The sequence below is a fragment of the Agrilactobacillus fermenti genome (assembly GCF_021030645.1).
In the GTDB taxonomy this organism is placed as follows: Bacteria; Bacillota; Bacilli; order Lactobacillales; family Lactobacillaceae; genus Agrilactobacillus; species Agrilactobacillus fermenti.
Window position 1 is genome coordinate 1 of sequence record NZ_JACGCJ010000023.1, and the last position, 47,707, is coordinate 47,707.

At 39.9% G+C, this 47,707-nt stretch carries 45 protein-coding genes, 1 tRNA gene and 1 riboswitch; of the genes, 39 read left to right on the top strand and 7 right to left on the bottom strand.

Annotated elements, in window-relative coordinates; genetic code table 11:
- Positions 1-166: helix-turn-helix domain-containing protein (locus FHQ08_RS13020; RefSeq protein WP_269073927.1), on the bottom strand; the 166-nt coding region annotated here is incomplete at its 3' end.
- A 228-nt stretch (positions 167-394) separates the two neighbouring features.
- Between FHQ08_RS13020 and liaX the strand changes: the two genes are divergently transcribed.
- From liaX to FHQ08_RS09000, 18 genes are all read left to right on the top strand, one after another.
- Positions 395-1,843 (top strand): daptomycin-sensing surface protein LiaX, encoded by a 1,449-nt coding sequence (liaX, locus tag FHQ08_RS08915; protein ID WP_230914063.1) that lies wholly within the window; start codon positions 395-397, stop codon positions 1,841-1,843.
- 28 nt (positions 1,844-1,871) lie between these two features.
- Positions 1,872-2,153, top strand: coding sequence for a PspC domain-containing protein (locus FHQ08_RS08920; RefSeq protein ID WP_230914064.1), 282 nt, complete (start codon positions 1,872-1,874; stop codon positions 2,151-2,153).
- Positions 2,153-2,455, top strand: coding sequence for a hypothetical protein (locus tag FHQ08_RS08925; RefSeq protein WP_230914065.1), 303 nt, complete (start codon positions 2,153-2,155; stop codon positions 2,453-2,455). The genes FHQ08_RS08920 and FHQ08_RS08925 overlap by 1 nt, the downstream gene beginning before the upstream one ends.
- Positions 2,456-2,760: 305 nt before the next feature.
- Positions 2,761-3,717, top strand: a complete 957-nt coding sequence (hprK, locus tag FHQ08_RS08930) for an HPr(Ser) kinase/phosphatase (protein ID WP_230914066.1) — start codon at positions 2,761-2,763, stop codon at positions 3,715-3,717.
- Between the two features lie 31 nt (positions 3,718-3,748).
- Complete coding sequence (gene lgt, locus FHQ08_RS08935) at positions 3,749-4,591, top strand: prolipoprotein diacylglyceryl transferase (RefSeq protein WP_230914105.1); 843 nt, start codon at positions 3,749-3,751, stop codon at positions 4,589-4,591.
- Positions 4,592-4,603: 12 nt separating this feature from the next.
- Positions 4,604-5,638 carry an NAD(P)H-dependent glycerol-3-phosphate dehydrogenase gene (locus FHQ08_RS08940; protein ID WP_230914067.1) on the top strand — a complete coding sequence of 345 codons (1,035 nt, stop codon included), beginning with the start codon at positions 4,604-4,606 and terminating at the stop codon, positions 5,636-5,638.
- Positions 5,639-5,650: 12 nt separating this feature from the next.
- Positions 5,651-6,529 carry a UTP--glucose-1-phosphate uridylyltransferase gene (locus FHQ08_RS08945; RefSeq protein ID WP_230914068.1) on the top strand — a complete coding sequence of 293 codons (879 nt, stop codon included), beginning with the start codon at positions 5,651-5,653 and terminating at the stop codon, positions 6,527-6,529.
- A gap of 99 nt (positions 6,530-6,628) precedes the next feature.
- Positions 6,629-7,048, top strand: coding sequence for a tetratricopeptide repeat protein (locus FHQ08_RS08950; protein WP_230914069.1), 420 nt, complete (start codon positions 6,629-6,631; stop codon positions 7,046-7,048).
- 68 nt (positions 7,049-7,116) lie between these two features.
- The gene (trxB, locus tag FHQ08_RS08955; protein ID WP_230914070.1) at positions 7,117-8,070 is read left to right on the top strand and encodes a thioredoxin-disulfide reductase; all 954 of its coding nucleotides are present in this window, start codon (positions 7,117-7,119) and stop codon (positions 8,068-8,070) included.
- 248 nt (positions 8,071-8,318) lie between these two features.
- Positions 8,319-10,046: a phospho-sugar mutase gene (locus tag FHQ08_RS08960; protein WP_230914071.1), complete on the top strand. Its 1,728-nt coding sequence runs from the start codon at positions 8,319-8,321 to the stop codon at positions 10,044-10,046.
- A 253-nt stretch (positions 10,047-10,299) separates the two neighbouring features.
- On the top strand, positions 10,300-10,947 hold the full coding sequence (locus tag FHQ08_RS08965) for a YfbR-like 5'-deoxynucleotidase (RefSeq protein WP_230914072.1): 648 nt from the start codon (positions 10,300-10,302) through the stop codon (positions 10,945-10,947).
- Between the two features lie 117 nt (positions 10,948-11,064).
- Positions 11,065-13,068, top strand: a complete 2,004-nt coding sequence (uvrB, locus tag FHQ08_RS08970) for an excinuclease ABC subunit UvrB (RefSeq protein WP_230914073.1) — start codon at positions 11,065-11,067, stop codon at positions 13,066-13,068.
- Between the two features lie 3 nt (positions 13,069-13,071).
- Positions 13,072-15,906 carry an excinuclease ABC subunit UvrA gene (gene uvrA / locus FHQ08_RS08975; protein WP_230914074.1) on the top strand — a complete coding sequence of 945 codons (2,835 nt, stop codon included), beginning with the start codon at positions 13,072-13,074 and terminating at the stop codon, positions 15,904-15,906.
- Between the two features lie 76 nt (positions 15,907-15,982).
- Positions 15,983-16,519, top strand: a complete 537-nt coding sequence (locus tag FHQ08_RS08980; RefSeq protein ID WP_230914075.1) for an HdeD family acid-resistance protein — start codon at positions 15,983-15,985, stop codon at positions 16,517-16,519.
- A gap of 251 nt (positions 16,520-16,770) precedes the next feature.
- Complete coding sequence (gene rapZ / locus FHQ08_RS08985) at positions 16,771-17,661, top strand: RNase adapter RapZ (protein WP_230914076.1); 891 nt, start codon at positions 16,771-16,773, stop codon at positions 17,659-17,661.
- On the top strand, positions 17,658-18,686 hold the full coding sequence (locus FHQ08_RS08990; RefSeq protein ID WP_230914077.1) for a gluconeogenesis factor YvcK family protein: 1,029 nt from the start codon (positions 17,658-17,660) through the stop codon (positions 18,684-18,686). Before rapZ ends, FHQ08_RS08990 begins: the two co-directional genes overlap by 4 nt.
- A 4-nt stretch (positions 18,687-18,690) precedes the next feature.
- Complete coding sequence (gene whiA, locus FHQ08_RS08995) at positions 18,691-19,638, top strand: DNA-binding protein WhiA (RefSeq protein ID WP_230914078.1); 948 nt, start codon at positions 18,691-18,693, stop codon at positions 19,636-19,638.
- Positions 19,639-19,654: 16 nt separating this feature from the next.
- Positions 19,655-20,110 (top strand): MarR family winged helix-turn-helix transcriptional regulator, encoded by a 456-nt coding sequence (locus FHQ08_RS09000; protein WP_230914079.1) that lies wholly within the window; start codon positions 19,655-19,657, stop codon positions 20,108-20,110.
- Between the two features lie 114 nt (positions 20,111-20,224).
- Here the strand turns inward: FHQ08_RS09000 and clpP are convergent, their stop codons facing one another.
- The gene (clpP, locus tag FHQ08_RS09005) at positions 20,225-20,812 is read right to left on the bottom strand and encodes an ATP-dependent Clp endopeptidase proteolytic subunit ClpP (protein WP_230914080.1); all 588 of its coding nucleotides are present in this window, start codon (positions 20,810-20,812) and stop codon (positions 20,225-20,227) included.
- Positions 20,813-21,044: 232 nt separating this feature from the next.
- On the opposite strand from clpP, the gene FHQ08_RS09010 reads away from it, so the two are divergent.
- The 3 genes from FHQ08_RS09010 to FHQ08_RS09020 all read left to right on the top strand — a co-directional run bounded on the left by FHQ08_RS09010 (position 21,045) and on the right by FHQ08_RS09020 (position 24,592).
- On the top strand, positions 21,045-23,258 hold the full coding sequence (locus tag FHQ08_RS09010) for an amino acid ABC transporter substrate-binding protein/permease (protein ID WP_230914081.1): 2,214 nt from the start codon (positions 21,045-21,047) through the stop codon (positions 23,256-23,258).
- Positions 23,255-23,992 (top strand): amino acid ABC transporter ATP-binding protein, encoded by a 738-nt coding sequence (locus FHQ08_RS09015; RefSeq protein WP_230914082.1) that lies wholly within the window; start codon positions 23,255-23,257, stop codon positions 23,990-23,992. Before FHQ08_RS09010 ends, FHQ08_RS09015 begins: the two co-directional genes overlap by 4 nt.
- 165 nt (positions 23,993-24,157) lie before the next feature.
- Entirely contained in the window at positions 24,158-24,592 is a 435-nt protein-coding gene (locus FHQ08_RS09020) for a hypothetical protein (RefSeq protein WP_230914083.1), read from the top strand.
- Positions 24,593-24,830: 238 nt separating this feature from the next.
- On the opposite strand, the gene FHQ08_RS09025 is transcribed toward FHQ08_RS09020, so the two are convergent.
- Positions 24,831-24,902 (bottom strand) — tRNA-Arg (locus tag FHQ08_RS09025).
- A 559-nt stretch (positions 24,903-25,461) separates the two neighbouring features.
- On the opposite strand from FHQ08_RS09025, the gene FHQ08_RS09030 reads away from it, so the two are divergent.
- The 9 genes from FHQ08_RS09030 (at position 25,462) to thiE (ending at position 35,109) form a co-directional block, all read left to right on the top strand.
- Complete coding sequence (locus FHQ08_RS09030; RefSeq protein ID WP_230914084.1) at positions 25,462-26,547, top strand: glycerophosphodiester phosphodiesterase family protein; 1,086 nt, start codon at positions 25,462-25,464, stop codon at positions 26,545-26,547.
- A gap of 191 nt (positions 26,548-26,738) precedes the next feature.
- Complete coding sequence (locus tag FHQ08_RS09035; RefSeq protein WP_230914085.1) at positions 26,739-27,782, top strand: sugar-binding transcriptional regulator; 1,044 nt, start codon at positions 26,739-26,741, stop codon at positions 27,780-27,782.
- A 31-nt stretch (positions 27,783-27,813) separates the two neighbouring features.
- The gene (gene gap, locus FHQ08_RS09040; RefSeq protein ID WP_230914086.1) at positions 27,814-28,836 is read left to right on the top strand and encodes a type I glyceraldehyde-3-phosphate dehydrogenase; all 1,023 of its coding nucleotides are present in this window, start codon (positions 27,814-27,816) and stop codon (positions 28,834-28,836) included.
- A gap of 137 nt (positions 28,837-28,973) precedes the next feature.
- Complete coding sequence (locus FHQ08_RS09045) at positions 28,974-30,185, top strand: phosphoglycerate kinase (RefSeq protein ID WP_230914087.1); 1,212 nt, start codon at positions 28,974-28,976, stop codon at positions 30,183-30,185.
- A 24-nt stretch (positions 30,186-30,209) separates the two neighbouring features.
- Complete coding sequence (gene tpiA / locus FHQ08_RS09050) at positions 30,210-30,965, top strand: triose-phosphate isomerase (RefSeq protein WP_230914088.1); 756 nt, start codon at positions 30,210-30,212, stop codon at positions 30,963-30,965.
- A 73-nt stretch (positions 30,966-31,038) separates the two neighbouring features.
- A complete protein-coding gene (gene eno, locus FHQ08_RS09055; protein ID WP_230914089.1) occupies positions 31,039-32,331 on the top strand; it encodes a phosphopyruvate hydratase in 1,293 nt (430 codons plus the stop codon).
- A 339-nt stretch (positions 32,332-32,670) separates the two neighbouring features.
- Positions 32,671-32,769, top strand: a riboswitch (TPP riboswitch).
- Between the two features lie 69 nt (positions 32,770-32,838).
- On the top strand, positions 32,839-33,642 hold the full coding sequence (gene thiM / locus FHQ08_RS09060) for a hydroxyethylthiazole kinase (RefSeq protein ID WP_230914090.1): 804 nt from the start codon (positions 32,839-32,841) through the stop codon (positions 33,640-33,642).
- Positions 33,643-33,644: 2 nt separating this feature from the next.
- The gene (thiD, locus tag FHQ08_RS09065; protein ID WP_230914091.1) at positions 33,645-34,472 is read left to right on the top strand and encodes a bifunctional hydroxymethylpyrimidine kinase/phosphomethylpyrimidine kinase; all 828 of its coding nucleotides are present in this window, start codon (positions 33,645-33,647) and stop codon (positions 34,470-34,472) included.
- Positions 34,459-35,109 (top strand): thiamine phosphate synthase, encoded by a 651-nt coding sequence (gene thiE, locus FHQ08_RS09070; RefSeq protein WP_230914092.1) that lies wholly within the window; start codon positions 34,459-34,461, stop codon positions 35,107-35,109. The genes thiD and thiE overlap by 14 nt, the downstream gene beginning before the upstream one ends.
- A gap of 10 nt (positions 35,110-35,119) precedes the next feature.
- Here the strand turns inward: thiE and FHQ08_RS09075 are convergent, their stop codons facing one another.
- Together FHQ08_RS09075 and FHQ08_RS09080 are read right to left on the bottom strand one after the other, a co-directional pair.
- Positions 35,120-35,785 carry a potassium channel family protein gene (locus FHQ08_RS09075; protein ID WP_230914093.1) on the bottom strand — a complete coding sequence of 222 codons (666 nt, stop codon included), beginning with the start codon at positions 35,783-35,785 and terminating at the stop codon, positions 35,120-35,122.
- A 14-nt stretch (positions 35,786-35,799) separates the two neighbouring features.
- Positions 35,800-37,149, bottom strand: a complete 1,350-nt coding sequence (locus tag FHQ08_RS09080; RefSeq protein WP_230914094.1) for a TrkH family potassium uptake protein — start codon at positions 37,147-37,149, stop codon at positions 35,800-35,802.
- 136 nt (positions 37,150-37,285) lie between these two features.
- Here FHQ08_RS09080 and FHQ08_RS09085 point away from each other — a divergent pair, with 136 nt between their 5' ends.
- From FHQ08_RS09085 to FHQ08_RS09115, 7 genes are all read left to right on the top strand, one after another.
- Positions 37,286-38,848 (top strand): ClC family H(+)/Cl(-) exchange transporter, encoded by a 1,563-nt coding sequence (locus FHQ08_RS09085; protein ID WP_407929200.1) that lies wholly within the window; start codon positions 37,286-37,288, stop codon positions 38,846-38,848.
- 85 nt (positions 38,849-38,933) lie between these two features.
- On the top strand, positions 38,934-39,176 hold the full coding sequence (gene secG / locus FHQ08_RS09090; RefSeq protein ID WP_230914096.1) for a preprotein translocase subunit SecG: 243 nt from the start codon (positions 38,934-38,936) through the stop codon (positions 39,174-39,176).
- Positions 39,177-39,271: 95 nt separating this feature from the next.
- Positions 39,272-40,033, top strand: a complete 762-nt coding sequence (locus FHQ08_RS09095; RefSeq protein ID WP_230914097.1) for an alpha/beta hydrolase — start codon at positions 39,272-39,274, stop codon at positions 40,031-40,033.
- Complete coding sequence (gene rnr / locus FHQ08_RS09100; protein WP_230914098.1) at positions 40,030-42,279, top strand: ribonuclease R; 2,250 nt, start codon at positions 40,030-40,032, stop codon at positions 42,277-42,279. Before FHQ08_RS09095 ends, rnr begins: the two co-directional genes overlap by 4 nt.
- Positions 42,280-42,293: 14 nt before the next feature.
- Complete coding sequence (smpB, locus tag FHQ08_RS09105; RefSeq protein WP_230914099.1) at positions 42,294-42,767, top strand: SsrA-binding protein SmpB; 474 nt, start codon at positions 42,294-42,296, stop codon at positions 42,765-42,767.
- A gap of 130 nt (positions 42,768-42,897) precedes the next feature.
- A complete protein-coding gene (locus tag FHQ08_RS09110; RefSeq protein WP_230914100.1) occupies positions 42,898-43,428 on the top strand; it encodes a TetR/AcrR family transcriptional regulator in 531 nt (176 codons plus the stop codon).
- Positions 43,429-43,509: 81 nt separating this feature from the next.
- The gene (locus tag FHQ08_RS09115) at positions 43,510-44,094 is read left to right on the top strand and encodes a GNAT family N-acetyltransferase (RefSeq protein WP_230914101.1); all 585 of its coding nucleotides are present in this window, start codon (positions 43,510-43,512) and stop codon (positions 44,092-44,094) included.
- Here the strand turns inward: FHQ08_RS09115 and FHQ08_RS09120 are convergent.
- Positions 44,091-44,615, bottom strand: a complete 525-nt coding sequence (locus FHQ08_RS09120; protein WP_230914102.1) for an LURP-one-related/scramblase family protein — start codon at positions 44,613-44,615, stop codon at positions 44,091-44,093. The genes FHQ08_RS09115 and FHQ08_RS09120 overlap by 4 nt on opposite strands.
- A 21-nt stretch (positions 44,616-44,636) precedes the next feature.
- Positions 44,637-45,506 carry a Cof-type HAD-IIB family hydrolase gene (locus FHQ08_RS09125; RefSeq protein WP_230914103.1) on the bottom strand — a complete coding sequence of 290 codons (870 nt, stop codon included), beginning with the start codon at positions 45,504-45,506 and terminating at the stop codon, positions 44,637-44,639.
- A 115-nt stretch (positions 45,507-45,621) separates the two neighbouring features.
- On the opposite strand from FHQ08_RS09125, the gene FHQ08_RS09130 reads away from it, so the two are divergent.
- Together FHQ08_RS09130 and pta are read left to right on the top strand one after the other, a co-directional pair.
- Positions 45,622-46,317 (top strand): uracil-DNA glycosylase, encoded by a 696-nt coding sequence (locus FHQ08_RS09130; RefSeq protein WP_230914106.1) that lies wholly within the window; start codon positions 45,622-45,624, stop codon positions 46,315-46,317.
- Between the two features lie 75 nt (positions 46,318-46,392).
- On the top strand, positions 46,393-47,370 hold the full coding sequence (gene pta, locus FHQ08_RS09135; protein WP_230914104.1) for a phosphate acetyltransferase: 978 nt from the start codon (positions 46,393-46,395) through the stop codon (positions 47,368-47,370).
- The last annotated feature ends 337 nt before the right edge of the window (positions 47,371-47,707 follow it).

A 47,707-nucleotide genomic window follows, 5' to 3' on the forward strand; every position in this document is an offset into this window, starting at 1 on the left:
TTAGTGCGACTATACCTCCATGATGAAATAAATAATTCCAATGACTGATCGTTGTCGCTTTGATACCAAACTCCCGTTCAATAGAATTGGCCGATCGGCCGTTTTTAAGTAGGCCAATGAAATGAAGCTTCTCATCAATAGAATATCTGGAACCTTTTCGGCCCATAAAAAATACTCCTTCCTAAGCAAACAGGTTTTAATTATTTACCTGTCTACTTAAGTAGGAGTATAGCCGAGGCCAATCTTTTTTGTTGATTTTGTACTTGTAGGTTGCATTCTAGCTTGCCCAATATACCTAAATTAAAATCAATCTTTGGACCTATGTAAATCAAGTGAATACACGGCATAATAGATTTATAAACTTAAGGCAGATTTATTTGGAGGCAAATAATTTATGAATGAAAGACAAAGAATCCTCGATTTAGTAAAAAAAGGCATTATCTCATCAGAAGAAGCATTGGTTTTATTAGAGAATCTAGAAAAAAATGGAACAACGGTGACAGATACGACCGTGGATCATGATCAAACAGCAGAGACAACCGATACTGATCAAGCTACAGATGATACACAAGCACAGCACCTTGCAGATTTAAGATTGAAACGTGCCCAGTTAAAGGATAGTTTGAATTCAATTGACCATCAAATCAAAGCGGCCAACGAGCAGATTACGGTTCTAGATACGATGGAAGATTTAGAAGGCTTGGCTGAAGACAAGGCTAATGAACGAACAGATCTAAAACAAAAAGTTAATGACTTGACAGCAACACGTGCAGAAGTTCAAAAACAAAAACAAGCTTTAGATAGTCAGATTGAAGATTTGAAAGCTGACGAACACGCAAAAAGCGCTTCTAGCTTTGATACACTTTCAGATGATTGGAAAGATACTGCCCGGAATACTTTTTCTGATTTAACCCAGAAATTGACAGAAGCTGGCAACCAAGTTGGTTCTTTTGTTAAGGAATCCGTCGGTTCATTAATGGATAATGTGGACTGGAAAGATATCAACATGAAAGTACCAGGATTGGCAACATCTGAATTTGAGCACCAGTTCTTGTATGAAGACAATCAAGCTAAGTTAGTTGATTTGAAATTGGCAAATGGATCTATTAAATTAGAACCATCAGAAAACGACAATATTGCCGTAAATGCTAAAATTAAATTATTTGGCCACATGAGTGAGGATACACCCTTTGAAGCATTTATGAACCGGGTGAATATTGATGTCTCTAATGATCGGTTTGTTTTCCAAGTTCCGAATAAACGCATTAAAGCTGATTTGACAGTTTATTTACCAAAACGTGATTATGAACGGATCAGTGTTAAAATGTTAAACGGGAATCTTGATGTTAGCAATATTAGCAGCAGTGACTTCTATGCCAAAACGGCTAATGGCAATTTACGTTTTTCTCAAAGCCAGTTAAGTTATTTGGAGGCTGAGAATGTTAATGGTCATGTGATCATTGAAAATGGTTCAGTAACGGATAGCGTTTTAGCAACAGTTAATGGTAACGTCGTCGTTGCCGCTGATATTCATAGCGGTCAATTTAATACAGTGAATGGAGAAGTTCGCGGAACGATTACGGGGCAAACTTTACACAAGTTTGTTGCTAATTCAGTTAATGGTAACGTTAAATTGGCTGTGGATCCTGATTTAGCTTTAAGTGTCAAAGCCAAGACACGCTTCGGTAGTATTAAAAATCGGATTGAAAAGATTGAATTAGTTGATAACCAGGCCAATGATAAACAAACTAATTTCACGCGAGGCACCCAGGATGATCCAGCAAGTATTGAACTTTCAACAACAGCTGGTAATATTTTATTGAAAGATAATGCCAACGCGTAATGTTTAATAAGTGTACTGGAGGAAAATAATGGCAAAAAAAAGATTAACCAAATCTAATAATTCTGTGTTTGCCGGTGTTTTAGGCGGTATTGCCGACTATTTTAACTGGGACCCGACATTAGTTCGAGTACTATATGTGATTATATCTTTCTTTTCAAGTGGTTTTCCTGGCATATTAGTTTACTTAGTTTTGATGCTGGTTATGCCAGATGCACCTAAGAAAGATACTGGTCAGGGTTCAAAAAATAAGCGACCACGCAAGGATGTAACGGATACATCATCTTCTGATGATGATTGGAGTGACTATTAATGTTAGCACTATTATTGTTATTGCTTTTCATACCGTTACTGATCGTATTTATCATCGCTGTTATATTTGGCTTCGGCGCTTTGTTATTTGCCTTGATCCGCTTTGTGCTGCCATTCTTAGTCGTAGGCGCTATATTATGGCTGATATTTGGACATGGCGATCGTAGAAAGCACCACCATTACCAGTGGTATGAAGAATCGCAAAATCAGGCGATGCATTACAACAATCAGCCACAAACAAAAAAACGCAAAGATATAACCAATCAAAGTACGCACCAAGATGATGATTGGAGCGACTTTTAAAGCTGAATTGGCAACTTTGTAAAAGTTAATTTTAAGTTAATAACTAAGCATAGCGGCTAGTGAAGTGATATAAGCACTGGCAATGAAGAGTTCGGCACAAGACAGTTGTTTTGTGACCGGACTTTTTTCTGTGAATTGAATTTTTAAGGGCTAAACGCAGGGGATTGATGGGGGTACTTTTAAAAGTTGTTAACGCTACACAGGCGCAGATGGTTTTTGTCACATGCTTACGCTATTTAATCACTTAGAATTATAGTAAAATGATATTGTAGTTTTATATTAATTAGGGCAAAGGAGCTAAAAACATGGTAGATAAAGTTAGTGTTAAAGATTTAGCTCAAGCAACACATTTATCAGTATTTTCTGGTAAAGAATTCCTAGCAAATAAATTTGTCACTGTTAGTGATATTTCACGTCCTGGGTTAGAATTGACGGGTTATTTTAATTTTTATCCTGAGGAACGAATTCAGTTGTTTGGGATGACGGAAATTTCGTTTTCTAAGAATATGACTAGTGATGAGCGGTTTGTAGTTATGAGTCAAATGGCTCGTCCTGAAACGCCGATGTTTTTGGTTTCGCGTAATTTACCGGCTCCTAAAGAAATGATTGAGGCGGCCACCAAACATAAAATTCCTGTTCTAGGTTCTAAATTACCGACGACACGACTATCCAGTTTATTAACGGAGTATTTAGACCGACAATTAGCTGAACGGCGATCCATTCATGGCGTTCTAGTTGATATTTATGGTGTTGGTGTGATGATCACGGGTGATTCAGGCGTTGGCAAGAGCGAAACTGCTCTAGAATTAGTTAAACGCGGACACCGGTTAATTGCTGATGATCGCGTTGATGTCTATCAACAAGATGAACAGACGATTGTTGGTGAGGCACCTGCAATTTTGAAGCATTTGTTAGAAATTCGTGGTCTTGGCATCATTGACGTTATGAATCTGTTTGGTGCTGGAGCTGTACGTGAAGAAACACCAATCGACTTGATCGTACATTTAGAGAACTGGTCAGCAGATCGTAATTATGATCGCTTAGGTTCTGGAGAACAATATCAAAGCGTGTTTGATGTTGATATTCCTAAGATCACTGTTCCAGTCAAAGTTGGCCGAAATTTAGCGATCATTATTGAAGTGGCCGCAATGAATTTCCGTGCAAAATCAATGGGTTATGATGCAACAAAAGTTTTTGAGAAAAATCTAAATGAATTGATTCAGCAAAATGAAGCAAATGATGAGAATCAACCGACAACTTAAATTATTTTGGTTAATGGAGATGTAATTTTTGATAAATTTGGCTTTGGGGGCAATTGATCCAGTTGCCTTCACACTAGGACCAATAGCCGTTCGCTGGTACGGTATTATTATCGCTGCTGGGGTGGCAATTGCTGTGATTTTGACACTTCGTGAGGCACCAAGACGACAAATCATGCCTGATGACATTGTAGATTTGATTTTGTGGATGCTGCCTTTTGCTTTGATTGGGGCCAGAACTTATTATGTGGCCTTTGAATGGCAATACTATAAAAACTATCCCTGGGATATCTTCAAAATATGGCAAGGTGGCATTGCCATTTATGGTGGCCTTTTAGCTGCCTTGATCGTGATTATTGTTTTTTGTGCCGTACGCATGATCCCCGTTTGGCTATTATTAGATATCATTGCCCCTACCGTTTTAATTGCCCAGTCTATGGGGCGTTGGGGTAATTTTATCAATCAAGAAGCCTTTGGAGCTAAAGTTTCGCAGGACTTTTTAGAAAATTTACATATACCGCAATTTATTATTGATCAGATGTGGATCCATGGGGCTTATCGGCAACCAACGTTTCTTTACGAATCACTATGGACATTAATTGGATTTATTATTTTAATGAGCGTGCGTCATCGCCAACATCTGTTTAAGCGTGGTGAAGTATTTCTAAGTTATGTTATTTGGTATGGCATTGGTCGGGCTATGATCGAAGGTATGCGGACTGATAGTTTAATGTGGGGGAGTATTCGCGTTTCTCAGGCTTTATCGATTATCTTAGTCGTTTTAGCTTTGGGATTGGCAATCTACCGTCGCCATAAAGTTGCAGATTTACCGTGGTATTTAGATGGTAGTGGTCTAAAATATCCCTATCAGAGATAAAGGAGTTTGATTATGACAACGAAAATCGCCGTTCTTGGCTCTGGGTCTTGGGGCACAGTATTAGGGGAATTACTTGTAAAAAATGGCCATGAGGCTGTGATCTGGGGTCGATCAGAACGTGAAATTCAGCAGATCCAAAGTGAACATCAGAATACGCACTATTTGCCCGGCATCAAGTTAAACCCAAACTTAAAAGCGACTACTGATTTAGAGTCGGCACTGCAAGGGGCGGCAGCTGTTTTATTTGTGATTCCCACTAAAGCGATTCGGCATGTCGCTCAGCAAGTGGCCCAGGTGCTCCACAAGCAGCAACAATCGCCGATATTGATCAGTGCGACGAAGGGACTCGAACAGACGACTAATGAACGCGTTTCTGAAGTGATTGCTTCAGTTATTCCCAGGGCTAATTACGCTGGATTAGTCGTTTTATCAGGTCCAAGTCATGCTGAAGAAGTTGTCCGCGAAGATATCACCACACTAACAGTTGCTTCGACAGATGCAGCCAGTGCCCAATGGGTCCAAAGTATATTTATGAATCATTATTTTCGCTTATATACCAATGCTGATGTTGTTGGCGTTGAGATCGGCGCCGCACTAAAGAATGTGATTGCTATTGGCGCTGGTGCTTTGGTTGGATTAGATTATGGTGATAATGCCAAAGCGGCTTTAATGACACGGGGGCTAGCGGAAATGACACGGATGGGCGTGGCTTTGGGGGCACAGCCATTAACCTTTAGTGGTCTATCTGGGTTAGGCGATTTAATTGTGACCTGTACCAGTCCACATTCCCGCAATTGGCGAGCTGGGCGCAGCTTAGGCCAAGGGCAGTCATTGGAACACATATTGACGACGATGGGTATGGCCGTTGAGGGCGTTTACACGGCCAAAACGGTTCATGATCTGTCAATTGCGCGGAATATTGATATGCCAATTTCAGAAGCAATCTATCAAGTTTTATATGCACATCAAAATATTCAAAGCGTGATTGCACAAATGATGCAGCGTCATGCTAAATCAGAGAATGAATTAATGCGCACACGCAATTAAAGGAGTTCAGTTATGAAAGTCAGAAAAGCGGTTATCGCAGCTGGCGGCTTTGGCTTGAGTTTGTTGCCAGCAACTAAGGCAGTGCCAAAAGAGATCCTGCCAGTTTTTGATCGACCGGTCATTGATTATCTTGTCCGTGAAGCCCAGCAAGCAGGTATTACGGATATTTTGTTGATTTCAGGGAAGCGTAAACGTGCAATCGAAGATTATTTTGATGCGGCACCTGATTTGGAGATTCATTTGGCTGAAAGTCACAAAAACCATTTATTGGCTATGGTTAAAGCAACGGACAATGTCAATTTATATTTTGTGAAACAAAATGATCCTACTGGCATTGGCGATGCCTTATTATTGGCTGAAGATTTTGTAGATAATGAACCTTTTGTCGTCATGTTGAGTGATGATATCGTCCTTGATCCTAAGCCATTGACACAACAGTTGATTGCTGACTTCAATCGGTTACAACAACCTATTTTAGGGGTACAGTCGGTTTCAAGTCAGGCAACGAGCAGTTATGGCATCGTTGAATTGGCTGACCACTTGCAAGCTGGCTTGGGTAAAATCAAATCGATCGTTGAGAAACCTGGACCAGTTTCAGCTCCAAGTTCTTTAGGTATTATTGGCCGTTATGTTTTACCGGGCTCTTTTTTTGAAGTCTTAAGGCAGCGTCCGGGCGATTTACCCGCTACAGAACAACTCTCAGCTGCCTTAAATCAATTAAATCAGACACAACAGATTTATGCCCGGGAATTTACAGGACAGCGTGAAGACATTAGCGGCAAGTTTGGGTTACTTAAGGCAACGATTGATTATGGTTTGAATTCAGAGGAATATGGGTCAGAAGCGGCGACTTATATTAAACAGTTAGTCGCCAACAATTTCGAAAATTAGAATTCACTATGAGTTATCCAAGAATTATGTTCTTTAAATGAACGGTATGCTAATATTTTGAGTGATGTTTCCATACTAAAATTAATCGAGGTTGTTAAGTTGACAAAGATCATTCCAATATTGCCGTCAGCAGATTTATATATTGACCGGGCACTCAAAGCTTTTGAACAAAATAACTATGATAAGGCAATACGATATTTTCGATTGGCTTTGAGTTTGTCGCAAAAGTCGAGTGAGCAAGTTTATCTGATGACTCAATTGGCAGTTGTTTACGAATGTCAAGGCAATTTTGGCCAAGCTGTTCAACTTTTAGAACAATTATCTCAGCAGACTTTTCGCCGAAGTCCTGAATTGTGGTATTTTCTGGCGGAAGCCTATGCTAAATGTCAGAATTATCGAGCAAGTTTATTTTATATTAAACAATATTTGCACAGTTCAAATCGGGATTATATTGAAGAAGCAAAGGAATTAAAACAACAACTTCAACAAAATAAGGGCAATTACTTTACAATCGATTAAGAGAGTAGACAAAAGTAAACTTTTGCGTTATTGTTATTATTAACTTATCAAAAGTAAGGAGGGCTTCTATGACAAAATCTTATGATGTCATTATTATTGGTGCTGGCCCTGGTGGGATGACAGCTGCTTTATATGCCTCACGTTCGAATTTATCTGTATTAATGGTTGATCGCGGTATTTATGGTGGTCAAATGAATAACACGGCTGAAATTGAGAACTATCCAGGTTATGCATCTATTCTCGGACCTGATTTGGGTGAAAAAATGTACCAATCAGCTACGAAGTTTGGGGCTGAGTATGCCTATGGTTCGGTATTAAGTGTCGAAGATCATGGCGATTATAAGACGGTGCATACAGATGATGGTGATTATGATGCTAAAGCTGTTGTTTTGGCTACTGGTGCTGAACACCGGAAACTAGGCGTTCAAGGCGAAGAAACCTATTCAGGCCGAGGTGTATCATACTGCGCTGTCTGCGATGGAGCCTTCTTTAAAGACAAAGAAGTTGTGGTGATCGGCGGCGGCGATTCTGCAGTTGAAGAGGGCTTATATTTAACACAATTGGCCTCTAAAGTAACTGTGATCCATCGACGTGATCAATTACGTGCTCAAAAGATCATGCAAAATCGCGCTTTTGCCAATGATAAAATGAATTTCGTTTGGAACGCACAAGTTGAAGAAATCGTTGGCGATGATCAAGTCGTAACAGGCGTGACCTATAAAGATAAAGAAACTGGTGAATTGCATACAGTTCCCGCTTCAGGTGTTTTCATTTATGTTGGTATTGAACCAATGACGAGTGCTTTCAAAGATTTGGGTGTCCTCGATGAAGATGGCTGGGTCTTAACGGATGACCACACGCGCACAGAGGTTCCTGGAATTTTTGCAGTCGGTGATGTTCGTAAAAAAGATTTACGCCAGATTACGACAGCTGTGGGTGAAGGCGGTCTTGCTGGGCAGGGTGTCTTTAACTACATTCAAGCATTAGATGACCAGAAGTTAAGTGAACATCTGGTTCAATAGTTTTTTCTTAAAATGATTATGTTTTAAAGGCTAATTTTATAGCTATAAAATTAAATTATTCAGGCAAAACTTGAGTAGGGTTGAAGCAAAATGTTGATTTTGTTTCTGACCCTATTTTTGTTTGAACGGATTATTTTAAATATATGTCTAAAAATAACTATTTGAAGAATTTATAATAGTTCATCATTGATAACGCTCTCGGTTGATGGGTATAATTAAAGTATCAAATGTACGGGAGGCTTTTTTGTATGAGCTGGCAAGATAATTATCAACTTTGGCAACAAGCTAAGGAATTAGATTTAGAACTAAAGCATCAATTAACGGCAATGGCCAATGACCAAGCCGCACTAGCTGATGCCTTTACAGCACCAATGGAATTTGGAACTGCCGGTATGCGCGGTGTTCTTGGCCCTGGAATCAATCGCATGAATATTTATACCGTACGTCAAGCAACAGAAGGTTTAGCAACGTTTATGGATACGTTAGATGCCGAGACAAAAAAACGCGGCGTCGCAATTAGTTTTGATTCACGCTATAATTCTGAATTATTTGCCCATGAAGCTGCACGGGTATTGGGCTATCATGATATTCCCACCTATGTTTTTGACCAGTTGCGGCCAACGCCAGAACTATCATTTACAGTGAGACATCTGCACACATATGCCGGTATTATGATCACGGCTAGTCATAATCCTAAACAGTATAATGGGTATAAGATCTATGGGCCAGACGGCGGGCAAATGCCACCTAAAGAAGCCGATATGATTACTGGCTTTGTGCGTAAAGTGACAGATCTTTTTGCAATCAAAGTTGCGGATGAACAAAACCTACGCGAAAAAGGATTAATGCATTTAATTGGTGAAGATGTTGATTTGGCTTATCTAGCTAATTTAAAGACTGTCTCCATTAATCACGATTTGATTGCACAGACCGGCAAGGATATGAAATTGGTATATACGCCACTGCATGGGACCGGTAAAATGTTGGCTGAGCGGGTGCTGCACAATGCTGGCTTCCAAGGTTTTAGGATGGTCACTGAACAGGCTATTTTAGATCCTGAATTTGCCACAACACCATTCCCAAACCCAGAGTTTCCACAAACATTTGATTTGGCAATCAAATTAGGTCAAGCAGAAGGTGCTGATGTGTTGATCGCCACAGATCCTGATGCTGACCGGTTGGGTACCGCTGTTCGACAGCCAGATGGTTCTTACAAGTTATTAACGGGTAATCAAATTGCTTCTATATTATTACATTATGTTTTGCAGGCACGGAAAGATGCAGGGACTTTACCAAGTAACGGTGCGGTAGTTAAGTCAATTGTTTCTACTGAGTTAGCAACGAAAATCGCTGAAAGTTATGGCGTGAAGATGGTTGACGTTGAAACTGGATTTAAATTTATTGCAGAACAAATTGAACAGTTTGAGACAACAGGAAGTTATGAATTTTTATTTGGCTTTGAAGAAAGTTATGGCTATTTAGTCAAATCATTTGTTCGTGATAAAGACGCTATGCAAGCAACTGTTTTGTTGGCAGAAGTAGCTGCATATTATAAATCCCAAGGTAAGACTTTATACGATGGTTTGGAAGAGTTATATCAGACCTATGGTTATTACTCTGAGAAGACGATCAGCAAGGACTTTCCTGGTATTGAAGGCGCTGGTGAAATGAAGCAACTAATGACACGGTTCAGAGAAGAAAAGCCAGATCGCTTCAATGGAGTTCAAGTGGCAATTACCGAAGATTATCAGACTCAAAAAGCAACCTATGCCGATGGTAAGATTGTGGATATTGATTTGCCAGTATCTAATGTCCTGAAGTACAAATTAGAAGATGGGACTTGGATCGCAATTCGGCCTTCAGGGACAGAGCCAAAAATCAAGTTTTACGTGGGGACCCAAGCAGATTCTGAAGCAAATGTTGCTCAAAAGTTGAATCAATTTGAAAAAGCACTGGACGAATTTATCAAACAGTAATTTTTGCATACGATTAGGCTGAACTACTCATAAACAATTGAGGGTTGGAATCGAAAAGTAATTTTGTTCTGGCTCTGTTAATAACGGCTGATCATTTAAAGCCTTAGCTGGCCAATCTGAATTTGGAGCTAAGGCTTTTTTGTGATTTTCAGAAATAGGATAATTAGTTTTATGAAATTTTCATGAGATTGACGGACAGATCAGGTTGCTTATGCTATCATATTAACAATTTAGATAAATTAGGAGTGATCGTATGGGTATGCATCAGTTTATTCAAGGCTTGAATGATTTGGAATTATTACGGCGGGCACCGGGTTATTTTAAGTACCAGGAACATACGGTCGCGGCACATTCTTTTCGCGTTGCTGAAATTGCACAATTACTCGCGGACATTGAAGAAGATGATGGTCAAAAAATCAACTGGCAAATGGTTTACGAAAAAGCATTGAATCATGATTATACCGAGCGGTTTATTGGGGATATTAAGACGCCAGTTAAATATGCCACCCATGATTTACGTCAGCGTCTCGCGCAAGTAGAGGCACATATGACTGAGAACTTTATTCAAAATGAAATTCCGGCTCGGCTACAGGCACGCTATCAGCGAAGACTATCTGAAGGTAAAGATGAATCATTAGAGGGTCGAATATTGTCCGTTGCCGATAAAGTGGATTTACTTTACGAGTCCTTTGGCGAAATTCAAAAGGGTAATCCCGAAAGTGTTTATACTGAAATCTTTCGAGAAAGTCTGACTACAATTTTACAATTCGATCAAATGGCCTCAACACGCTATTTTATTAAAGGAATGCTACCGGAATTATTAAATGAAGAGTTTCTTGATAAACCGCGCTTAGTAAAGCTTACACAGGAGATCATCGCGGCCCATCAGCAAACGAAATAATGGCGAAAATATGTTCGCTATGCTAAAATATAAAGTTGCAATTTGTTGATTAAAAAAACAAGTGGTAACTTTATTTTTGTATATAAATTTCATGGTTTTGTTAATGGAGGTTCAGTCATGATTGAACGTCAAACCAATCGAAAATTTGATTTAGTTTCAGCTTATCAACCAGCCGGTGACCAAGGCGCAGCAATCGAAAAGCTGACGCAAGGGTTTAAAACTGGCGTTAAAGAACAGATTTTAGAAGGAGCCACCGGTACCGGGAAAACTTTTACAATGGCTAATATTATTGCGAATTTAAATAAGCCAACCTTAATTATTTCCCACAATAAAACGTTAGCGGGCCAGCTATACGGCGAATTTAAGGAATTTTTCCCGCATAACGCTGTGGAATATTTTGTAAGCTATTATGATTATTACCAGCCAGAAGCCTATGTCCCTTCAAGTGATACTTATATTGAAAAGGATTCTTCAATTAATGATGAAATTGATCAATTGCGGCATGCGGCAACCAGCGCGCTGCTAGAACGTAATGATGTTGTAGTTGTTGCCTCTGTCTCAAGCATCTTCGGTTTAGGTGATCCGCGAGAATACCGTAATTCAGTCATTTCTCTGCGTGTCGGTATGACCATCGAACGGAATGAACTGTTAAGACAACTGGTGAATGTCCAATTTGAACGAAATGATATTGATTTTCAACGGGGTCGGTTTCGTGTTCGTGGGGATGTGGTTGAGATTTTTCCTGCAGCTTGGAATGATCATGCTTTTCGAGTTGAATTTTTTGGGGATGAAATTGATCGCATCGTAGAAGTGGATGCGTTGACCGGAGAAGTTATTGGTGAACGAGAACAGGTTTCTATTTTTCCAGCAACACACTTTATGACTAATGATGACCAAATGTCAGCGGCAATTAAACGCATCAAGGCTGAATTAGCTGACCGTCTTCAGGTTTTAAAAGCAGATGGGAAATTATTAGAAGCACAGCGTCTGGAACAACGGACGACGTATGATATTGAGATGATGCAAGAAATGGGTTATACCTCTGGCATCGAGAACTATTCCCGGCATATGGAGGGACGAGCTGAAGGTGAGCCGCCATTTACATTATTAGATTTCTTTCCTAAAGATTTTAATATTATGATTGATGAATCTCACGTAACGATGCCACAGATTCGAGGCATGTACAATGGTGACCGGGCTCGAAAACAAATGTTAGTAGATTATGGGTTTCGCTTACCCAGTGCTTTAGATAATCGACCATTAACATTAGAAGAGTTTGAACAACATGTGCATCAGATTCTTTATGTCTCCGCAACGCCGGGCCCTTATGAATTAGCGCGGACCGATCATGTGGTGGAGCAGATTATTCGGCCAACTGGTTTGTTGGATCCAACGATTGAAATTCGACCAATCATGGGCCAGATTGACGATCTAGTTGGTGAGATCAATAAACGGGTCGAACAAGATGAGCGTGTTTTTGTGACGACTTTAACTAAAAAGATGGCTGAAGATTTGACGGATTATTTAAAGGAACTAGGTATTAAAGTCAAGTATCTGCATAGTGATATCAAAACCTTAGAGCGCACGGAAATCATACGTGATTTACGTTTAGGCAAGTTTGATGTGTTAGTCGGTATCAATTTATTACGGGAAGGTATCGATGTTCCAGAAGTATCTCTGATCGCGATTTTGGATGCCGATAAGGAAGGTTTCTTGCGAGCCGAACGTTCGCTGGTTCAGATTATTGGACGAGCAGCACGTAATCAACATGGGCACGTAATCATGTATGCTGATAAAATTACCGATTCTATGCGGGCGGCCATAGATAAAACACAGCATCGGCGTGAAATCCAAGAAGCCTTCAATGAAAAACATCATATTCAACCGAAAACGATCATTAAACCAATTCGTGATTCAATTTCGTTGGTTAAGACCGTCGCACATGAGGAAAATGACGAAATTGCTAAAGAACTAGATTTTGATAATATGACAAAAGCTGAAAAGCGTGACTTGATCGATCGCATGACCGCGCAAATGGAACAAGCAGCAAAGAAATTAGACTTTGAACAAGCGGCCACTTTACGGGATACGATTCTAGAGCTAAAAGCAGAAGTGGAGTAATGTATGGCTAACGATAAAATTGTAATTCATGGCGCACGTGCGCATAACTTAAAAAATATTGATGTGACGATTCCTAGAGATAAATTGGTGGTCGTGACTGGGTTATCAGGTTCCGGGAAAAGTTCACTGGCCTTTGACACTTTGTATGCTGAAGGGCAACGCCGTTATGTTGAAAGTTTATCTTCCTACGCACGGCAATTTTTAGGTCAAATGGATAAACCTGATGTGGATTCCATCGACGGTTTAAGTCCGGCAATTTCGATTGATCAAAAAACCACATCAAAAAATCCACGATCAACAGTGGGCACTGTCACTGAAATCAATGACTATTTGCGACTTTTGTGGGCGCGCGTAGGTCAGCCTATTTGCCCCAATGATGGAACGCCGATTACGAGCCAGTCAGTTGATCAAATGGTAAACAAGACGCTTGCTTTACCAGAACGAACAAAGATCCAAATTATGTCACCAATCGTGCGTCAAAAAAAAGGGCAGCATAAAAAAATCTTTGCTCAGATTCAAAAGGAAGGCTACGTGCGTGTGCGTGTGGATGGTGAAGTTCATGATGTCTCTGAAGATTTTGATTTAGACAAAAATCTAAAGCATGATATTGATATTGTCATCGATCGATTAGTGATTCGTGATGGTATCCGTTCGCGCTTATTTGATTCGTTAGAGAGTGCTTTGCGGTTAAGTGATGGTTATGCCAATGTGGATGTTATTGGTGGTGAACCGTTAATCTTCTCTGAACATTATGCTTGCCCAATTTGTGGTTTTACAGTCGGTGTTTTGGAGCCGCGCCTCTTTTCCTTTAATGCACCATTTGGGGCTTGCCCAGATTGTGATGGCCTTGGCATGAAATTGGAAGTTGATCCTGACTTAGTAGTTCCCGATTCTAGCAAGACATTAGAAGAGGGCGCTTTAGCACCCTGGAATCCGATCAGTTCGCAGTATTACCCGAATATGCTCGCTCAAGCCTGTGCAGCGTTTAAGATTCCCATGGATAAACCTTTCAATAAATTGACCAAGAAACAACAACACACAGTCTTATATGGTTCAGAAGGCAAAAAATTTCATTTTCATTATCAAAGTGATTTTGGTAATGTTCGGGATGTGGATACTGCATTTGAAGGGGTGATTCCTAATGTGGATCGCCGCTACCATGAGACCAATAGTGACTTCACCAGAGAGCAAATGCGCTTGTACATGCAGGAATTAACTTGTCAGACCTGTCATGGTAAACGTTTGAATCGGCAGGCATTGTCCGTTAAAATTGCCGGTCAGGATATTGCCGAAGTGTCCGATTATTCAATCAAAGATGCATTACCCTTTTTTAAGGCATTGCACTTTTCTGAACAAAATGAAACGATTGCGAAGCCAATTCTAAAAGAAGTAAGCGATCGACTATCATTTCTAAATAATGTGGGTTTGGATTATTTAACATTGTCTCGTTCAGCAGGAACGTTATCTGGCGGTGAGGCGCAGCGGATTCGTTTAGCTACGCAAATTGGTTCTAATCTATCTGGCGTATTGTATATTCTAGATGAACCTTCCATTGGCTTACATCAACGTGATAATGATCGTTTGATCAATTCTTTGAAACGCATGCGTGATTTAGGCAATACTTTGATTGTGGTGGAACATGATGAAGACACGATGCGTGCAGCAGATTACTTGATTGATGTTGGGCCCGGTGCCGGTGATAAGGGTGGCCAGATCATGGCGGCTGGGACGCCAAAAGAAGTTGAGCAGAATCCGAATTCATTGACAGGTCAATATTTAGCAGGGAAAAAATACATTTCGGTGCCAACAAAACGCCGAAAGGGAAATGGCAAAAAGATTCGGTTGACTGGCGCTGCGGAAAACAACTTGAAGCAGATTACGGTAGACTTTCCTTTAGGCAAGTTTGTGGCTGTAACGGGTGTTTCCGGTTCTGGTAAATCGACTTTAGTAAACACCATCTTGAAGAAGGCATTAGCTCAAAAGTTAAATCATAATTCTAATAAACCTGGTAAATATAAGAAGATCTCAGGTTATCAGAATATTGAGAAATTAGTGGATATCGATCAAAGTCCAATTGGGCGGACACCACGTAGTAATCCGGCAACCTATACGAGTGTCTTTGATGATATTCGGGGTCTATTTGCGCAAACAAATGAAGCTAAAACGCGGGGGTATCAGAAGGGTCGCTTTTCATTTAATGTCAAAGGCGGCCGCTGTGAAAATTGTAAGGGCGACGGTATCATGAAGATTGAAATGAATTTTCTCCCTGATGTTTATGTACCCTGTGAAGTTTGTCATGGCAAACGTTACAATTCAGAGACTTTAGAAGTCACTTATAAAGGTAAAAATATTGCGGACGTACTGGATATGACCGTGGACGAAGCTTTAACTTTCTTTGAACCAATTCCTAAGATCCGGCGTAAATTGCAGACAATCGTTGATGTCGGTTTAGGCTATATCACTTTGGGACAATCCGCTACGACTTTATCCGGTGGGGAAGCACAGCGTATGAAATTAGCCTCAGAGCTGCATAAAAAATCTTCGGGTAAAAACTTTTATATTTTAGATGAACCAACGACAGGATTGCATACAGACGATATCAAACGGCTTTTAAATGTTTTAAACGCTTTGGTTGATGAGGGTAACACGGTTTTAGTGATCGAACATAATTTGGATGTTATTAAAGATGCGGATTATGTTATTGACTTGGGACCTGAAGGCGGCGACAAAGGTGGTCATGTCGTGGCTACTGGTACGCCGGAACAGATTGCTAAAGTACCTGAAAGTTATACTGGAAAGTATCTGGCACCAATGTTAGCCAAACGACAAAAACAGTAAATATTTTGCATTTTATTTTTGAAACTCCTATCATGAGAATATGTTTAAATAGTTTCATGATAAGGGAGGAAATTGAATGTTTAGTCATCCAGATTATCAACGTGGTTTTGATTGGACGGAGTTTTTAAGTGGTATTTTGTTCATTTTGATCTCAGTTTATTTTTTTAGTCGGCCGGTGGTAGCTTTGGGTAGTTTAGTCGTGATCACCGCTTTGATCGCGATTGTTCGCGGCATTGTTAATCTAAGCAGCTATACTAAGTTCCGTGCGATTATGCCAGTCAGTTGGCTGCTCGTGGTGGCAGCGGTCTTAGATATCATCATCGGCTTACTTTTTTTGTTTGATACAGCGCTAGGTAGCTTAACCATTGCCTATCTATTTGGATTTTGGTTTTTGATTGATGCAATTACAGGCTTGTTAACGAGTGGTCATCTGCGTACTTTTGGTGGCGGCTGGTTCGCTATCTCTGTGATTTTTGATATACTTGCGTTAGCTTTAGGTGTGATGATGATTTTACAGCCCGCTTTAGCTGCGTACACATTAGTGTTTATTGTGACTTGGTTCTTATTAGTTGCTGGGTTGAATCATATCGTGATTGCCTTTGCACGCCGGTAGATCAAGACCGCATTAGTGACATAGTTTTATGAGTTAAAGTTGAATTTAAGCAACAGGGTGGGACCAGATTGTATTTTGGGCCACCCTGTTAGTGTATATGGTGAAAATCTAGTAATAAATTGGTTCTTTGCGATGTTAATTTAAACGGATCGTTGAAAATGGGTGATTTGCATACATGACACACCAGGTATGTTATAATTAGCTAAATCTCAAATTAAATGTAAACAATTTATTAGAAAGTGGGGCAAAACATGCAGCAGCCAGATACATTGAGTTTAGTGATCATTACGGGCATGAGTGGGGCTGGTAAAACAGTTGCCATGCAAAGCTTCGAGGATTTAGGCTATTTTTGTGTGGATAACATGCCACCAAGCTTATTACCCAAGTTTTGGGAATTGGTTAAAGAATCGGGGAAGATTACAAAAATTGCCTTGGTGATCGATTTACGTTCGCGAGCTTTTTATGATGAAATCATCAGTATGTTGTCTAGCGTAGATAACTCGAATTTTGTCTCCACAAAAATCTTGTTTTTAGATGCCTCCAACGAAGAATTAGTCTCGCGGTATAAGGAAACGAGGCGGTCTCATCCACTAGCCATGGAAGGGCGTTTAATGGATGGCATTTTGAAAGAACGGGAATTATTAGCAGAAATGCGTTCTCGGGCACAATTAGTGATCGATACTTCTGATTTGTCTCCTCGTCAGTTGCGAGAAGAAATTTTCGATAATTTCAAGGTAAGTGATAATCCTACTTTTCATTTAGAAATTATGTCCTTTGGATTTAAATATGGGCTACCGATCGATGCCGATATTGTCATGGATGTCCGCTTTTTACCAAATCCATATTATGTTCCGGCTTACCGGAATAAAACCGGTTTAGATAAACCAGTTTATGACTATGTTATGGCGCAGCCGACAACTGAAGAGTTCTATACGCGCTATTTAGATTTATTGCGGCTGATTATGCCGGGGTATGTCAATGAAGGCAAAACAAGCATGACAATCGCAATTGGCTGTACTGGTGGGCAGCACCGTTCAGTCGCAATTGCCAGTCGATTAGCTAAGGATCTCGGCAAAGAGTATCCAGTGGATGTGACCCATCGAGATATGTCTAAACGCAAAGAAACGGTGAATCGCTCATGAGTTACGGTAATAAGATCATTCGTGTGATTAAAGGTCGTCGGCCGAAGATCGTTGTGATCGGTGGCGGTACGGGGCTGCCAGTTATTCTAAATAGCTTACGCGATAAAAATGCAGCAATTACGGCCATCGTAACGGTTGCCGATGATGGCGGTTCATCCGGTGCGATTCGGGACTATATTAATGTTGTGCCACCTGGTGATATTCGAAACGTACTGGTTTCGCTGTCCGATTTGCCAGCAGATTTTTTGAATATTTTCCAATATCGGTTTAATAGTAAAGATTCGTTTTTCGCTGGTCATGCGATCGGTAATTTAATTATCGCGGCACTTTCAGAAATGGAAGATAATATTTTTGACGCGGTTCAAAAACTTTCAAAAATGATGAAAGTAGATGGTCAAGTTTTTCCAGCTTCTAATGAACCGTTGACACTGAATGCAAAATTTCAAGATGGCACGACATTGTCTGGTGAAACGGAAATTACCCATGCACGCAATAAGGTAGAGCGTGTCTGGATCACAAATACCCAAGATAGTACTCAACCACCCAAAGCGGTTACCCCTGTTTTAAAAGCCATTTTGGATGCTGATGTTGTTGTTTTAGGGCCGGGATCCTTGTTCACCAGTATCTTACCAAACTTGATGATTCCTAATTTAGGCGATGCTGTACGTCAAACAAAGGCGGAAATCATTTATAACTGTAATATTATGACGCAAATGGGCGAAACTGAACATTTCACGGATGCAGATCATGTTCGTGTTTTAGATCGTCACTTAGGCGGTGATTTTGTGGATACCGTTTTGGTCAATACGGCACCAGTTCCTGATAATTACTTGGATCACCAAAAGTATGATGAGTACTTAGTTCAGGTAAAACATGATTTTGAAGGCTTACGTGATTTAGGTTGTCGTGTGATCTCTGATGATTTTCTGGATTTACATGATCATGGCGTATTTCATAACGGTGAAAAAGTTGCAAATGAAATTGTGAATTTAGCTTTACAACGGGATGGTCGGAGACGGAGGTGAATCAATGGCATCTTATGCAAGTCAAGTAAAAAAGGAACTAACAAATTTAGAGGTACATCCAGAACATGCCCGGGCGGAATTAGCCGCTTTGATTCGAATGAATGGTTCCTTGGATTTGGTGGATCATCATTTTCTTTTAGTGATTCAGACGGAAAATCCGGCTATCGCACGGCGAATTTACGCTTTGATTCGCCAACTGTATCAAATTGAAGCCCGACTATCAGTCCAAAGAAAAATGAAACTCAAAAAAAATAACTTGTATTTGGTACGGTTAATGCAGCATAGTGAATTGGTCTTGTGTGATTTGGGGATCATTCATGGTGACAGTTGGTTGATCCAGACTAAGATTCCAGACAAAATTCTAAATGCAGAACAGCGCATGCGCTCCTATCTGCGTGGGGCTTTCTTGGCAGGGGGATCGGTCAATAGTCCCGAAACAAGTCGTTATCATTTGGAGATTTATTCACTACATGAAGATCACAATCAAGGTATTTTACAAATGATGAATCATTTTGATCTCCATGCAAAAACAACCGAGAGGCGCAATGGATATGTTGCCTATATTAAAGAAGCCGAAAAAATTTCTGATTTTCTTCAAGTTGTTGGCGCTACAAAAGCGATGCTTTCCTTTGAAGATGTTCGCATTGTTCGAGATATGCGCAATTCTGTGAATCGGCTGGTTAACTGCGAAACCGCAAATATGAATAAAACAATCGATGCGGCTACGCGACAGTTAGAAAATATCAAGTTTTTGAAAAACACGGTGGGGTTTGAGCGTTTACCAGAGAAATTACGTGAAATTGCTCAGTTACGTTTAGATAACCCCGAGATGTCACTGAAGGAATTGGCTGAAATTGTTCCCAGCGGCGCTATTTCCAAATCAGGTATCAATCATCGTTTACGGAAATTATCACAGTTGGCTGAGCAAAAACGTCAGGATTTAGTAAGTTAAGAAAAGAGTGGATACGATGACAAAACCGATTTTATTAGATGAGCAATTATGTTTTTCGATTTATCAAGCACATAAAGTTTTTAATCATTTTTATGCAAAAGCACTAGAACCCTTCCATTTAACCTATTCACAATACATCGTGTTATTAGTATTGTGGGAACAAGGTAGTTTGTCAGTCAAGTCACTGGGACAAGAGGTCGGTTTGGATAGTGGCACATTGACACCGTTATTAAAACGACTGGAGAAGGATGGCTGGGTTACTCGGCAACGTTCCAAAGAAGATGAACGACGTTTGGATGTTTCTTTGACGGATAAAGCCAAGCAGCAAAAAGATGTTATTTATGCTCATGTTGGTTCTTGCATTGATGCGATTGGGTTAAGTAATGATCAATATAATCAAGTCAAGTCAGATGTAGAGCGTGTGCAAAAGTTATTAAGTAATGTGCCCGATACGACTTTTGCAAAAAATTAAGTGGTTTTCACCTTGGGTATCAGAGGATATATTGTTGGTCGGAATATGGGCTACAAAAAAAGGATCAATGCAAAACAAATTGTTTGCATCGATCCTTTTTTTACATATCAGTGGTTATTTTTTAGGACTGTTCGTCATAATTTTATCAATTAGACCATAGTCCTTAGCTTCTTGAGCAGTTAGGAAGTTATCCCGTTCAGTATCGCGCTGAATAGTCTCCAAATCCTGACCAGTTGCATCGGCTAAAATTTGGTTCATTAACTTTCTAGTTTTTAGAATTTCTTCTGCAGCAATTTCAATTTCAGTTTGCTGACCTTGAGCACCACCAGAAGGTTGGTGAATCATAACAGTTGCATGTGGCAAGGCAAACCGCTTGCCTTTAGTGCCGGCAGCCAGCAACACGCTGGCCATCGAGGCAGCCATCCCCATAGCAATTGTTTGGACATCAGCTTTAACAAAGTTCATTGTATCCATGATCGCCAAACCAGAACTGATTACGCCACCAGGAGAATTAATGTAGATATAAATGTCTTTTTCAGAATCTTGGGCATCTAGGAAAAGTAACTGTGCAATAATGGAATTTGCCATTTGATCGTTTACTTCGCCAGAAAGCATGATAATGCGATCTTTTAATAGACGTGAGTAAATGTCATAAGCTCGTTCGCCTCTTGCAGATTGCTCTATAACTGTAGGTACAAGCATAAACGAACCTCCTAATCTAATTTAGCACTCTAATTAGTACAGTGCTAAATTTACCATAAAGCTCGAAATAGGTCAACAAATTCAACTTTGATTTGTAAAATGTTAGCAAAAATTATCGTATAATAATTAGATTTTGATGTGAAAAAAGAATATACTTTTAAAGCAAATTCTGCTAAGATAGATAAAGTGCTATTGTCATGTTTTATGACATCAGAATTTTAGGAGGTAAATTATGAAGAAGTGGCTCTTAATGACACTTGGGTTCGTTGCTTGTTTCATTGGTTTGGCAACTACTTTCAGTCCAAATCAGAATGTACAAGCTGCAAAAACATATACAATTGGAACGGATGTTACATACCCGCCATTTGAATTTGCCAATAAGGAAAATAAATACGTCGGTATCGATGTTGATTTAATGAAGGCTGTGGCTAAAGAAGAGGGCTTCAAGGTCAATATCAAAACCATGGGCTTTAACGCTGCTGTACAGGCGATGGAAGCTGGACAAATTGACGGTGTAATTGCTGGTATGATGATTACACCGGCGCGTCAACAAAAATTCGATTTCTCAGCGCCATATTATAATTCTGGGGTTGTCATGGCTGTCGGGAAGAACAGTACCATCAAGAACTTTTCGCAATTAAAGGGTAAACGGGTGGCACTAAAAACTGGGACGGCAGCGGCCACTTTTGCGAACAGTATCAAAGATAAGTATGGTTTTAAGACTGTTACTTTTGATGATTCTAATAACATGTATGAAGATGTGGCCACTGGTAATTCAGTTGCTTGTTTTGATGATCAGCCTGTTTTGCAGTATGCCATTCAACATGGTGAAAAACTGAAGTTGGCTACAAAACCTCAAACAAGCGGGGCTTATGGTTTTGCCGTTAAAAAAGGTGCAAATCAAGAGCTACTTGCCAAATTTAACGCTGGTTATAAGAAGTTAAAAGCAAATGGGACTTATCAAAAAATCGTTAAGAAATATGTCGGTTCGACAAGTGGTATTCCTAAAGCATCAGTAGCTGTTGCTGCGACAACAAAGGGGACACAGAGTGCTAAGAATCCTAATGTTGCTGGGAAAACCTTTAATATTGGCACAGATGTGACTTTTCCACCATTTGAATTTGCTAATAATAGTAATGAATATGTTGGGATCGATATGGACCTCATGCGGGCAATTGCTAAGAATCAGGGGTTCAAAGTACAAATCAAGCCGCTTGGATTTAATGCGGCTGTGCAAGCTTTGGAATCTGGGCAGATCGATGGGACTATTGCTGGTATGTCCATTACGGATGAACGTAAACAGAAATTTGATTTTTCGGATCCTTATTTTCAATCTGGAGTCGTGATGGCGGTTGCTAAGGAGAGCTCAGTCAAAAGCTTGTCGCAGTTGAAGGGTAAGAAAGTTGCCGTTAAGACTGGGACAGCCGGAGCTGATTATGCTAATAGCATTAAGGATAAGTATGGCTTCAAAACCGTTACTTTTGACGATTCCAATAATATGTACCAAGATGTCGTTACCGGTAATTCAGTTGCTTGTTTTGAAGACTCACCGGTTATGCAATACGGGATCAAACAGGGGACTAAGCTTAAAATTGTAACTGATCCGGCAGAAAAAGGAGATTATGGTTTTGCTGTTAAAAAAGGCGTTAATCAGGATCTCTTGGCAGCTTTTAATGCTGGATTGAAGAATTTAAAGGCCAATGGCGAGTACAATAAAATTACAAGCAAATATTTGGGTAGTAAACAGAATAATGCTGAAAGTGCAGCTAAGAGCAACAATGCGGACACTGAGGATCGCTCTTTCTTTGGCTTGATCAAACAGAATAAGGGCGCTTTGTGGAGTGGTTTCAAAGAAACTATGTGGCTGACTATCGTTTCAATTTTCTTTGCAACCGTATTTGGCGTCATTGTCGGTTTGTTGGGCGTTGCACCTGGTAAATTCGGCAAGGGCCTTTCAAGTACGTTGATCTATATTTTCCGGGGGATGCCGTTGCTAGTTCTGGCATTGTTCATTTATACCGGTATTCCGAGCTTGACTGGTAGTAAGATACCGGCATTTATTGCTGGTGTAGTTACTTTAACCCTCAATGAGGGGGCTTATACGGCTGCCTTTGTTAAAGGAGGCATCGAGGCCGTGGATACTGGACAAATGGAGGCTGCTAGAAGTTTGGGCCTACCTTATGGGAAGTCAATGCGTAAAGTCATTTTGCCACAGGGTATCAAGATCATGGTACCATCTTTCATTAACCAATTTATTATTACGTTAAAAGATACTTCGATTTTGTCTATTATTGGTTTGTTGGAATTAACTCAAACAGGTAAGATTATTATCGCACGTAATTTGGAAGGCTTTAAAGTTTGGACGATTATTGCTTTGATCTATCTAATTGTTATCACCTTATTGACTTGGCTTTCTAATTGGGTTCAAAGGAGAATGAATGCATGAGCTTAAAAGTACAAGTAACTGACTTAAATAAGAGCTTTGGTTCCAACCATGTGCTTAAAGGCATTGATTTAGATGTGCAAAATAATGAAGTTGTAGTTATTATCGGACCTTCTGGTTCAGGTAAGAGTACGTTATTACGTTGCTTAAACCGTCTTGAAACACCTACCTCTGGTAAAATTGTGATCGATAATGTAGATATTAGTGATCCTAAAGCAGATATTAATCGGGTACGACAAAATATTGGGATGGTTTTTCAGCATTTTAATCTATTTAATAATATGACAGTTGCTGAAAATATCATGTTGGCACCAATGGAATTAAAGGGAGAAACTGAGAGTCAGGCAGCTGACCAAGCGCACAAGTTGTTACAGCAAGTTGGCTTGGATGAAAAATTTGATGCCAAAATCCAATCACTATCTGGTGGTCAACAACAACGTGTGGCCATTGCCCGGGCCTTAGCTATGAATCCGGATATTATGTTGTTTGACGAACCAACATCAGCACTGGATCCGGAAATGGTTGGCGACGTCTTAGAGGTTATGAAAGACCTGGCTAAGCAAGGTATGACGATGGTTGTTGTGACCCACGAAATGGGTTTTGCCAAAGAAGTTGCTGACCGTGTGATATTTGCTGATGAAGGTAAAATTCTTGAGCAAGGAAAACCAAATGAAATTTTTGGCAACCCCCAGAATCCACGACTCAAGGACTTCTTAAATAAGGTATTAAATGTTTAATTCATATTGAATTTCTGACCGCTGGTGAGGAGTAGCTTTATACTCTGATCAGCGGTTTTTTAGATGGCTGAGTGGTTTGAATTTAAATGATATACTTTAAAAAAGGTGTAATTGTTGGTTCTCTTGATTGAAATATAGTGGCCTTGATAATGTGAGGTGAGTTAGATGGCTTTTAAAAAAAACAGAATCTCTAAATTTAGTGTTGCCAATGTGCTCTTGCAGGTGTTAATTGTTTCTTTAGGGCGTAATTCATTAAAACGGACCATTCCTGTTCATTTTTCATTTAATGGTGTTCCAGATAGTTATATTTATGGTGCTAAGCTTACCTCAATGCTTATGGCCATTCTTGTGATTAATTTTATTGCCTATTTGATTTATATGTTGCCTTTGAATTACGTACTGCCGCCGATTTTCGCTGATTTTTTGAAACAGATAAAGATTATCTTTTCTATCTGGCTATATGTTTTTTCATGGAACTTATTACCATTTTTCTTTCACGGCAATCAGAAACCATTTGAATATCTTATGTTTATAATGAATGTATTGTTGTTATTTTCTTGGGCAGTAGTCATTGTTAAAAAGTTGATTTTAAAGCGTTAATGATTAAGTGTAAGCTAATATCTTGTAGCTAATCTCAGCAGAGTGTCAGTAATTGTGGTGGTATAAGGATAGGATCAGTTAAAGCCGTATAAGAAGCGGATTTTCAACCATGTTCAGCGTCTTTGTAAATAGAACATACTTTTCTAAAACCAACCACAATTCAATAAAAACAAAAAAGCCCCAAAACGTTGAAATGACAACATTCTGGGACTTGATTATATTTGGTGAAACCGCGTTATGCACCACCCGGGAGTCGAACCCGGATCTTAAGAACCGGAATCTTACGTGCTATCCATTACACTAGCGGTGCAGTACTTAAAAATGATAGCATTAGAGGGAACATTTTTCAACAAAAAAATGAAGATTTATGAAAAAAGGTCTGTGATATGGGCAACTCAATCACCTTTACACTTAAGTTTCGCCGATTTTTGGCTAGCAGCAGCCAAATTATTATTTTTAATCTGGGTTTTAATTTGTTTTGTGTCAATTTATATCGTAGGCTTAGTGGATTAGTGATCCATCATTTTACATTTTCGATTAGTGACCTTGTTAGACCACAGAATCTTGCCCAGATCAATTTAATGGGAGCTACGCTTTTTTATGCGTTGACCGCAGTATTTATTTTAGCAATGATGGGACAAGTTTATTTTCTGTTATTGTACCCGCTAAAGCTGATAACGGTAAAATCAAAATTGATTTGCACAGTTACAATTTGGATTGCAATTTTGCCAATTGGGAACCTGATTTTATTTTACAATTATGCAGGGATTTTTCGATTATCAGATTTAGGTAAAAATCTAATGGATTCCCGCTGGTCTTTACGCTTGATAACGCTGCTTTTGATTATAAGCTATTTTGTTTGCGTTGGGATGAGTGCTTGGGTTTTCAAACATTATGCGCGCTTAGCCTATCACTATTTGATCAAATGTGTATTACAAGCGCTAGTCAGCCAATTATTGTTATTACTGTTTTCAGCAATTTTACTTATCTTTATACCGACCCCGACTTGGAGCTACATTTTCATGCGTATTGGTCAGATTGCTGTTGGGGTAATATTGATCCAGCAACTGCGGCAAAATCAACCAATTTGGTCATTAAAGGTTCGTTCAGGAATAGTATCAATATCAGCCTTAATACTTTTATTTATCAATGTTTTACCAATATTGACCATACCTCAGGCGCATATGGTTTCGCAATGGCAATGGATCGCACATCGGGGTGTGAATGGTAATGATGGCGTTCAGAATTCGATTGGCGCTTTGCGGCAAACACATCTGAAGTATCCAAGTTATATAGAATTAGATCTTCGCTTAACTAAGGATCAAAAATTTGTTGTTATGCACGATCCCAACACTTATCATTTAACGGGCAAACGCGAAGATATCGCACAACACACGCAAGAACAACTACGGCGATTGGTTTTAACTGAATATCAAAAACACGCACATATCGCTTCTTTTGACACTTACTTGAGCGTGGCCAATCGGTTACACCAACCTTTGATGGTTGAATTGAAAACCGTTCCCGGAGATCCCGCAGCCCACATAGCGCAGTTGTTTACTAGCCGCTATCAGCGACGGTTAGCGCAAAATCATGCTATCGTTCATGCTTCTAATTTACGGTTATTACAGGCGTTAAAGCACCAACATTTCAAATTGCCAGTGGGTTATATTGTGCCGTTTAGTTTTTGGCAAACGTCAGGCGGTCAGTATGATTACGAATCTAGTAATGGTAGAAGTTACTGTGCAGCTTTACCATTGGTAGGGACCATTTCTAAAAAACAGCACTACCTTTGGACAGAAAATGACCCACATAGTTTTATTTTATATGATATTGGTATTCAAGGTTTAATCACAGATCAATTAAGTTTGATACAAAGTGAGTTTAAAAAACAGAATAATATTTTTTCAAAAATAACCGTCAATATGTTTCTACTTTTCAGACTTTTTTGTTAGTAAGGACGCGGTTTGAAGGCTTTTTTCATTTTTTGCGCAACGCGCTTGCAAAAGAAGAATCTGACTGTTATACTAAGGTTGTTCGTGAGGGAGTATGGAGCGTAGATTGCCATTCCTTTTATTTTTACTTTGTATGGGTCAGTAAATGACATAGGTGGTCGTTAATTGTCCCATAGGAAGGCGGAGCATTGATGCATGATGAAATAGCGTGGATAGAGACCATTGCCCCGGACTTTCTTGAAGTGATTCGCCGTCGTTACCATATCTTGCAGCATATTAATTGGATGCAACCTGTTGGTCGACGTGTATTGGCGATCAAACTGGATATGAGTGAACGTGCCCTTCGGACTGAAACTGATTTTTTGAGAGCTCAAGGTTTGATAACTTCTTCTAAGTCTGGCATGGTTTTGACAGATAATGGTGAAGAAGCCTTGAATGGCCTCGAAAAGTTTATGGGTCAAATTTTGGATGTTCATCAGCGAGAAAAGCAATTGATGGCCTTGTTAGGCATTGACCATGTCTTGATTGTCGCTGGCGATAGTGATGACCAACCTCGGGTATTGAAAGATATCGGGCGTTTGGTTAATGAAACGCTACGTGTTTTGTTACCTGATGGTCGTAACATTATTGCCGTAATGGGCGGTACAACGATGGCTCGTGTTGCAAAAGAGTTGACGCCCAAGTTGTCGAATGAACGCGAATTGGTTTTTGTGCCAGCTCGTGGCGGTATTGGCGAAACGGTGGATATCCAAGCAAATACAGTTTCAGCAGATATGGCTCAGCGTACACATGGTACACATCGAATGTTATATGTTCCTGAACATGTCAGCAAAGAAACCTATGAGAGTCTGTTACAAGAACCATCTGTACAGGCCGTACTACAAATGATCACCCATTGTAATGCCGTTTTACATAGCATCGGTGATGCTGTGGCGATGGCTAAGCGCCGTGGCATGACAACTGAAGAAGTTAATATGATCAAAAGTGAAGATGCAGTAGGTGAAGCATTTGGTTACTTCTTTAACGATGCTGGTGAAGTTGTTTATAAGATACCGCGAATTGGTTTACAAATTCGGGATCTTGATAGTATTCCATATATACTTGCGATTGCTGGCGGACGTTCAAAAGCTCGGGCAATTCAGGCTTATATGAAAAATGCACCTCATCAAACTTGGCTGATTACAGATGAAGGTGCCGCAAATCAGATTTTAAAAGGGTTAGCCCCTTTAAAATAAATTTTCATTTCCTAAAGGAGGAAATTTTTGTATGACTGTAAAAATTGGTATTAATGGTTTCGGACGTATCGGTCGTTTGGCTTTCCGCCGTATCCACGAATTAGGTAAAACAGCTAACGACATCGAAGTCGTAGCTATTAATGATTTAACTAGTCCTGCAATGTTAGCACACTTGTTAAAATATGATTCTACTCATGGTACTTTTGATGGTGAAGTAAGCGCAACTGATGACTCTATCATCGTTGATGGTAAGAAATATCATGTTTATGCAGAACCACAAGCACAAAATATTCCTTGGGTTAAAAACGATGGTGTTGATTTCGTTCTTGAATGTACTGGTTTTTACACTTCAAAAGCTAAGTCTCAAGCACATATCGATGCTGGTGCAAAACGTGTATTGATTTCTGCTCCTGCCGGCAATGACTTGAAGACTGTTGTTTACAACGTAAACGATGATGTTTTAACTGCTGACGATAAGATCGTTTCTGCTGGTTCATGTACTACAAACTGCTTAGCACCAATGGCTTACTTCTTAAATAACGAATTTGGTATTGAAGTTGGTACTATGACAACTGTTCATGCATACACTTCAACACAAATGTTATTAGATGGCCCAGTTCGTGGCGGTAACTTACGTGCTGCTCGTTCTGCTGCTGCTAACACAATTCCACATAGTACAGGTGCTGCAAAGGCTATTGGTCTTGTAATTCCTGAATTAAACGGTAAATTGCAAGGACATGCACAACGTGTATCTGTTGTTGATGGTTCATTAACTGAATTAGTAACTGTTTTGAAAGAAAAAGTTACTGCAGATCAAGTTAACGAAGCTATTAAGAAACACACAGAAGGTAACGAAAGCTTTGGCTGGAACGAAGACGAAATCGTATCTTCCGATGTTATCGGTACAACTTATGGTTCAATCTTTGACCCAACACAAACAGAAGTTACAACAGCTGGCGACAACCAATTAGTTAAGACTGTTGCTTGGTACGACAACGAATATGGCTTCACTTGCCAAATGGTTCGTACTTTATTGAAATTTGCTACACTTTAATCTTTAGATTAGATATTAGTAAACTTTTAATAGCTGCATAGTTTCTGACGAAGAAGGCGGAGGGAGGTTTCTCCTTCTGCCTTTTTCTGTTCATTAACTTGTTATGCATGACACAATGACCTAGGGGGTTTTTAGTTTTGGCTAAATTAACAGTTCAAGACGTAGACGTTAAAGATAAAAAAGTATTGATTCGTGTTGATTTCAATGTCCCAATCAAGGAGGGCGTGATTGGTAATGACAATCGGATCGTAGCTGCATTACCTACAATCAAGTATGTCATCGAACACGGTGGTAAAGCTATTTTGCTTTCTCATTTGGGCCGCATCAAGAGTGATGATGACAAGAAAGAATTATCTTTACGTCCGGTTGCGGAACGTTTATCTGAGTTATTAAGTAAACCAGTTGAATTTGTACCAACAAATGAAGGTAAAGAATTAGAAGATGCTATTAATAATATGACTGATGGTCAAGTATTATTGATGGAAAACACACGTTTCCAAGATATTGACAATGATTTTGGTAAACGTGAAAGCAAAAATGATCCTAAATTAGGTGAATATTGGGCTTCTTTAGGCGATGTCTATATTAATGATGCTTTCGGGACAGCACATCGGTCACATGCTTCTAATGTTGGGATTGCAACAGCTATGAAAGCTGCTGGCAAACCCGCTGCTGCTGGGTTCTTAATGGAAAAAGAAATCAAGTTCTTGGGTGATGCCGTTGACAATCCAGTTCATCCATTCGTGACAATTTTAGGCGGTGCCAAGGTATCTGATAAAATTGGCGTAATCGATAACTTAATTCCTAAGTCTGATTACATTTTGATTGGTGGCGGGATGGCTTATACTTTCCTAGCTGCTCAAGGTCATAAAATTGGTAAATCATTATTTGAAGCTGATAAGTTAGACCTTGCTAAAGAATTATTGCAAAAGGCTGGGGATAAGTTGATCTTACCAGTTGATAATATTGCGGCCAAAGAATTCTCCAACGATGCTGAACATGAAGTTGTGGGTCAAGATATTCCTGATGGCGAAATGGGCTTGGATATTGGACCTAAGACAATTGCACTCTTTGAAGAAAAATTAAATGGTGCTAAGACGGTTGTTTGGAATGGGCCAATGGGTGCTTTTGAAATGAGCAATTTTGCCAATGGTACACTAGAGATTGGTAAAGATCTTGGTAAATTAGAAGGTGCAACAACGATCATCGGTGGTGGTGATTCTGCAGCAGCTGCTCAACAATTAGGTATCGCTGATCAAATCACACACATCTCTACAGGTGGTGGTGCATCACTAGAATACCTCGAAGGTAAAGAATTACCTGGCATTGCTGCTATTTCTGAAAAATAGTTTTTTTGAAAGGAAGTTATTTTCTTGCGTAAACCAATTATTGCCGGCAATTGGAAGATGAATCAGAATCCTGAACAAACACGGGAATTTGTAAATGCTGTTAAAAATGATTTGCCAGATACGAATGATGTGGAAGCTGTCATTGCTGCACCTGCATTAGATTTAGCCACACTGATTGATGCTGCTAAAGATTCTGTATTGATTCCAGCTGCTCAAGATGCTTCTGTCCATGACGAGGGTGCTTACACGGGTGAAAACAGTCCCAAAGTATTGGCTGAAATGGGTACTCAATATGTTATTATTGGACACTCAGAACGCCGGAGCTACCATCATGAAACTAATGAAGAAGTTAATGAAAAAGCAAAAGCATTATTCCGAAACAAACTTTTACCAATCATTTGTGTTGGTGAAACTTTGGAACAACGGGAAGCTGGCGAGACTGAAGATTTAGTTGCGACTCAAGTCGAAGCTGCTTTAGCTGGATTAACAGCTGATCAAGTTAAAACTTTAGTTATTGCTTATGAACCAATTTGGGCAATTGGCACTGGTAAAACTGCCTCAGCCGATCAAGCACAAGAAGTTTGTGCTCATATTCGTCAAACTGTTGCAAAACTATATGACCAAACAACAGCTGATGCTGTTCGTATTCAATACGGTGGTTCTATGAAACCTGCTAATGTTAAGGAATTGATGGCACAACCTGATATCGATGGTGGTCTTGTTGGTGGCGCTAGTTTGAAGGCAGATTCCTTCTTAGAATTAGTTCATTATAACAACTAATTTTCATTTCAATTTGGCTGTTTTTTCGGTAAAATGTATCCGGAAGTAAAAATTAAAAGGAGCGTTAAATTCTATGTCTGTTATTACTGATGTATTAGGCCGCGAAGTTTTAGACTCACGTGGCAATCCTACTGTTGAAGTTGAAGTTTATACTGAACTTGGCGGCTTTGGCCGTGCCATTGTTCCATCTGGGGCTTCAACTGGTGAACACGAAGCTGTTGAATTACGTGATGGCGATAAAAACCGTTTTGGCGGTAAAGGTGTTTTAAAGGCTGTTGCCAATGTTAATGATGTGATCGCTAAAGAAGTGATTGGTATGGACGTTACCGACCAACGTGCTTTAGATCAAGCAATGATTAAGTTAGATGGTACTCCTAATAAAGGTAAATTAGGTGCTAACGCTATTTTAGGTGTTTCTTTGGCTGCTGCACGCGCCGCCGCTGACGAACTAGGTCAACCTTTATACGAATACTTAGGTGGCCCTAATGCCCATGTTTTACCAACACCAATGATGAACGTTATTAATGGTGGGGCTCATGCTAATAATAACGTGGACTTCCAAGAATTTATGATTATGCCTGTTGGTGCTAAATCTGTTCATGAAGCTATTCGGATGGGTTCAGAAACTTTCCATGCTTTACAAGCTTTGTTAAAAGAAAAAGGCTACTCAACAGCCGTTGGTGATGAAGGTGGTTTCGCACCTGATTTGAAGAACAACGAAGAACCCTTTGAAATCTTAGTTGAAGCAATTACACGTGCCGGTTACAAACCTGGTGACGATATTGCAATCGCCTTTGATGCTGCTTCTTCTGAATTCTACAACACAGAAACACATCAATATGAATTGAAAGGTGACGGCAAGAACTACACCGCTGCTGAATTTACAAACTTACTTGAGAACTTAATCGATAAGTATCCTGTTATCTCTGTGGAAGACCCATTAGATGAAAATGAATGGGACGACTGGAAGACATTAACAGCTCAATTAGGTAAAAAAGTACAAATTGTTGGTGACGACTTGTTCGTCACAAACACTGAATACTTGAAGAAAGGGATCGACATGGGCGTTGCCAATGCCATCTTAATCAAAGTTAACCAAATTGGTACTTTGACTGAAACTTTTGAAGCTATTGAAATGGCTAAAGAAGCTGGCTATACAGCTATTGTTTCTCATCGTTCTGGTGAAACAGAAGATACAACTATTGCTGACTTGGTTGTTGCTACAAATGCTGGCCAGATCAAGACAGGTTCTATGAGCCGGACAGACCGTATTTCCAAATATAATCAATTAATGCGGATCGAAGAACAATTAGAAGGCGCTGCTGAATACAAGGGTATTCACAGCTTCTACAACTTAGGCAAATAAGTTGAATTTAAGTTCTGTTAGGTACAGTGTCGTTTTTAAAGCTACGCGTCTAAACTAACTTATATATCAATGGATAAAACAAGATTTTACATTTTGTTTTATCCATTTTTTGATTACGCATATTTTGAGTTAAACGTGTGCCAAAAGCGAACAGCCTCACCTATCAACGAATGATTCAAACGAAAAGCCACTATTCTTTGAATTCGTAGTGGTGCTCATGCGCTGAGCGCCTTTTATCTCAAGCTCGAATTTTTTATCGTCTTAGAACTTTTATGGCGTTCCGCTGTAAGATTCAGTTGACTTCATTTTCGAGACAGCTTATCATTACAATACAATAGATATTAACACGAGGGGTGTCCTTAAGCGGACTGAGATGGTTAAACAAACCCTTTGAACCTGTAAGTTCATACTTGCGTAGGAACGTGTCATTTGATCGGTATATTTCTGATAAATAACCGGTATCCTGCGCATTTGTATGGATACCGGTTATTTTTTAGGAGGTCAAACATGCAAGTTGAATTATTAGCTAAATTAAGATCCGTAAATCCAGTGGTGATGAATATTTCCAATTTTGTGACAGTTCAAGACGTTGCCAATGGGATCAATGCGATTGGTGCTTCACCAATCATGTCTGAAGAAATTAAAGAAGCTGCAGAAATGGTGCAGATGAGCGCTGCAGTTGTATTAAATCTAGGTGCTTTTACTGATGAAGCGCTAGGACATATTCGACAAACAGGTCTACTTGCCAATCAGCTTCATAAACCGCTCATTGTAGATCCTGTCGCTGTTGGTGCGGTAGCATACCGAAAACAAACAGTAGCTGATTTGTTTAACGTATTTCACCCAGACATCATTCGTGGTAATGCTGGTGAAATTGCGGCTCTGGCTGATGTTGCATGGCAGTCTAAGGGTGTTGATGCTGGTGAAGGTCACGCTGACCCAGTGGCTATTGTTAAAAAAGCAGCTCAAAAATACCAAACGATTATAGTCATGACCGGAGAAACGGATTATATTTCTGATGGGAAGCAAGTTGTCACAGTTGAAAACAATACGCCTTTATTCCAACTTCATGTTGGCTCAGGCGATATGTTATCTAGTATTATTGGTGCTTTTGCTGGCGTGACATCAGACTATTTCGAAGCTGCACAAACTGCAGCAGTGGTTTTTGCGGTAGCCGGGGAACAGGTGGCTGATCAGTTGCCTACCGAGCTACCGGGAACGTTTGCAATAAAATTGCTGGATCAGTTACATTTAGTCACACCGGAAACAGTGGCTGCTAAGGGTCGCATCAAACAACTGGAGATGGATTAACAATGACAGATAGGATACCTCAAGTTTTAACGATTGCTGGCACAGATTCTGGTGGTGGGGCCGGAGTTATGGCTGATTTGAAAACATTTCAGATGCGGCATGTTTTTGGAACTGCAGTAGTTGTAGCAGTAACTGCACAAAATACAGTAGGGGTACAAAATTTTGTCAGTCTGTCTGAAACAATGGTTCATGACCAGTTTAAGGCTTTGGCTGATGATTTCACAATTAAAGCTTGTAAAACAGGAATGTTAGCAGATGCTGAACATGTCAGATTTGTTGTGCATAACTTAAAGAAATATCATTTTGGCCCTTTGATCGTTGATCCAGTCATGATTGCTAAAGGGGGCGCTCAATTACTGGCAGACGATGCAATTTCCGTTGTGAAACAAGCACTGTTGCCACTAGCCACCCTAATCACACCGAATATTCCTGAAGCTGAGCGGCTAAGTGGTCAAACCATCAAGAATCGCTCCGACATGCAACAAGCAGCTCAAAAATTAAAACAGCTGGGTGCGAAAAATGTCCTAATTAAGGGTGGGCATCTCGCTAGTCAAGCAGCAGCTGATTATGTTTTATTAGCGGATGGCCGCTCACTATGGCTGGAAACACCTCGATTTGAAACTAAGAATACACATGGGACCGGAGATACTATATCCGCTTGTATTGTTGCTGAATTGGCAAAAGGGTATGATCTATTAACTGCATTAAAAACGGCTAAACAGTTTATCTATGCTAGTATTGCCAATCCAATTGAGGTTGGACACGGCCATGGCCCACTCAACTTATGGGCGTATACAGATGGGTATCAGGAGGAAAATGATGAAATTTGAACCCGACCAATTACGTGCTTATTTTGTTTGCGGTACTCAAGATTTGCGTCCAGAACAAGATATTTTAGAATTAGTTGATCGCGTACTAGCTGCGGGTGTGACCGCGTTTCAATTCCGCGATAAAGGGCCGCACAGTCGATTGACACCAGCGCAACGCTTAGAGATTGGGCGAGCATTACGACAGCTCTGCAGGCGTTATCAGGTGCCATTTATTGTTGATGATGATTTAGCACTAGCTGACGCAACGGCTGCAGATGGCATCCATGTTGGCCAAAAGGATGGTAATATTAAGGCCACTGTGAGTCAAGTAGCTGGCAGACACTTTATTGGCTATTCTTGCGAAACGACTGCGCAAATAAAAAAAGCCAATACCATTGGTGGTATTGACTACTATGGCTGTGGGCCTATCTTTCCGACCCAATCAAAAACAGACGCTGATCCAGCCTTTGGACCAGAAGGATTAATGGCACTAATTAAAGCGGCTAAGCGACCAGTAGTTGGTATTGGAGGCATCACGTTAAACAATCATGCTCAATTACCCACTAATGCCGCTGGTTATGCTGTGATCTCATATTTAACACGCTCACAAGATTTAACGGCTGACGTAGCAGCCTTATTGGCTATAACGGCGAAATAAACATAGTTGATCAGTCGCTTTTGATTGCGTCATCTAATTCTTGAACGCGGTCTACTGGACCGACGACCGTTAAAATATCGTTTAAATGGACCATGTCAGTTGGCTTGGGCGTAATATTAACCATTTTGCCATGGTGGATCGCAATGACATTCAAGTCAAATTTTTGCCGTAAATTGAGTTCCAGTAAATTCTGATTGGCAAAATTCGAATCGGTAATTTCAATTTCAGCAAGGGTGTAGTCTGGACTTAAATCAATAAAACTTAAAATATGATTAGATAGTAATTTTCGAACCATATTACGGCCAATGTCGCGCTCTGGGAAAATGACTTGATCCGCGCCCACTCGATCTAAAACTCGGCCATGGGCGGCAGTTTCTGCCTTAGCAATGACCCATTTAGCGCCTAGCTCTTTAACTAGTAAGGTTGTCATAATACTTGCTTCCATATTATTACCAATACCAATAATGACAAAATCAAATGTATCAATGTTTAGCCCTTTCAAAACAGCTTCTTCTTGGGTATCGGCAATTAAAGTTTGAGTTGCAACGTCCATTAAGGCGTTAACCCGTTCTTCGTCAATGTCTACGGCTAAAACGTCTTGATGGAATTCGGTCAAGGTTCGGACAACACTCTCACCGAAACGACCTAAACCTAACACAGCATAATTTTTTTTCAAAATGAGTCACACTCCTAACCAATTAAGACATTTTCTTCTGGATAACGAATCAAATTTGTTTTAGTCTGTTGATTCAAGATGGCGTACATGGACGTAAAAATACCCACACGCCCAATAAACATTAACAGCATGATGACAATTTTGCCGACAATAGAAAGTTTAGCTGTTAGGCCGAGACTGAGACCAACAGTTCCAAAAGCAGATAAAACTTCAAATAGAATGTACTCTAAACCAAATTCTTTTGGCGTGACTTCTGTTTGAGTCAAAATCAGGGTTGCAATCGAGATAATACCTGTCGCCATAAAGATCAATAATAGTGCCCGGTTGATGTTATCGGCACTGAAGCGACGTTTTGCGAACATGACATCTTTCTGGCCGCGCAATTGAGCGATGCTTTGAAGCACAAGGATGCCAAAGGTTGTGGTTTTGATCCCACCGGCAGTGGATCCAGGCGTACCACCAATAAACATTAAAATCATAATCAAGAAGATACTGCCTTCTTGAAGTTGATTGGTATTGACAGTTATTAAACCGGCTGTTCTTGGTGTGACACTGAGTAATAGGGTATTCATCAAACGGTTAAAATTATCAGATGTCGTTTGGATAATTGCCAGATTTTTTTCAGTGATTAGCAATGTCAAAAAACTGATCGTAAATAAAGAAAAAGTTGTCACTAGCGTGAGTTTTGAGTTTAAATTTAATCGGCGGCGTTCACGGTAAAGTAAAACATCACGCCAGACAAGAAATCCCAGACCACCGGCAATAATTAGAATAATGGTTACCAATAATACATAGGGATCATTCTGAAAGTTTTTTAAACTATTACCAAAAACATCAAAGCCGGCGTTACAAAAAGACATGACTGACTGATAAAGTGCGCAATAAACTCCCCTTCGCCAGCCATAACGAGGAATGAAATCTACGGCGAATAATAGCCAGCCCGCCCCTTGCATAATTGCTGAAAGACTAACAACATAGGACATAACGCTTTTAGTATCCGTTAAGTTCTCTAAGTTAAGTGATTCTTTGACTAATAATTGTGTCGAAAGATCAAGGTTACGTTTAATCAAATTAAAAAGTAAAACTGCAAACGTCATATAACCAAGGGCGCCAACTTCGCTCATCAATAAAATGATACTTTGACCAAAAATTGTCCAGTGTGTGGCAGTATTGACAACCGTTAAGCCGGTGATACAAGTGGCGGAAGTGGCTGTGAAAAGGGCATTAAGCCAAGAGGTACTGCCATGAATAACTGTAGCCATAGGTAATTTTAGAAGCAGTGTGCCTAATAGAATGATCACAATGAAACCAGAAGTCATTTTTTGCGGCAGCGTTTTAAATAAATGAAGCGGTAATTTTTTCATAATTAAGTCCTTATAAAGGTAAAGGTTAATTTTAATTTTACAATAATTAAAGTCGGGATGAAAGGCAAGGTCTGTTGTCACAGTTTCTGAAAACGAGTAATATATTTATTGATAAAGATAACAATGGGGTAATATTTTGAATAATTCGTTAAGACATCACCTGAGCTTGGACAAATTACACTATATTTACCGCGGCTTGGTAATTGGGTTACTAGCAGGTGCAGCTACGGCCGCCTTTCGGTTTAGTATTGAAAAAATCTTGGTCGTGTTTCAAGCTGTTTTTCATAAAATTCGAATGGGGCAGTGGTCTTTATTATATCCACTTGTAGGCGTTTTAATTTTATTTGGTGTGATTGTTGGTTTGCTGTTACGGCGCGCGCCACAAATATCAGGATCGGGTATACCCCAAGTTGAAGCACAATTAGATGAAGAACTAGATTATAATTGGTGGCAAATTTTATGGCAAAAATTTGTTGGCGGGGTCCTAGCAATTGGGCCGGGATTATTTCTCGGACGTGAAGGGCCCTCAATTCAGCTGGGGGCAGCTGTTGGGCAAGGCACTGCAGAGATCACTCGGGTCTCTGGTTCGGATCGGAGGATCATGATTGCTGCCGGTGCTGCTGGTGGCCTCTCAGCTGCATTTAATGCGCCAATTGCCGGGACAATGTTCGTACTAGAAGAGATTTATCATAACTTTTCCTATCCTGTTTGGTTGACATCATTGGCCAGTGCAGTGGCTGCAAATTTTGTGTCTTTAAATGTTTTTGGTATGCAACCCATTTTACATCTGAATTATCAACGGTCCTTACCAGTAAATTTGTATTGGCACTTGTTGTTGTTAGGTATTATTTTAGGGTTATTAGGGCGATTATACCAAATTGTGTTGTTGAATCAGGATAAATTTTACCGGTATTTTAAGTTCATCCCCAAAGCATTTTTGGGATTGGTACCCTTGTTAGTATTGATTCCACTTGGTATTTGGCATCCAGATTGGCTTGGCGGCGGCAATGGCGTGATTTTGAATTTTAATCAGGCCACTATTAATTTAGGTTATTTGGTCACGTTGTTTTTAGTCCGTTTTTTATTTTCAATGATGTCCTATGGTTCTGGTTTACCGGGTGGTATTTTCCTACCAATTCTAACGCTAGGGGCGATTATTGGTGCCCTTTATGCCGCTGTGATGATTCATTTAGGCTGGTTGCCGCAAGGGTACTGGCATAATTTGGTGATTTTTGCAATGGCTGGGTATTTTGCTGCTATCGGTAAAGCACCATTTACTGCTATATTATTGGTGACAGAAATGGTTGGCTCCTTAGTTCATTTAATGCCTTTAGCAGTATTGAGCTTGGTCGCTTATCTGGTCGTAGATATTTTGAATGGTGATGCAATTTATGAAGCTCTAAGGCAGCGTTTGACTGTGATTCATAAGATCATGACTTCTAGAAATTTAGATCAAGTACAGGTGCCAATCTTTGAAGCGCCTGGTGCACATGCTTTTAAGGTTATGGACCTTCAATGGCCCGAAAATAGTTTGCTGATCAGTATTCAGCGGGGTGAGAAACATTTGATTCCTCATGGTAGTAGTCGCGTACATCCTGGTGATACGTTAATCTTACTAGTGCCCAGCGGTCAAGCGGGTGCTATGCGGCGGTTGATTCAGCAGCACATTGAATCGATTTATACAGGCAAACCACAATAGATATCCAAAAATTCTAGTATTATAGTGGGATTTATGCTACTATTTTATAGTGAATATTGACCGGTTTTAATTTGGAGGTATTACTTTGTATAGCATGATTCAAACACTTTTAATCATTGATTCCTTCTTGATTGTTTTCGCCGTTATGATGCAGCCAAGTAAACAACAAGATGCTTTAAGCGCATTATCTGGCGGTGGCAATGAACTTCAGTCTAGTGTGACCAAGAAACGCGGCTTTGAAGCATTTATGGTCAAAGTTACTTGGGTACTTGGCACCCTATTCTTCGTCTTTGCTTTAATTCTTGTCTACTTATCTTCACACAAGTAAATTATATTAATGTGTAGCCGGGGCGAAGCTTTTTTCGTTGCCGGCTTTTTAATGATGAAGTCCTTTTACTTTAAGACAGTTAGGAGCAATATACTTTGCAATATAAAATGCCACAGCCTTTATACTATGATGCTGGTAAAGTGGGTATCGTTTTATTGCATGCTTACTCAGGTACTTCCAGTGATCACCATATGTTAGGTCGATTCTTAGAAGGCGCTGGATATAGTGTTTATATCCCTCATTTTACAGGACATGCAACCTTTGAACCTCTAGACATTTTAGAACAGGGCAGTGCAGAACAATGGTGGACAGATACTAAAGCTGCAATTAGATATATTGCTTATAAACATAAACAGCCTATTTATGTTTTTGGTTTATCAATGGGCGGTATTTTTGCGACGAAAGCTATTATGACGTTAGATGCGGTAGTTGCTGGTGGGGTATTTAGTTCACCTGTCATACCACAGCCCGAAAATAATGTGTATCCTAATTTTTTGAAGTACGCGCGTCAGATATATCGTTATGCTAAAATTAAGCCTACTGAGATTGAAACAAAGATGGCAAGAATTGAAACGCTATTACCTAAACAATTAGCAGATGTCCATGCTTTTGCTCGAGAAATGGTGTCGGATTTAGGGACAATTACGAAGCCATTTTTTATTGGACAATCGGGGCAAGATGAAATGATTGATGCTCAGGGCGCCTACCAATTACGCGCAGCTTTGAAGCAGGCCACTGTGGATTTCCACTGGTATGAGAATGCCAGTCATGTACTGACAGTCGGTCCCGCCCATAAACAATTACAACTGGATGTTTTACATTTTATTCAAAAGACAAATGAAGAGGTGGCAAATTGACACAAGCCGAAAGATTACAAACAGATATTTTAGAAATTTTTCAAGGTCAACCAGATCGCAAGTTTACGGTGCAAGAGATCAATGATCAGATCGGCTTTAAGGGGGCTTCTGCTTTTAAACGAGTTGTTAAAAGTATTGCACAACTTGAAGGTGAAGGCCGAATTCAAATTAGTAGTAAAGGTAAATTTAAATTAGCTGAACAAAAGAAGATTATTAGTGGTATTTTCCATGCCAATGAACGCGGCTTTGGTTTTATCGCTGTTCCTGATTCTGATGATCCAGATATTTTCGTGCCTAAAGAGGCTACACATACCGCAATTGATGGCGATGAAGTCACTGCTGAAATCGTACGTGACGGAGATCCTTGGCGTAACCGTGGGCCAGAAGGTAAGATTACCCAAATTCTGACGCGTAACCTGACAACAATTGTTGGTGATTTTACCCAGTATTCTGATGCAGAAGCGCATAAAACAGGTTTCGTTGGCTATTTACAAAGCCGTGAAAAGAAGTTGAATAAGTTACCTGTTTTTCTATCGGAAAAAGGCTTACATCCTCAAATGGGCGATATTGTTTTAGCGGATATCACGGACTATCCTTCACCCGAACGGCCCGGGCAGATGCGTGGTATTGCTGTTAAAATCATTGGCAATAAAAATGATCCTGGCGTGGATATTGAAAGTCAAGTTTATGCCCATGGGTTACACATCGATTTTCCGCAAGAAGCTTTGGACCAAGCAAATCATATTCCAGATCATGTGACCGAAGCAGATAAAACTGGGCGAAAAGATTTAACGGATCAACCTGTAGTTACAATCGACGGGGACGACTCTAAAGACTTTGACGATGCTGTTGTTGTCTGGAAAATGGCTAACGGGCACTATCATTTGGGTGTGCATATTGCAGATGTTAGTTATTATGTAACTGAAGGCTCACCACTAGATCATGAAGCTTTCGATCGTGGGACAAGCGTTTACTTGGCGGATCGTGTCGTACCAATGATCCCATTCCGTCTTTCTAACGGTATTTGTTCATTGAATCCAGATGAAGAACGCTTGGCAATGACCTGTGATATGGAAATCGACGAACGTGGAAAAGTCGTTAATTCTGATGTCTATCCTAGTGTGATCAAGTCTCACGCACGCATGACGTACAATAACGTGAATAAAATCTTGAATCACGAAGATCCAGAGCTTGAAACTAAATATGCAGATCTTGTACCTATGTTTGAACTGATGGCAGAGTTGCATAAGATTCTATTTGACATGCGTCATCGTCGTGGTGCTATTGATTTTGAAGATGCAGAAGCACAAATTATTGTTGATGAAAATTCACATCCAATCGATATTGTTTTGCGGGAACGCGGTACTTCTGAGCGGATGATCGAATCGTTTATGTTGGCAGCCAACGAAACAGTAGCTGAAACTTGGAATAAGCGACATGTGCCATTCCTATACCGGGTCCATGAAACGCCAGATGAAGAAAAAGTAAAATCATTCTTTGAATTTGTATCAGCATTTGGGATCAAAGGCGTGGGCTCAGCTAAAGATGTCAAACCTTTGATGCTGCAAAATGTGTTAAGTCAGGTGGTAGACACACCTGAAGAGTCTGTGGTAAATATTATGTTATTGCGGAGTATGAAACAGGCACATTATTCTGATGAATTATTAGGTCACTTTGGGATTGGTGCTCAATATTATACACACTTTACCTCTCCAATTCGGCGTTATCCTGACTTAATCGTGCACCGATTGATCCATGATTATTTAGCTAATGGGACTGGAGAAAAGGAACAAGCTCACTGGCGCGAAGCTTTACCGGGAATTGCTGAACAAACATCGATTCAGGAGCGTAAGGCAGTAGATACCGAACGTGATGTGGACGATTTACTCAAAGCTCAGTATATGGAGGACCGTGTCGGCGAAGAATTTAATGCGGTCGTCAGCTCGGTTACTAGTTTTGGGATGTTTGTGGCCTTAGATAATACAGTTGAAGGTTTGGTTCATATTTCAACGATGGCAGATGACTATTACAGTTATCACGAACAGAGTATGACTTTGATTGGTGAACATACCCATAAGATGTATAAAATTGGACAACCAGTTCGTGTTAAATTGATGCGAGCCGACGTAAAACAGCGACAGATCGATTTTGAACTTGTTTTATCAGCAGCAGATCAAAAAAAAGCAGCTGCAAAGCGGCCACGTGAAACTCAAAGTAGGGGTAAACGTTCAGATCGTCGCAAATAAGCGGGGTGAGTTTTTTGGCGAAAAAACAACATAAAAAAGCGCCTAATGAATTGGCAAATAATCGTAAAGCCCGTCATGATTATAGTATCTTAGAAACTTATGAGGCAGGTATTGCCTTGACGGGAACCGAAATCAAATCTGTTCGTGCAGGGAAGATTAATTTAAAAGACGGCTTTGCCCGCGTGCGCAATAACGAATTGTGGTTAGAAAATGTGCATATCAGTGAGTACAAACAAGGCAATCAGTTTAATCATGACCCATTAAGAAATCGTAAATTGTTACTACACAAAAAAGAAATTACCAAATTAGCTGGTGTGGCCCAGGACAAGGGGATCACGATCGTGCCGCTTAAAGTCTATTTAAAACATGGTTTTGCCAAAGTTTTGATTGGTGTTGGTAAAGGTAAACGTCAATATGATAAACGTGAGACTTTAAAACGTAAAGAACAAGACCGAGAAATGGCGCGTGCATTAAAAAATCGTTATTAAATTAAATCGGATCAATGACAAAAGATTAGTGAATACTAAAATTTTTGTCATTTTTTTTGCTTTAAAAAATAAAAATTGGTATAGTTCAATTACAAATGCTGAATTGTTTTCGTTTGATTAGGAGAATTTAATGCACACTGAACTCACCAGAAATTATGTGATTCGTACGTTAGGGGATTATTTATCAGAGCAGCGAGTTAAGAAATTAACGGTGCAAGAGTTACTGGTAATTACTGGAGTGAGTCGAAGTACCTTCTATCGGCACTTCAATAATGGGTTACAAGATATCTTTTTTGCCGTAGTCGAGGAACGGCTGTTATTGAAATTACGCCAATGTAGTAGTTGGATGTTGGCACTGGATTTACTAGTAGAAGAATTGGTTGCTCAGCGAATCTTGTTTTTAAATCTTTACCAAAATTCCAATGTCATGCGCCAAGAGTATTTTTTACAAGAAACATTTGAATGCTTTATAAGCCAGTATTTTAAGCCTCAATATTTTGCACGCATCAATGCCAGTTACATGACTTTTTTTACCGATGGGTTACGGTTAAAAATTCGAGAATGGCTAACGAATAATTTGAATATTGAGCCGAAGCAAATGCGTGCACAATTAGATGCACTCAGTTTATTACTGATTGACAATAAGTTTAAACTTGGTTAAAACCATAATTTGGTAGTTTCTTTTTGGCACCCTTTGCGTATGATTTCAGTTCTCTGTATGATTATAGGTGAGGTGAATTAATTGAAAATTAGACCAGCTGAATTACAAGATGGGCCACAGGTTATTCCGATCATTAATCAAATATTTGAAGAAATGGAAATTCCAACATTACAAGCGCTATCGACAGCTAAACTATTTGCTATTCTAAACAAGCTTTATCAAACTAAAACTTATCGTTACAGTTACCGTCGCATGCTTGTGGCTGTTGACGATAGTAAAGATGAAAAAAAGCCACGCGTTTTTGGCGTGGCGGTGAGTTATCCAGAAGTAGATGAAGCGACAATTGATACAGATTTAGAACCTTATTATGCTCAGTTGGGCTTACAACCGGGTCAGGAACTTTTCCCGGATCAGGAAGCTTTTCCAGGTGAATGGTATTTAGATTCTTTAGCTGTTGCGCCGAATACGCAAAGTCAGGGAATTGGTAGCCAATTATTGGCCGCAACTAAACAATTGGCCCGAAATCACGAGTATTCTGTTTTATCCTTGAATGTCGATCTGCTTAATCCTGGCGCCAAACGATTGTATCTGCGTCAGGGATTTAGAGTTGAGAAAAAAATTACCATTGGGCCACATCAATACGAACACATGACTTTTGAACTTTAATCACCCCAAATTAATTGGCCATCGGTTATTGGAGAGGGTGCTTGCCCGCGTTTGGTGTTTTTAGACCACAAGTCTAAAATCATGCTAATCAAAATTGCCACTGGAACATCTTGCTGCCGTTTAACAATGAGATCTTTTGCTAATGCACCATCTGAAAGCAATGCAGTGTCCACTTGAAAGACTAATTGGCCATGTGTAAAGGCTTGGTAGTGGTTATCCAATAAATCGCCAGTAATGATCCAGCGTAAGTCGGTTACGAAAATGAATTGGTGCCAAACACCAATAATTCGTTTGATAGCGCCGACTTTTTTGTTTGCAATCAAAATATCAAAACGTGGCAAAAATCCAGGAGATACTTGTTTGATTTCACCAACTAAGTTACCAGATAATTCATGCAGCTCAAAACTATCATTCAGCATACCCTGACGGCCGACGACGTAATAAATTGGTTGCTGGGTCGCATTATAAACCATCGCCATATGTTGTCGTTGTGCTGTTTGATTTTTGATATATACTTCCATATACTCACCAAATATTAGTTGTTAGATTTCACCGTTTAAGGCCCATTGAATTGCTTTACCGACGCCATCTTTGGTATTGAAGTCCGTTGTTCGATTGGCGATTGCTTTAATGTGAGGTACAGCGTTTGCCATGGCAACGCCCATACCTGCTTCACGAATCATCGATTCATCATTCAAATTATCACCCAAAGCCATAACTTGTGTCATAGGAATATGCTTAACGGCCGCATATTGCTTCAAAGCAATACCTTTTTGTGCTTGGATATCATTAATTTCAATATTGTTATCGGATGAGGAAGTGACCACTAAGCCTCCGAGATGATCAATAGCTGTTCGTGTTTCTGTAAAGGCTTTTTGACCGCGTTTATCAAAGGCGATAATTTTGAAAACTTCTTTATTGGGGTCTGATAGAATCGTGTCAAAGTTATCAATGTAATTGATATTCATCAATTCTAATCGTGCAGCCGCTAAAGCCACAGCAATTTTATAAGGTTGATCGGGGTTTAGAGTGACCAGTAAATCAGCTACATTTTGAATTCGACGTATTTTACTTTCGGAAAAAGGGCCTTCACTGGTAATCATTTCAAAGTAAAAGTCGTTTTGTCTTAAAAGCGCGACTAATTGGTGTAGTTTGTCTCGATCGAGTGGATGCTTCACAACTTCTTTGCCGTCGGTATCAATGACTAGAGCACCGTTTAACGTAATGAATGTGGTATGTAAATCATGGGCATCTAATAGAGGCTTTGCTTCGGTAATCCCACGCCCAGTAGCTACGATAAAATCAATTCCGGCCTTTTGTGCTGCTGTGATTGCAGCAGCGTTGTTTTCTGAAACTTCCATACGATTGTTGAGTAAGGTGCCGTCCATGTCTGAAGCGATAATTTTGATCAAGATAAGTGACCTCCAGTAAATATTCTAGTTTAAGTTTAGCATAGAACCGCAAGAAAATTACGGATTAATCAAGCAAAAATCGGGACATCCTGTATAATATGGACCATAAGGAGGAATTATCGTGACAAAAACATTGATCCACAATGACTGGCAAGAGGTACTAGGTCCAGAGTTTGAAAAAGATTATTATCAAGAATTACATAATTATTTGAAGCGGGAATATGCTACTAAAACAATTTATCCGGATATGTATCATATTTTTCAAGCTTTTGAATGGACGCCATTTTCAAAGGTAAAAGTCGTTATTCTAGGACAAGATCCATATCATAATCCTCATCAGGCACATGGGTTAAGTTTTTCAGTCGTTCCTGGAACAAAGGTACCCCCTTCACTAGTCAATATTTATAAGGAATTACAAAGTGATTTGGGCTATCCACCAGTAAAACATGGCTATTTGAAATCTTGGGCAGATCAGGGGGTATTATTATTGAATTCTGTCTTGACGGTGGAAGCTGGTCACGCCTATTCCCATCGCGGCAAAGGTTGGGAACGTCTAACTGACACAGCTATTGAAAAATTGTCCAGTAAGGGTGGCGTCGTTTTCATTTTATGGGGCAATGCCGCTAAGGCTAAAATGAAACTAATTGATGAAACTACGAATGCAGTCATTACTTCGCCACATCCCAGTCCTCTATCGGCACATTATGGCTTTTTTGGCTCAAAGCCATTTTCCAAGGCAAATCACGCCTTAATGCAATTTGGCGAATCACCAATCAATTGGCAGTTGCCTGATGATCCCGGTGAAAGTTAAGCTAGGACTTCACAAGTACTTGGAAAAAGTGTATCATAACTATGATAACGTTTACATATTAGGAGGCTTTTCCCCGTGGATTTATTTGATAGTTTAAAACAAAAGATTGCCGGTAAAAACTTAACGATTGTTTTTCCAGAAGGTTATGAACCTAGAATTATTGGCGCAGCTGCCCGATTGAATGCAGATCAAGTGTTGAAGCCCATTCTGCTAGGTGAAGCAGCTAAGATTCAACAGATTGCCCAGGAAAAAGGCTTTAATTTAGGTGATATTCAAATCATTGACCCAGCCACATATCCAGAGTATGAATCGATGGTGGCCGCATTTGTTGAACGCCGTAAAGGCAAAGCAACTGAAGCCCAGGCACAAGAGTTATTGCGTGATAACAATTATTTTGGCACAATGCTAGTTTATTTGGATAAAGCGGACGGTATGGTTTCTGGCGCCATTCATTCGACAGGTGATACTGTGCGGCCGGCTTTACAGATTATTAAAACACGGCCCGGTGTGAGTCGAACGAGTGGGGCTTTTATTATGCAGCGTGGCCGTGAGAATGAGCGTTATCTCTTCTCTGATTGTGCAATCAATATTGATCCTAATGCCCAAGAACTGGCTGAAATTGCGGTAGAATCCGCTAAAACAGCAGCGTTATTTGATATTGATCCAAAAGTAGCTTTATTGAGTTTTTCAACGAAAGGTTCGGCCAAAGCCGATCAAGTGACTAAAGTCGCCGAAGCTACCAAAATTGCGCAAGAATTGGCACCGCAATATGAAATCGACGGTGAACTCCAATTTGATGCGGCTTTTGTGCCTGTTGTAGCTCAGCAAAAGGCACCCGATTCTCACGTGGCTGGACAAGCAACGGTATTTGTTTTTCCTGAATTACAATCTGGTAATATTGGTTATAAGATTGCACAGCGTTTTGGTAACTTCGAAGCTATCGGTCCGATCTTACAAGGTCTAAACAAGCCAATCTCTGATTTATCAAGAGGTTCTAATGAAGAAGACGTCTACAAGTTATCTATCATTACAGCTGCGCAAGCTTTACTTTAAAGTGGTGCTAGACTAGATTATTGAGCGCAGGTAGCTTTAATTTTGATTTAATTAAATATTTATAAGGTGACGAGAGTGAGACAAAAGGCGCTTAGCACCTGAGCCATTCGTGGTTAGGTGAGGGCGTTGCCTTTTGGAACACATTTAAAATTTAATTATTCGTAAACACATAGTGGCTGAAAACAAAACGTTAGTTTTGTCCCAGCCACGTTTTTAGTGCGCCCGGCATGGGCGCTAACTTGGTGGTGAAAGTCCACTATAGACCGTAGTAGTCGGAACTATTAGTTGAGGACAAGGGTGTCCACCGTGAGGTGGAATCTGAAGGAAGTCTAAAGCA

What these genes read in the sequence shown, in the direction of transcription:
- hprK (WP_230914066.1), top strand. Translation starts at nt 2,761, where the DNA reads ATGGTAGATAAAGTTAGTGTTAAAGATTTAGCTCAAGCAACACATTTA.
- FHQ08_RS09080 (WP_230914094.1), bottom strand. Translation starts at nt 37,149, where the DNA reads ATGAAAAAATTACCGCTTCATTTATTTAAAACGCTGCCGCAAAAAATG.
- whiA (WP_230914078.1), top strand. Translation starts at nt 18,691, where the DNA reads ATGGCATCTTATGCAAGTCAAGTAAAAAAGGAACTAACAAATTTAGAG.
- FHQ08_RS09030 (WP_230914084.1), top strand. Translation starts at nt 25,462, where the DNA reads ATGAGTGCTTGGGTTTTCAAACATTATGCGCGCTTAGCCTATCACTAT.
- FHQ08_RS08980 (WP_230914075.1), top strand. Translation starts at nt 15,983, where the DNA reads ATGTTTAGTCATCCAGATTATCAACGTGGTTTTGATTGGACGGAGTTT.
- trxB (WP_230914070.1), top strand. Translation starts at nt 7,117, where the DNA reads ATGACAAAATCTTATGATGTCATTATTATTGGTGCTGGCCCTGGTGGG.
- FHQ08_RS09035 (WP_230914085.1), top strand. Translation starts at nt 26,739, where the DNA reads ATGCATGATGAAATAGCGTGGATAGAGACCATTGCCCCGGACTTTCTT.
- clpP (WP_230914080.1), bottom strand. Translation starts at nt 20,812, where the DNA reads ATGCTTGTACCTACAGTTATAGAGCAATCTGCAAGAGGCGAACGAGCT.
- FHQ08_RS09000 (WP_230914079.1), top strand. Translation starts at nt 19,655, where the DNA reads ATGACAAAACCGATTTTATTAGATGAGCAATTATGTTTTTCGATTTAT.
- FHQ08_RS08965 (WP_230914072.1), top strand. Translation starts at nt 10,300, where the DNA reads ATGGGTATGCATCAGTTTATTCAAGGCTTGAATGATTTGGAATTATTA.
- FHQ08_RS08925 (WP_230914065.1), top strand. Translation starts at nt 2,153, where the DNA reads ATGTTAGCACTATTATTGTTATTGCTTTTCATACCGTTACTGATCGTA.
- FHQ08_RS09015 (WP_230914082.1), top strand. Translation starts at nt 23,255, where the DNA reads ATGAGCTTAAAAGTACAAGTAACTGACTTAAATAAGAGCTTTGGTTCC.
- eno (WP_230914089.1), top strand. Translation starts at nt 31,039, where the DNA reads ATGTCTGTTATTACTGATGTATTAGGCCGCGAAGTTTTAGACTCACGT.
- uvrA (WP_230914074.1), top strand. Translation starts at nt 13,072, where the DNA reads ATGGCTAACGATAAAATTGTAATTCATGGCGCACGTGCGCATAACTTA.
- gap (WP_230914086.1), top strand. Translation starts at nt 27,814, where the DNA reads ATGACTGTAAAAATTGGTATTAATGGTTTCGGACGTATCGGTCGTTTG.
- FHQ08_RS09120 (WP_230914102.1), bottom strand. Translation starts at nt 44,615, where the DNA reads ATGGAAGTATATATCAAAAATCAAACAGCACAACGACAACATATGGCG.
- FHQ08_RS08920 (WP_230914064.1), top strand. Translation starts at nt 1,872, where the DNA reads ATGGCAAAAAAAAGATTAACCAAATCTAATAATTCTGTGTTTGCCGGT.
- thiD (WP_230914091.1), top strand. Translation starts at nt 33,645, where the DNA reads ATGACAGATAGGATACCTCAAGTTTTAACGATTGCTGGCACAGATTCT.
- uvrB (WP_230914073.1), top strand. Translation starts at nt 11,065, where the DNA reads ATGATTGAACGTCAAACCAATCGAAAATTTGATTTAGTTTCAGCTTAT.
- FHQ08_RS08945 (WP_230914068.1), top strand. Translation starts at nt 5,651, where the DNA reads ATGAAAGTCAGAAAAGCGGTTATCGCAGCTGGCGGCTTTGGCTTGAGT.
- liaX (WP_230914063.1), top strand. Translation starts at nt 395, where the DNA reads ATGAATGAAAGACAAAGAATCCTCGATTTAGTAAAAAAAGGCATTATC.
- FHQ08_RS08940 (WP_230914067.1), top strand. Translation starts at nt 4,604, where the DNA reads ATGACAACGAAAATCGCCGTTCTTGGCTCTGGGTCTTGGGGCACAGTA.
- FHQ08_RS09020 (WP_230914083.1), top strand. Translation starts at nt 24,158, where the DNA reads ATGGCTTTTAAAAAAAACAGAATCTCTAAATTTAGTGTTGCCAATGTG.
- rapZ (WP_230914076.1), top strand. Translation starts at nt 16,771, where the DNA reads ATGCAGCAGCCAGATACATTGAGTTTAGTGATCATTACGGGCATGAGT.
- thiE (WP_230914092.1), top strand. Translation starts at nt 34,459, where the DNA reads ATGATGAAATTTGAACCCGACCAATTACGTGCTTATTTTGTTTGCGGT.
- FHQ08_RS09010 (WP_230914081.1), top strand. Translation starts at nt 21,045, where the DNA reads ATGAAGAAGTGGCTCTTAATGACACTTGGGTTCGTTGCTTGTTTCATT.
- FHQ08_RS08990 (WP_230914077.1), top strand. Translation starts at nt 17,658, where the DNA reads ATGAGTTACGGTAATAAGATCATTCGTGTGATTAAAGGTCGTCGGCCG.
- thiM (WP_230914090.1), top strand. Translation starts at nt 32,839, where the DNA reads ATGCAAGTTGAATTATTAGCTAAATTAAGATCCGTAAATCCAGTGGTG.
- FHQ08_RS08960 (WP_230914071.1), top strand. Translation starts at nt 8,319, where the DNA reads ATGAGCTGGCAAGATAATTATCAACTTTGGCAACAAGCTAAGGAATTA.
- FHQ08_RS09110 (WP_230914100.1), top strand. Translation starts at nt 42,898, where the DNA reads ATGCACACTGAACTCACCAGAAATTATGTGATTCGTACGTTAGGGGAT.